The following is a 57,671-nucleotide window of genomic DNA, read 5'->3' as shown; positions in this document are numbered from 1 at the left end:
ATAGCCGTCGCCAGGTCGGCGGCAACTGCACCCACCTGGGCACCATCCCGTCCAAGGCACTGCGTCACTCGGTCCGGCAGATCATGCAGTTCAACACCAACCCGATGTTCCGGGCCATTGGTGAGCCGCGCTGGTTCTCGTTCCCGGACGTGTTGAAAAGCGCTGAAAAAGTCATCTCCAAACAAGTCGCTTCGCGCACCGGCTACTACGCCCGTAACCGCGTCGACGTGTTCTTCGGCACCGGCAGCTTCGCTGACGAGCAAACCATTGAAGTGGTCTGCGCCAATGGCGTGGTCGAAAAACTGGTGGCCAAGCACATCATCATCGCCACCGGCTCGCGCCCTTATCGTCCGGCGGACATCGATTTCCACCACCCGCGTATCTACGATAGCGACACCATCCTCAGCCTCGGCCACACCCCGCGCAAACTCATCGTTTACGGCGCTGGCGTGATTGGTTGTGAGTACGCTTCGATCTTCAGTGGTCTGGGTGTATTGGTTGAGCTGGTGGACAACCGCGGTCAGTTGCTGAGCTTCCTCGACTCGGAAATTTCCCAGGCCCTGAGCTATCACTTCAGCAACAACAACATCACGGTTCGCCACAACGAAGACTACGACCGCGTCGAAGGCGTGGACAACGGCGTGATCCTGCACCTCAAGTCCGGCAAGAAGATCAAGGCCGACGCCTTGCTCTGGTGTAACGGCCGTACCGGTAACACCGATCAACTGGGTCTGGAAAACGTCGGCGTGAAGGTCAACAGCCGTGGCCAGATCGAAGTCGACGAGGCCTACCGTACCTGCAAGCCGAACATCTACGGTGCCGGTGACGTGATTGGTTGGCCGAGCCTGGCCAGCGCTGCTCACGACCAGGGTCGTTCGGCCGCTGGCAGCATCGTTGACAACAATAGCTGGCGCTTCGTCAACGACGTGCCGACTGGCATCTACACCATTCCGGAGATCAGCTCGATCGGCAAGAACGAGCAGGAGCTGACTCAGGCCAAAGTGCCGTACGAAGTGGGCAAGGCGTTCTTCAAGGGCATGGCGCGTGCACAGATCGCCGGCGAGCCTCAGGGCATGCTGAAGATTCTGTTCCACCGCGAAACCCTGGAAGTGCTGGGCGTTCACTGCTTCGGTTATCAGGCGTCGGAGATCGTTCACATTGGTCAGGCGATCATGAACCAGCCGGGCGAAATGAACACGCTGAAGTACTTCGTCAACACGACGTTCAACTACCCGACCATGGCCGAAGCCTATCGGGTAGCGGCGTACGATGGCCTCAACCGGCTTTTTTGAGCGGCTCCGGCCGGTGGCCTGAGCCGGCCGGGGAGACCGATTTCAGCAATTCTCGAGCGTGGCGCTGGCCAAACCGGGAAAGTCTGTAATCAGGCTGTCAACGCCGAAGTCGGCGAGTCTGCGCATTAGCGCGGGCTCGTTGACCGTCCATACCGACACATGCAGCCCCTGACGCTGCGCCTTCTGCAGGCGTTCCGGCGTACACAGGGTCCAGTTCAGCGCCAGAATCTCACAGCCATAGCTTTGCGCGACCTTCAACGGGTCGAGCCAGGCGTACTCGGCCACCAATCCGCGGGACACGTCCGGCACGAAGTCCAGCGCGGCTTTCAACACTTCGCGTGAACTCGACGTAATCGTGATCTTGTCCCGCACACCGAAACGCTGAGCCATTTCGCGAATTGCCAGCACCGTAGTCGCGGCGCGGGTGCGCGAAGCGCTTTTGACTTCCAGCTGCCAGTGCTCGAAATCGCATTTCTCGAACAGTTCTTCCAGTGTTGGAATCGGGCACGGTTTGATCCAGCCCGGTCCGCCAGTGCGCGCATCGTAGGTCACCAACTCGGCTGCCGTGTGCTCGACGACTTTGCCGCGACGGTCGGTGGTGCGTTTGAGCGTCGGGTCATGGATGACCATCAACTCGCCGTCCATGGACAGGTGCAGGTCCAGTTCGCAGCGGCGCACGCCGTGCTTGAGGCATTGCTGAAAGCTGGTCAGCGTATTTTCCGGTGCTTCGCCCTTGGCGCCGCGATGGCCGTAGATGAGAGTCACGGTTCTTCCTTAAATTAAATGCCTGATTCGTTTTGTTCGCGGGCCAGACGTCGTTCCTGGGCCTGCTTCTGCAAAATGTAGCGGGCCAGCAATTGGCGCTGGGCATCGGTCGGGTATTCGAACTCGGTGCCGACGTCATAGCCGTCGCCTTTGCGATCGCAATGGGTGACGCGAGCCCGCAACAAGAGTCCGAGTGCTTGCGGCATCAGTACCAGTTTGACCGACAGGTGCGCGTCCTCGGCAATGGGCGTCGGATGCTGAAATTCGATCCCGCCTTCGGAAATGATCACCGGCTGCGGCTCGCCGATCTGCCCGAGCACGGTGATTGCGATCACCTGGCTGAGTAAATCGATGCGTTTATTCTGGGATTTCAGGAACGCAGCGAGGTTCCGGTCGCGCTCACTGATCTGGCGCAGCAGGTGCTGTGACTCGAATTCGCTCAGGTGCAGTTCGCTGAGCAAGTTGAACAGAGGGGAAGCATCCTGCAACACTTCCTGGCCTGCGGCTTCGGGAGCGGACAGGGGCCGAATTTCCAGTGCGATCGTGTCCTCGATACGGTAGTATTCGCGGCGATCTTCTTCATCTAATGTCGACATGGCGAACCCATGGTAGCGGCGGTGGTCTGAGTGTAAAGCTGGTTATCGACCCCCGCCACAAGGACGTTCCTTTTCCCTCCGAACAAGCCCCGACATGTTCAGACCTCTCTTCGTATTTATTGGCACGCGTTATACCCGTGCAAAGCGTCGCAATCATTTTGTGTCATTCATTTCCCTGACCTCGATGATCGGACTCGCCCTTGGCGTGGTCGTGATGATCGTGGTGCTGTCGGTCATGAACGGCTTCGATCATGAGATGCGCACCCGCGTGCTGGGCATGGTGCCCCACGCGACCATCGAGTCCGGTGATCCAATCAGTGACTGGAAAAGCCTGGCCGCCAAGGTCAAGCAGAACCCGCAGGTGACGGCCGTGGCGCCGTTTACCCAGATGCAGGGGTTGCTGACCAACAACGGCAAGGTCTCCAAAGTCCTGCTCAATGCCATCGACCCTGCGCTGGAACGGCAGGTCTCGATCATTGATAACTTCATGCAGCAGGGCAAACTCGACGACCTGGCGCCGGGCAGTTTCGGCATCGTCATCGGTGACAAGGCCGCGGCCAAGTTGGGTGCGGCGATCGGCGACAAGCTGACGTTTGTGGCGCCGGAAGTCACCGTGACCCCGGCCGGGATGTTCCCGCGCATGAAACGCTTTACCGTGGTCGGCATCTTCCATGTCGGCGCCGGTGAGCTGGACGGCTATCTGGGCATCACCAATCTGCAGGATCTGGCCAAGCTGCATCGCTGGAAGCCGGATCAGGTCCAGGGCATCCGCCTGAAGTTCGACGACCTGTTCCAGGCGCCACGCGTCGCGTGGACCATCGCCCAGCAACTCGGCGAAGACCATTTCTATGCCCGCGACTGGACGCGCACCCACGGCAATCTGTATCAGGCGATCCGCATGGAAAAAGCCATGATCGGTTTGCTGTTGCTGCTGATCGTTGCCGTTGCCGCGTTCAATATCATTTCCACGCTGGTGATGGTGGTGAACGACAAGAAGGGCGACATCGCGATTCTGCGCACCCTTGGCGCCACGCCGGGTTCGATCATGGCGATCTTCATGGTGCAGGGCACCGTCATTGGTGTGGTCGGTACGCTGATCGGCGCCGTGGTCGGGATCTTCGCCGCGTTGAACGTCAGCGCCGCGATCTCGGCCCTCGAAGGGCTGATCGGGCACAAATTCCTGAATGCCGACGTGTACTTTATCGATTACCTGCCGTCGCAAGTGCAGAGCCAGGATGTGTTGATGGTCTGCGCCGCCGCGTTGGTCCTGAGTTTCCTCGCCACCCTGTATCCAGCCTGGCGTGCCGCGCGCACCCAGCCTGCGGAGGCGCTACGTTATGAGTGAGTTGGGCATGAGTGATAAAGCAATCTTGAGCTGCCGCAACCTGGGCAAATCCTACGAGGAAGGCCCGGAGTCGGTAGAGGTTCTGGCCGGTCTGCAACTGGAGCTGCATCCGGGCGAGCGCGTGGCGATTGTCGGTACCTCGGGCTCGGGCAAAAGTACCTTGCTCAACCTGCTGGGCGGCCTCGATACACCGACCAAGGGCAGCGTCTGGCTGGCCGGTGAAGAGCTCTCGGCGCTGAACGAAAAGGCTCGCGGTTTGCTGCGCAATCGATCGCTGGGTTTCGTTTACCAGTTCCACCACTTGCTGCCTGAGTTCACCGCGCTGGAAAACGTCTGCATGCCGCTGCTGATCGGCAAGACGGCCATCCCGCAAGCGCGTCAGCGTGCGACGGCATTGCTGGAGCGGGTAGGGCTGGGTCATCGCCTGGAACACAAACCGGCCGAGTTGTCCGGTGGCGAACGTCAGCGTGTAGCCATCGCCCGCGCCCTGGTGAACAAGCCAGGCCTGGTGATGCTCGACGAGCCGACTGGCAACCTCGACTCCCACACCGCCCAGGGCATTCAGGATTTGATGCTGGAACTCAGCACCTCGATGCGCACGGCGTTCCTGGTGGTGACTCACGACATGAACCTGGCCCGCCAGATGGATCGCGTCCTGCATCTGCAGGAAGGTTACCTGACGCCCATCTGATTGGCCGAAACCCGACGTACTGAACAGTGCGTCGGGTCTTTTATTTTTATACGGTGCCCAGCGAATGTTCAGACCGTTATCGATCTTTATCGGCGCGCGCTATACCCGCGCCAAGCGCCGCAATCGCTTTGTTTCCTTCATCTCGATGACCTCGATGATCGGCCTCGCCCTGGGCGTGCTGGCGATGATCGTGGTGCTGTCGGTGATGAACGGCTTCCAGCGTGAAATGAGCTCGCGCATCCTCGGCATGGTGCCTCACGCGACTATCGTCGGCGTCAATCCGATCGACGATTGGCAGCCCGTCGCTGCTGCCGCCATGAAGAATCCTGAAGTGACGGCCGCCGTGCCGTTCACTGAGATGGAAGGCATGCTGTCCTACAAGGGGACGATGCAGCCGATTCAGGTCAGTGGCGTCGATCCGGCGCTCGAAGGCAAGGTGTCGATCGTTGCCCAGCACATTGTTCAGGGCCGTCTCGATGCCTTGAAGCCGGGTGAGTTTGGTGTGGTGATCGGCGAGATCACGGCACGCCGCTTCCGCTTGAACGTTGGCGACAAGATCACCCTGATCGTGCCTGAAGTCAGCACTGCACCGGGCGGCATCACCCCGCGCATGCAGCGGTTGAACGTGGTCGGCGTGTTCAAGGTTGGCGCCGAGCTGGACGGCTCCATGGCGCTGATCCACGTGGCCGATGCCGCGCAGATGCAGCACTGGGCTCCGAATCAGGTACAGAGCGTGCGCCTGGCGGTAAAGGATTTGTACGCTGCGCCGAAGGTTTCCAGCGATATTGCTGGCGGGCTGGGCACCGCTTACAAGGCTGATGACTGGACTCACACACAGGGCAGTCTGTTCAGTGCGATGAAGATGGAAAAAACCATGATCGGTTTGCTGTTGCTGATGATCGTCGCGGTGGCGGCGTTCAACATCATCGCAACCCTGATCATGGTGGTGAACGACAAGGGCGCGGACATCGCGATCCTGCGGACCATTGGCGCTTCGCCGCGGCAGATCATGGCGATCTTCATGGTGCAGGGCACCGTGATCGGGGTTGTCGGTACGTTGATTGGTGGCGTGCTTGGCGTGATTGCGGCGCTGAACGTCAGTGAACTGGTGGGCTGGATGGAGCGGGTCAGCGGGCAGCACATCTTCAGTTCAGACGTGTACTTCGTCAGTAACTTGCCGTCCGAACTGCAGGGGGCGGATGTGGTGTTGATCTGCTCCGCCGGGTTCATACTGAGCTTCCTCGCCACCGTTTACCCGGCATGGCGTGCGGCGAAAGTCGAGCCGGCTACCGCGTTGCGGTATTCGTAAGCCGTTACACCGCTTTCGTCGGAACGCCGCCCGGAGCAAGCCCGCTCCCACACTTGACCGAGTTGACTCAGATCTAATGTGGGAGCGGGCTTGCTCGCGAAGGGGCCAGACCTGCTGGCCTCATTCTCCCTTTGGCAACTCAATCACAAACCGCGTCCACCCGTTATCCGATTCGCAACGAATCTGGCCGCCATGGGCGCGGATGATTGACTGAGTGATCGCCAATCCCAGTCCTGCATGTTCACTACTGCCTTCCTGACGCGCCGGATCAGCCCGGTAGAAGCGATCAAATAAACGCGGCAGCAACGCCCCGTCAATTCCGTCGCCGCTGTTCTCCACCGTCAAGCTCAACCCCTTAGGCTGATCAACAATCCGCACCCGAACCTCGCCTTCGATTGGCGTAAACCGCAACGCATTGTCCAGCAAATTGGAAAGCGCCCGACGCAACATGCTGCGATCGCCCTCCATGCGCGCACTGCCTTCACGACTCAACCTGACCTGAGCGTCCTCCGCCAACGGGGCAAAAAACTCCAGCAACAGATCCGCTTCTTCCGCCAGTTCCAGCGGTTCGCGCTTGGGCATCAACAACCCGTGGTCAGCCTTGGCCAGGTACAACATGTCGTTGACCAGTTGCGCCATCCATTGCAGTTCTTCGAGATTGCTGTGCAGTGCTTCGCGATAATCCTCAATGGGGCGTGGGCGGGTGAGGGTGACCTGGGTGTGGGTCAGCAGGTTCGACAATGGCGTGCGCAATTCATGGGCGATGTCGGCGGAGAAGGCCGAGAGCCGCTGAAAAGAGTCGTCGAGGCGTCCGAGCATGGCGTTGAAGTTGTGGGCCATTTCCGCGAGTTCTGGCGGCATGTTTTCTTCGGGCAGGCGAGCATTGAGCGACTGCGCTGAAACGCCGCTGGCAACCGTACTCATGCGCCGTAACGGACGCAACCCACTGCGCGCGGCCCAGGCGCCGAGCAGGGCGGTGGCCAGCGCCGACAAACCGACTGTCAGCCAGATCAGGTGCTGCATGCGTTGCAGAAAGTGCTGGTGATGGGTGATGTCCAGCAGCAAGGTCAACTGCGGCGAGTCAGGTTTGTCGAGGTACAACGGAGCGTTGAGGACGCGGTAGTCGGTACCTTCGCTGCTCACCGTGGACAAACCCGGTTGGGTCGGCAATGCCTGGGGCAGGTTCGTTGAACTGTCATACCAGCGCTTGCCGTCGCTGCCAGTGATCCGCAGCGACAGATCAGCCTGTCGGCTCAATTCATCGGCCAGTTTGACGTCGCTTTCACTCGACTGAATGTCATGAAGTGCCCTACGCAACCCAATCAATTTGCCGTCCAGCAATTGCTGATCGAGTTCAACGAAATGCGCTTCACTGGCTTGGCTGAACAACACCCCGGCAAACAGCGACACCACGGCGGTGCACGCCGCAAACAGCAGCGCCAGGCGACTGCTTAACGAAAGTCGACGCATCAGGCGGGGCGCTCTTCAAGGACGTAACCCATGCCGCGCACGGTGTGAATCAACTTGTTCGGAAACTCATCGTCGATCTTCAGGCGCAAACGACGGATCGCCACTTCGATGACATTGGTGTCGCTGTCGAAATTCATGTCCCAGACCTGGGAAGCGATCAACGACTTGGGCAGGACTTCGCCTTGCCTGCGCAGGAGCATTTCCAGCAGGGCGAATTCCTTGGCCGTCAGGTCGATGCGCTGACCGCTGCGTTCGACCCGGCGGCGGATCAGGTCCAGACGCAAGTCCGCCAGTTGCAGGCTGGTTTCTTGAGGTGTAGCGCTACCGCGACGCAACAGGCTGCGGACCCGGGCCAGCAGTTCGGAGAAGGCGAACGGTTTGACCAGGTAGTCGTCGGCACCCAGTTCGAGGCCGTGGACCCTGTCCTCCACCGCGTCGCGCGCTGTCAGAAACAGTACCGGCGTGTCGAGGCCGGCACTGCGCACCGCTTGCAGAATCTCCCAGCCATCGCGACCGGGCAGCATCACATCAAGGATCAACAGCGAGTAATCGCCGGACAACGCTAGTTGCTGGCCGGTGCTGCCGTCCGCCACCAGTTCAGTATTGAAACCGGCTTCGGTCAGGCCTTGGCGCAAGTAGTGGCCGGTTTTCGGTTGGTCTTCGACGATCAGCAGTTTCATGGGCGACTCGAGGTAAATGGAGCGAACGCTTTATACCGTGGGTGGCGTTAATACAGGTCAACCTGACAAAGTTGTAATCTGGCTGTCAGGTTGCGGGCAGTCGCAGCAGTTTAGAGTTTTCCACAGGCTGAACCTTATCTTGTTGGAGTACGACTATGTTTTTGCGCAAATCACTGGTGCGCGTTGCGTGTTTGCTGGCGTTGAGCTCGCCGGCGTGGGCTTCCCCGGCGCATACCTACGACTTCGGCCAGCCGGCCCCGGCGGCCAAGGCGACTCGCAGCGTTGAAGTCGTCATGGGCGACATGTCGTTCACGCCCAAGGCGATTGATATCAAGGCCGGTGAGACGGTTCGTTTTGTGTTGGTGAATAAAGGCCAGTTGTTGCACGAATTCAACCTCGGTGACGCGGCGATGCACGCCAAACATCAGCAGGAAATGATGAAGATGCAGCAGAGCGGCATGCTGATGCCTACAGGCATGAAGGAAATGGACCACGGCGCCATGGCCGGTATGGAGCATGGAATGAAACACGACGACCCCAATAGCGTGCTCGTCGAGCCGGGCAAAACCGCCGAGCTGACCTGGACCTTCACCAAGGCTACCAATCTGGAATTTGCCTGCAACATCCCCGGTCATTACCAGGCCGGCATGGTCGGCAAGATGACTGTCAGTCAGTAAGCACTCAAAGGCGGGAGCAAAGGCTGGTAGAATCCGCTGATTCTTCAGTCAGGTTTCCGACATGCATCCCGCAGCCGAACACTCGCCGCTGGGCAAATCCAGCGAATACATCGCCACCTACACGCCGTCCTTGCTGTTCCCGATCCCGCGCACCGCGAAATGGGCCGAGCTGGGCCTGACGGCTGAAACCCTGCCGTACAAGGGCGTGGATTTCTGGAATTGCTTCGAACTGTCGTGGCTGTTGCCGTCCGGCAAGCCAGTGGTGGCGATTGGCGAGTTCAGTATCCCGGCGGATTCGCCGAATATCATCGAATCGAAGTCGTTCAAGCTGTACCTCAACTCCCTGAACCAGACACCGTTTGCCGACACCGCGAGCCTCGAAGCGACGTTGGCGAAAGACCTGTCGGCCGCTGCCGGTAAACCGGTCGGCGTGCGGATTCGTAGCCTGAGGGACGTCGAGGCTGAAGGCGTCGTGGCGTTGCCGGGTGTGTGCATTGATGATCTGGACATCAGCGTCAGCAACTATGAACACCCGCGTCCGGAACTGCTGCGTTGCGATGAATCGCGCATTGTGGAAGAGAGCGTGCACAGTCATTTGCTCAAATCCAACTGCCCGGTCACCAGTCAGCCGGACTGGGGCAGCGTGGCGGTGGAATACCGTGGCGCGGCGCTGGATCACGCGAGTTTGCTGGAATACATCGTGAGCTTCCGTCAGCACTCCGACTTCCACGAACAGTGCGTGGAGCGGATCTTTCTCGACCTGCAACGGTTGTTGAAACCGGAGAAATTGACGGTGTATGCGCGGTATGTGCGGCGCGGTGGGTTGGACATCAACCCGTATCGCAGCACTGAAACCGTTCAACTGCCAAACCACCGTCTGGTCCGCCAATAAAGAACCACTGTGGGAGCGAGCCTGCTCGCGATGAGTCCAGCACATTCAACATTGATGTTGACTGACACTCAGCCATCGCGAGCAGGCTCGCTCCTACAATGGATTGCATTTCAGGTCGCAGAAACAAAAAAGCCCCGCTATCACTAGCGGGGCTTTTGCGTATTCGGGGTTCAGATCCCCATATTCGCCAGGGCTTGCACGATGTTGCGCAAGGTGCCGGCAAGGGTCGGGTGTTCGATTTCGAAGCGTTCAACGGCCAGGTTCACATTGTCGGCGAGGCTGGAGTCCTGGGTTTTGGTTTCGAGCTCCAGTTCCAGTTCGATCTGTTGCATCAGCGCGTGCAGGTCTTCGCGCTCGGCTTCGGTCAGCGGTGGATTCTGTTCCAATTGCTCGCGCAGAGTATTGAGTTGTTGTTGCAGTTCGCGGGCAGGCATGGCGTTCTTCCTTTTATCGATAGGCACTGGCATAGACCGCAGCAGCATGCCAAAAGTCTATGGCTTGACCTTTAGATTAATCCACTCGCGCGTAACCTGCATGATCTCGATCAGGGCTTTTCGCCCTTGAGCCGGCGCAGGCTGATGTCGGCCAGGCAGGTGTCGAGTTCACCGAGGTGATCGATCACCGAATGCACACCCAGACTGAACAGTTGCACCGTTGCCTTGCCGCGTTTGAATTCCCGTTCCTGCTGAGTCAGCGCCTGCCATTCGTTGGGCGCCAGGCCGCAGAGTGAGCCACAGGACGCCAACCCGATCGTCCACAATCCGGCATTGAGCCCCGCTTGCAGCAATCGTGGTTCGCCGCTGACCAGCACGCAACCCTCCAGTCGTTCAACATTCAACGTCATCAAGGCTTGCCAGCAGGCGTGCGGCGCCGGCCATGGATTGTTTGTTTCGAGGTGTTGCGAGGATTTGATCCATGAAGGCAATGCAACGGCCAGGGAATGGCTGAGGGCAGGGGGGAGTTCATCAAGCCAGGCACAGGGAATCTGCTGATTTTGCAAGCTGCGCAGGCTATCCAGCGCGCCGGGCGTAGCCTCAGCGTGTATGGCAGAGGGGATGCCCTGTGCGCGTGTGCGGGCACCGAAATCCACCAGGCAACCACTGAGGCCGAACAGGACGGCGGTCAGGCTGGGCGCAATGTGGGGCAAGGTTTCGGCATGCGGCATATCAACGTCCCTGAAATAGCCTCAAGGCTAGGGCGCGACAGTGACAGTTGAGTGACACTGATGTGAATCGCTCACAATCATGCCTTGCGCGGTGCTGCCTAAAGCGGCTTTTCCGTCTTATACTAGCCCGCTTAACGCTTGGGCCAAGGGCCCGTGCCAGTACAATCCAAGGAGTTTTTCTATGCGCTGGAGCAATCATCTAGCTCAGTTTTGTGTGTTTACCAGCGTATTGCTGGTTCCGTTCGTTGCCCAGGCAGCCTCGGAAGACGACCCTTGGGAAAGCATCAACCGCCCGATCTACAAGTTCAACGATGTACTCGACACCTATGCGCTGAAGCCTTTGGCCCAGGGCTATCAGTTCGTGACGCCGCAGTTCCTTGAAGACGGCATCCACAACATGTTCCGCAACGTCGGTGAAGTCACCAACCTTGCCAACGATATCTTGCAGGCCAAGCCGGCCGCCGCTGGCGTCGACACCGCACGCTTGATCTTCAACACCACCTTCGGCCTGCTGGGCTTCTTCGATGTGGGCACCAAGATGGGCCTGCAACGCAATGACGAAGACTTCGGTCAGACGCTCGGTTACTGGGGCGTAGGCAGCGGCCCGTACGTGATGCTGCCGCTTCTGGGCCCAAGCACCTTGCGTGATGCGCCGTCCAAGTATGTCGACGGCTACACCGGCCCGTACCCGTACATCAACGACGTGCCCGTGCGTAACTCGATCTTCGGCCTGAACATTGTCGACACCCGCGCCAATCTGCTGTCGAGTGAGAAGCTGATCACCGGCGACAAGTACACCTTCATCCGCAATGCGTACCTGCAGAACCGCGAATTCAAAGTCAAAGACGGCCAGGTCGAAGACGATTTTTGATCTAGACCGGTAAAACGAGGAAGGCGGCCAGTGGGCCGCCTTCTTTCGTTTGGGCTTTCGGGACCGGTTTCACGCATGGGTTTGAACCTTCCATTACGTTACGGTTTTGCCGGTTCTTATAACTCCCGGTGATTTGAAATCGAAAGTCGTCAAGCGACCATCGGCGTGAGCTTGAAACGCCCCGCGGATGGGAGTACCGTCTGCGCCTTAGAAGGGCACCTCTGGTGTACCTGTGTGTAGGGCAAACGCTCGAAAACAGTGCAGTAGAGAGGCTAGAAAGCGAATCCAGTAGTGTGAGCCGGGACAAAGCCCCTGCCTGCTACGCCAACCTAATTCTGGCGCCGTTTGCCCACATGCCAAAAACCAGTGCCACGCTGCTGATAATCGATGATGACGAAGTAGTGCGCGCGAGCCTCGCCGCCTATTTGGAAGACAGTGGTTTCAGCGTCTTGCAGGCCAGCAATGGCCAGCAGGGTCTTCAGGTATTCGAGCAAGACAAGCCCGACTTGGTCATCTGCGATCTGCGCATGCCACAGATGGGCGGACTCGAACTCATTCGCCAGGTCACCGAGCTGTCGCCACAAACCCCGGTGATCGTGGTTTCGGGCGCCGGCGTGATGAACGACGCGGTCGAGGCCCTGCGCCTGGGCGCGGCGGACTACCTGATCAAGCCTCTCGAAGATCTGGCTGTGCTCGAGCACTCTGTGCGCCGGGCCCTGGATCGTGCGCGCCTGCTGCTGGAAAACCAGCGCTACCGCGAGAAGCTGGAAAAGGCCAACCGCGAGCTCGCCGCCAGCCTGAACCTGCTCCAGGAAGACCAGAACGCCGGTCGCCAGGTGCAGATGAACATGCTGCCGGTCAGCCCCTGGTCCATCGACGAGTTCCAGTTTGCTCACCAGATCATCCCGTCTCTGTACCTGTCGGGTGATTTCGTCGACTACTTTCGGGTCGACGAGCGTCGGGTAGCCTTCTACCTGGCGGACGTTTCCGGTCATGGCGCCTCTTCAGCCTTCGTTACCGTGCTGCTGAAGTTCATGACCACGCGCTTGCTGTTCGAATCCAAGCGCAGCGGTACATTGCCGGAATTCAAGCCTTCAGAGGTCCTTGGTCATATCAACCGAGGCCTGATCAGTTGTAAGCTGGGTAAACACGTCACAATGGTCGGTGGAGTCATCGACGAGGAGACAGGTTTGTTGACCTATAGCATCGGTGGCCATTTGCCGTTGCCTGTGTTGTACACGCCAGACAGTGTTCGTTATCTGGAAGGGCGTGGTCTGCCGGTGGGCCTCTTCAATGAAGCCACCTACGAAGACCACGTACTGGAGCTGCCGCCGACGTTCAGCCTGACGCTGATGTCCGATGGCATTCTGGACCTTTTGCCAGAACCTACACTCAAAGAAAAAGAAGCGGCTTTGCCCCAACGGGTCAAGGCAGCGGGCGGCAGCCTGGATGGTCTGCGGCAGGTTTTTGGATTGGCCACGCTAGGGGAGATGCCGGATGATATCGCCCTGTTGGTGTTGAGCAGGAATCTTTAATGAGTACCGGTAGAATCCAGTTCGCCGAGCAGGATGGCACCTTCGTCCTGAAGTTCGTCGGTGAAGTTCGCCTGACCCTGTGTTCGGCGTTGGATGCGACTATTGAGCGGATCTTCACGGCGTTGAACTTCAACGCAATCGTGATCGACCTGACCGAAACCCGCAGCATCGACAGCACCACCCTTGGCCTTTTGGCCAAGCTGTCGATCCTGTCGCGGCAAAAGGTCGGCTTGCTGCCGACCGTTGTCACCACCCACGAAGACATCACTCGTCTGCTGCAGTCCATGGGTTTCGAGCAAGTGTTCAACATCGTTGACCGCCCGATCCCGTGCCCCGAGTGCCTGACCGACCTGCCAGATCAGGATCAGTCCGAAGAAGTGGTGCGGATCAAAGTGCTCGAAGCACACAAGATCCTCATGGGCCTGAACGACTCCAATCGTGAAGCGTTCCATGATCTGGTGAACGCCCTCGAGCGTCACTGATCCTGTGGCGAGGGAGCTCGCTCCCGCTGGGCTGCGAAGCAGCCCCAAAATCGACATATAAAAAAGGGCGAACCCACCAAGGTTCGCCCTTTTTGCATTTGCTCTTATTGGATCAGAGCTTGGCTTGCAACAACGCCTCAAGCTTTTCCTGGTCGCGAGCGAACTGACGAATACCCTCAGCCAGTTTTTCGGTCGCCATCGCGTCCTCGTTGGACAACCAACGGAACTGCGCTTCATTCAAGCTCAAACGAGCTTCACCAGCCTGCCCCGGCGCCAATTTGCGCTCCAGCTTGCCAGTGTCCGCCGCCAGCTTATCAATCAGATCCGGGCTGATGGTCAGACGGTCGCAACCGGCCAACTGCTCGATCTGATTCAGGTTACGGAAGCTCGCGCCCATGACCACGGTCTTGTAGTCATTGGCCTTGTAGTAGTTGTAGATGCGCGTCACCGACTGCACGCCCGGATCATCCGCGCCGGTGTAGTCGTTGCCGTTGGCCTTTTTGTACCAGTCGTAGATGCGACCCACGAACGGCGAAATCAGGAACACCCCTGCATCAGCACATGCCGCTGCCTGAGCGAACGAGAACAGCAGCGTCAGGTTGCACTGAATGCCTTCTTTTTCCAGAATTTCGGCAGCGCGGATGCCTTCCCAGGTGGAAGCGATCTTGATCAGCACGCGGTCACGGCCAATGCCGGCCTTGTCGTACAGCTCGATCAGACGGTGCGCACGCTTCAATACGGCGTCAGTGTCGAACGACAGGCGCGCATCCACTTCGGTGGAAATACGGCCAGGGATCACTTTCAGAATCTCTTGCCCTACCGCAACGCCAAAACGGTCGCTGGCCAGGCCCACATCGCCCTTGCAGTCGCTGACGCAAGCGTTCAGCAACTCGGCATAACCGGGAATGGCCGCCGCTTTCAGCAGCAGGGAAGGGTTGGTGGTAGCGTCCACGGGTTTAACGCGAGCGATAGCTTCGAAGTCGCCGGTGTCGGCAACCACGGTGGTCATTTGTTTGAGTTGTTCCAGCTTGGAAGTCATGGGCGTGCTCTGTCCTATGGGTCTAATGACATTACCCGAGCGCTGACAGCCACTCAAGGGTGCGTGTACGTATCGAGGGCCCCAGCGGCAACAACCTGAAAACGGCTGTTTGAATGGCGGGGCGCAGTATCGATAAATACGATGCCAAATCAGACCACAGGTTCAACCCAAGCGACCGTTAACGCCCCTCAAGCAACTCCGCCGCCTGGTCCAGCAACACCAAAGGCTCTTTAGCCTTGTGAATATCCACCGACAACAACTGCCGAAACTTCCGCGCCCCCGGAAACCCGGTGCCCAGCCCCAGCACATGCCGAGTGATGTGGTGCATCGAGCCGCCCGCATCAATATGCGCGGCAATATAAGGCCGCAACTTCGCCAGCGCCTCGGCCCGGCTGATCACTGGCGCTGTACTGCCGAACAGTTGCTGATCCACCTCGGCCATCACATAAGGGTTGTGATAGGCCTCACGACCCAACATCACGCCATCGAACGTCTGCAAATGTTCGTGACAGGCTTCCAGCGTCTTGATCCCGCCGTTGAGAATAATCTCCAGCTCCGGAAAATCCGTCTTTAACCGCGCCGCCACGTCATAACGCAGAGGCGGAATGTCGCGGTTCTCCTTCGGCGACAACCCCTCCAGAATCGCAATCCGCGCATGCACCGTAAAACTGGTGCACCCGGCATCCCGAACCGTGCCGACGAAATCACACAACTCCTCGTAACTGTCCCGCCCGTTGATTCCGATGCGATGCTTCACCGTCACCGGAATCGACACCGCATCACGCATCGCCTTCACACAATCGGCCACCAACTGCGGATGCCCCATCAGGCACGCACCGATCATATTGTTCTGCACCCGATCACTCGGGCAGCCGACATTAAGATTCACCTCGTCGTAACCGTGCTCCTGCGCCATACGCGCGCACATCGCCAGGTCCAGCGGCACACTGCCGCCGAGTTGCAGGGCGAGCGGGTGCTCGGCTTCGTTGTGACGCAAGAAGCGGTCGTGATCGCCGTTGAGCAGCGCGCCGGTGGTGACCATTTCTGTGTAGAGGAGGGCGTGCTTGGAGAGTAGGCGCAGGAAAAAACGGCAATGACGATCGGTCCAATCCATCATGGGCGCAACAGAAAATCTCCTAGATACCGGATCTGCTGGGGATGCTAGGTTTTCTGCTGGTTTCATAAACATTTAGCTACTTCTCATTCGCTGCGGTTTACTACGGTTTTTGCTTAATTTTGAGAAGTCCTTGCTACAATGTAGCAACGCAAACCACTCGTGTAGCAAAATCCATGGGATCAATTACCGTTCGCAAGCGCAAGGATGGCTCTGCAGCGTACACCGCACAGATCCGCATCATGCAAAAGGGTGTGACAGTTTATCAGGAAAGCCAGACCTTCGACCGCAAGACCACGGCCCAGGCTTGGCTCAAGCGGCGCGAGACTGAGATGGCGGAACCTGGTGCGATTGCCAAGGCCAATCGCAAAGGCGTAACGGTCAAGGAGATGATCGAGCGCTATCTGGAGGATTACGAAAAACTCCGGCCGCTGGGCAAGACCAAGCGCGCCACCCTGAAGGCTATCGGCGAAACCTGGCTGGGCAAGCTTGAAGACAAGGACATCACGAGCCAGAAACTGGTCGAGTACGCCCACGATCGCATGCTGAGCGACGGGATTCAGCCACAGACTGTGGGCAACGACCTCGCGCATCTCGGTGCGGTGCTGTCAGTCGCTCGTCCTGCCTGGGGTTATGACATTGATCCGATGGCCATGCCGGATGCACGCAAGGTATTGCGCAAGATGGGGGGCGTGTCTAGGAGTAAGGAACGTGACCGCCGGCCAACGTTGGCTGAGATGGACAGGATCCTCGAGTACTTTTGCGCCATGCGCGACCGGCACAAGCAACAGATCGACATGGTGCGAGTGACTGCCTTCGCGCTGTTCTCCACGCGGCGGCAGGAAGAGATCACGCGTATTCGTTGGGACGCTATAGATGAAGAGCGTCAGGCGGTTCTAATCACCGACATGAAAAATCCTGGGCAGAAGTACGGCAACGATGTGTGGTGTCATGTGCCCGACGAAGCCTGGCGAATCCTGCAGTCGATGCCGAAGGTCGCTGAAGAAGTGTTTCCGTACAACGCCCGTTCAGTGTCGGCGTCGTTCACCAGGGCCGCAGCCTTCCTCGAAATCGAGGATCTTCACTTCCACGACCTGCGTCACGATGGGGTTAGTCGGTTGTTCGAAATGGGTTGGGATATTCCGAAAGTCGCCGCTGTATCTGGCCACCGGGATTGGAACTCGATGCGTCGATACACACATCTGAAGGGAAACGGCGACCCTTACAAGGGCTGGCCGTGGCTGGAACGGATAGTTGCGGGCCCCACGATCGAGGCCCTTGAGAGATTATGAAGCCCGTCGTAGCCCTCTGCCCATGAGCTTGTCGTGCTCGATCTTGGCCTTGAGGTGCTGCGCGTCGAGATATGCGGCTAGGTCGTTCAAGTGCACGCCCCGTGCTGACTTTTGGCTGCTTTCCAATCGTACTAGCGGCAGGTCGATATCGCCGGCGGCCACCTTCATCTTCAGCTTTTCCGGCGTCAGGTGGCTGAAGTAGTCACCGCAGACGCGCTCAAGCGGAATGATTGCCTGGCCGTTGTACTGGGCCATTAGTAGGAAGGCTGTGTTCATACAGCACCTGTCATCGGCTTCCCGACCATGGTCAGTTCGTCGTCAAGCGCATAGACCTTCTGCGTTAGGTTGAGCTGGGTGTATACGCCACAACCATAGGTAGCTTCGTTCCAGTTTTTGCTGGTGGCGTGTATCAAGTTAGGGTTTCCCGTTCTTGTGCTCATGCTGATATAACGCAGGGAAGCTCCCATTGCCGGTATTGATTTTCTGCTGCCCGACTGAAGAAGAAATCTGAACTGCTGGTTACGCGCGCAGAGGCTCGGTTCTTGCACTTTTGACGTGAAAGGTGTTTTGTCCCGAAGCACACACGGGGCGAGCGCTGGGTAGCAAACAATGCCGCCCCATTGGAAATTCTCAGTCAAAGTTAGCGTTTGCATGCTTCGTCTCCCCAACCCAGCAGGCTGATGTCGATGCCCTTGAGCTTCATCATCTTCAATGACAGGAACAGCACAGGACGGCCCCCGGCCATGCCGGCATGTGGCTCGAGCTTAACAAAGTAGGATTCCTCATGGATCAGCTTGACGAACTGCGTGTTGCTGCCAATCACTGGGGTACTGCGCTCGTCGACGCTGCAATAGCGGGTGTAGATTGCATGCGACAACACTGGGTCGAGAATCAGGTGTTCGGGGGTGACCGCATACTGCAAGCCCTCGGACAGGTAGACTGTGCCGATCTTGGATTCTTCGACGCTGCGCGAGATGGCGACGATCACCGCAATTTTCTGCAGGACCAGGTCGATCTCGCTCTGCACGTAAGCGTCGCCATCCCGTTCATAACAGCTCATTACGACTTTGATCGCCTTCTCCAGCTCAGCCAGGGAAGCGTGCAGCTGCATTTGCATGCAAACATCTTTCAGAATCCATAGTCCTACCAGGATGACTTGCTGTGAGTAACGAGGGCGGTCATCCATGTTTGCTGGCAGCAGGTCGCCGGCCTTGTCCATCGGCCGCTCAACCTCATCAAGGGGCGTGGTCAGGGCTCTGTCCATGATGAGCTTGCCGAGGCGTCTCAGATGATGGCGGTTTTGCTTGGCTAGGCGAAAATGATCGCCACCCTGCTTGCGCTTGCTCTTGGTCAGATGGACGCGAATGCTGCGCTCTTGGATCGCTGGCATCTCGATCTCCTGCTCAGAAATTACAATTATCGGCGCCGATAACGGGATAGCGATGACTTCGGCATTTTTTCGGCCGAGGCTGCCTTGGCTGAGTCGTCCTTTGAGGGTGGCCTCACCGTTCCAGGCCTGCTTGAGCCGCTCGCCAACGTCCGTGTAAGCGGTATGGGTCATCTTGGACTTATTGAATTCCTCGATGATACGCGGCACGGTGGTGGTGTTGGACAGGTAATCGAGCATGCCGAAAGGCGAGGTCGATGGGGCGCTCACTCCAGCGTCCTGGGACATGTAGTCGGTGCCGTTGAGGCAAGTGATCAGACCGGCGGACATTGACTTGCCCGAGCCGGCGCTGCCCCACAGCGAGAGGATAGGGAACTGGCCGTAAAGGTGCATGAAGTGGGCCTTGAAGTGCGCCGCGATGCACCAGCCGATCATCATTCCAACTTCGTGCTTCTGGGTGATTTTGAGCAGGCGATACAGCACTTCATCTACATCCTTATCCCCCTTCTCGCACATATCGGTATTGGCAAAATAGGGCCGCGCCAGTAGGTTGCCGGAAAACTGATGGGTGTCACACACCTTGTTCGAGTTGATGCTCATGCCGGGTTCGACATAAGTAAACATGGGGCTGTTGTCGACAAAGTCTAGGTGAACCCCGGCGGTGTAGACCCCGAGTACTTCCTTCACATACGGATACTCCTGAGCGACCGTAAATTTGATCCGTTGCACATCGTTGTCGCAGCCCTGAAAGGTTAGGTCTCGAATCCCTTTAATCGCATGCAGAAACTCCGTGCGACTGAGGTAGGCGGATTCTGGGAACATGATCTGGGCGATTTCGACCCCGTACATCAGTACGCTCATCCGCGTGCGGATCCGACGGGGAAGGGTGCCATCCTGTGGCGCGCTCATGAAAACGGCGAGCGGTTGCAGGGTGAAGTTAGTGATCCACCGCTTGCCTTCGCCGCGCTTGATAAAGTAGCCGTCGGACGCGACCTCGGCGCTGAAGCCCGAATTAAAGTCGCCGTCCTGGTTGGTCCTTTCTGCCATCGCGCAACACTCGCAGGGGGTTTCACGCAGCAGCGCACGGCTCGCGCAGCAGCTGAAGCTGGAGCTCGGGGTGTGCTCGACGTAACGGATCTGCGCTTCGATGTGATCGCGGCGAGCCTTGGGCGTGCTGTACTTGCTGCTCGTGGCGCTGCTGGCCAGACGGGAAGCCAGGTTGTCGGCGACCGGCTGCGACACCTCGGCGCGGACGATGTAACTGGCGAGCTGGGTGGCCACCTGGTTAAACGACGACGAGGCCTTCACCGCCTCGCTGTCGCACAACATCTGGATGCAGGCCGGTACCGGCTCCCGAATCTTTTCCATGTCGGCCGACGACGCGATGATCGTGAGCTTTGGCTTGGCGTTGACGCGCTTCTTCGCCTCGTCAAACAGCGCCTTCAGCTCATGCACCACCAGCCCCTGCGGGTCATCGACCTCGACTTCCCGGGGCCCCTGCACCAGTTCGCGGTAGCGGTCCACGGTCAGTTCATTCAGCTCGTCGACGGTGACCGGGACGCGGTACTTACCATCGTGGTGCTGCAGGTTGACGATGCGGAAACTGTTGCCCCGGCCGCTGCTGTACACCGAGTAGTCGAGGCCGATGACGAACAGGTCGCGCGCCATCTCCTTGTAGATCTCCGGCAAGCGCAGAATAAAGCGCTTGCCGGTGAACAGTGTCTCGTTGACCCGGATGTGCAGGCCCTTGCTGCCGGACAGGTACACCTGCAGCATGCTCTTCGGCACCTCCATGCGCGTCAGCTTGCCGACCAATTCCTGGGCGCTGTGGATCGCCTGGCCGAGGTCGTCCTTGCAGTCGATGACGAAGTATAAGGGGCCACGGTAGCCGACCCTGTCGCGATTGCGCGGGTTATCCTCATCGCTCCCGTCGCTGAAGTTCTGGTTCACGGCCAGAATGGTCAGCTTCTGCGCGCCCTGCGCCTTGGCCAGCTCGACTAGAGCTGTCTCGCCTTTACTGGGCTGCAGGTACCAGGCGTCGTGCTCAGATTGCTGATAATAGCGATACATGCTCACGCCCCCTCAGCCGACTTGCTGCGTTTGACGTGATCCAAGGCCAGTTCCAGCAGCAGACGGTCGATCGCCCGGGCTGATACGTGACGGTGGCGAGGATAATCGTAGTGGGTAAACCAGCCAGACACAGTGTCAAGCAGATAGCCTGTGAATCGCGTGAGGTCTCGGTGGGGGCGGCGGTGGGTTTCGGCGATCCTGCGGATAAACGCCATGCGTTCGTCAGCGGTCATCCGTTCCCGGGCGGTGCAGGGACGTTTGGTCATATGGTTTCCTGGTCGCACTCTCGAAAATCAAGGGGCGCCGTCTCGAATACACAATGGAGAGGAAAAAGCCCGGACAATCCGGGCTGTGCAACTTGGGCGCCGTCCTTCAACTGGGGCGGTCACCCGTTATTCAACCCTTACCTCTCAAGTATTGACCCGGTCTTGATTTTCTGCCGAAATCTCCTCTGCAAGCCGCGGAATTACTGGGTTTTCATCTTGCAGAAGGTTGCGCGAAGCCCCACGTTGTTCGGCTTCTTGGGCCATTTTCGCCGCGTCGACCTGGAAAGGCTGAACCGTCCGCATGGTCTTGTTGGTGAGGCGCAGCAAGCCAAAAGGCTGCATGTTTTTTGGGTAGCGCTGGCCGTGTTCGTTACGTATCGGGCGGAACAGACGGTAGTCGCCTTCCGCCAGTCCGCGATTATTGATATTTTTGCGCATGTTGCTGGCCGTCGGTCGGTTCGGCAGCATCACCATCAGCAAGTCCCCCACACTGGCCTGGTTGTAACGCAATGCCAGCGAGTCGTAGAGCAGGGTGGCGGGCTGGTGCTGGGCGCCGCGTACTGCGGCTACTTTGGTCAGGTTCTCAAAGGCGACGCTGTCGGGTTTGATTACTTGCATCGTCATCTCATTAGCATCCCAGCTCGGTTTGACGGAATTGTCCTTGATATTCATATTCGCCCCAAATTCATTATTTTGATTTGTACTTAAGTACTCTTTAAGCGTAGCTGCTGATCTCAAAAGTAGTGGTGTATAGGTGGCTGATTTTTTTGACTCGATACCTGTCCTGATGCTCAAAAACGCACTTCTCAGGGGGGGAGTCGGCAACAAATTCAGTTTGATTTGCTTGATTGAGGGGGCATCTGCTTCTGGGGGGAGCGTATTAACCCGCATTGATGAGTGCTTTTTTATGGATTTGCAGGGGCTATATTGCTGTATTTTGCCGTGGTTTCTTGGCAGGGTTTTATTTTAAAGAAATGTGATATTTTATAGTGGGTTGTACTATGTACGGATGGGATTTTAGGTTGGTTGAAAGTGGTCGAGTGGTCTGTACTAAGCGTTTATGGAAAAGTAGTGGTTAAAAGTTGTGGGTGGGGTGTATTGGTGTGCGATTACTATATTGTTTTTCATATATAGCGGTTTGAATTTTAGATGTCGCTAAATAATCTAGGCTGTATTGTGGATTGTATCTTTGTGCTGGTGTGGTTGTGCTTACATATTAATATGGTTGGCTGATTCTGTAATGTATCGGTTGTATCGAGGGGGAGGTGTACCAACGGAAAAGGGAGCGACACGAAATCCCGAATATGTGGGGATCGCCTTTTTTGTACCTTGGGTTGAGTCCCTCAAGAAACGGTCTGCTTATTTGGTTTGTCCGCGGAAAAATTAACAGCGCTAAGTCTGGATAGCGGCAGATACGACCCGTGAAGGAACGCGACAACCTGGATGGGTTGTTCGCCAAAGCATTGGCGAAAACTCACTAGTGCGACAAAAACACAAGGCAATTTCCAGATAGAGCCGGCCCCTGTGATAGCCGACCAAACCTTACCTAAGCCTCTCATATAAGTGGGTTAATTTATTTGAGAGGTGCGCTATCACAGGGTCTTAAACGTATATGGGAGAAAACCCATGGATATAGGCTATGCCCGTACCTCAACCATCGAGCAAGAGGCCGGCTTCGAGGCCCAACTGCGCGAGCTAGAGCGGTGCGGCTGTGAAAAGGTATTTAAGGAACAGGTGTCGTCCGTCGCTCAGCGTGCCCAGTTGGAAGCGGCCATTGAATTTGCCCGTGTAGGGGATACCTTCGTGGTCACTAAGCTCGACCGGCTGGCCCGCTCGATCACCGACTTGCTGCAGACCCTGCGCCGACTGGAGCTGAAGAAGGTTGAGGTCAAGATCCTCAATTTGGGGCTGGACACCAGCACGCCCACCGGCAAGCTGATTCTGACCGTGTTAGGGGGGATTGCCCAATTCGAGCGGGAGATGATGCTCGAACGCCAGCGCGAAGGAATCGCCAAGGCGAAGAAGGAGAACAAGTACAAGGGGCGCAAGCCGATCGCTGAGGAAAAACGCGCGGCCATCCTGCGCTTGGCCGACGAGGGCACGACGAAAGCGGCGATCGCCAAGCAACTCAACCTCGGGCAGGCCACTGTTTACCGTGAACTGGCGAACGCCCGCGCCCTGAGCGCCGAGTGCGCTGCCGCGCAATAGCTAGGAACACGATTATTTGTATTTTTCCGTGGAACCGAAACAACCCCCTACCACTGGAGGACGTATGAACCCCATCCCACTTTCCGTTCGCGCGTACCTTGCCGCGCAAGACTATGGAGGGTATATCGACGGCGTCGTGGCATTCGTCAAAGAGCGCGGCCTATGTCGTAGTTGAGAAGGTACCCTGCTGAATCGACCGGAACTGTTCTGCTGTTTGAGAGCGTCACCCCCTATGTCTAGCGTCCGGTTCTCCTCTGACCAGCAGCAGACCATGGTGCTGGTCCTCGACCACGTCCCTCCCGACAACATCGGCGCGCTGCCGACCAGCTCCGAGACCCTGTTGAGCAAGGCCCGACAGCCGGGCCTTGCTGTAACCCATCGCAGCCCAACCCCCGAGAGAGCTGCCATGACCAGCAACCATGTGGCCGTCATCGTCCAGCAGGGCGCCTGCAATCCGGTTCCGCTGATCCGCGCCCTGCACTAAGGCCTTGACGAATTCACAGCCGACGTCCAGCACCTTGACACCGAGTTGATCCTCGACGACCCGGCCTTGCGCCTGATTGTCCGCCAGTTGGCCTATCTGTTCCGCGTCGGCGAGTTCAACAGCCCGAGTGGTGTGGTAGCGGCAGGGCTGTTCGGTGCCATGGGCGGGATCATGGCCCTGATCTTCAAGCTGCTTCACTAAACCGGCGTAACTACACCTCCACCCGACACGGGAGGCCCCCATACCCTGGATGCCCGCCTGCCCAGTTTGAGCGGGAAATGATGCTGGAGTGGCAGTTCGAAGGGATCGACAAAGCGCAGAAGGTCAGCAAGTACAAGGGGCGTAAGCCAATCCATGAGGACAAACGCGCGCCATACTGCGCCTGGCGGGTGAGGGCGTGACTAAGGTCGAGATCGCCAAGCGCTCGGCGTCGGGTAGGCTACGGTTTACCGCGAACTGGCCCTTTACTGTACCGCAGTCCCTGACTAGGTCAGCCGTCCCGCTCACTTCTGAACTATGAAGGGGGCAATTCGGATTTTCTGCCGTGCCCAAGCCCCCCTCATACCTGTTGGAGGTCTCATGCCCACCCTCCATGACTAGTCCTGCCTCGCCGCCTACGGGGCGTCCTGCCCCTGATCGTCGATGCCGTCTACAGCCGCCGCTGTGCGACCTGAGTGAACCGGGGGGAGGGCACGCGGCTGACCGCCTACTTCGGCCTGCCGCACAGCGCCGAGGCGCGTCAAGTCTTTGCGCCGAACTGGAACAGCACGGTCGGCGACCGCCCGGCGATCAGCAGCATCCTGCTTAGCCACGCGGTGGTCAAGGAGGGCACAGACGTTGACCTTGAGTGAGCAATAAACGCGACGAAGCCCTAGCCGCACGCTAGGGCTGAAGCACGAACGAAACAACGGCCGACTGAAGGCTGGCCGAAGGTTCCTGATTGCCTGCAAGGATCTGGCAGGAAGGGCTCGGTTGCATCCGCAGGGCTGAATCTTGTGTCGCTACTTCTGGCTACTCTTTCTTATATATAAATAAATATTTAATAATTATTTATATATATTGGGTAGGGAGGCTGAAAAGGATAGAGTTTTCTAAATGAAAACAACTCTCATTGAAATGGCTCAAAAACTAAGTCCCTAAGTGTTCTTGTGTGACTTGGTGACTTGTTTTTCAGGAAAAATAATCGCGGGGTTCAAACGCTGATTTTTATAATTTTCAATTTAATCAATGACTTGTAGATATCAGGCGATTATCTGTTTCGCAAAAAGGTATTGCTATCGGTGCTACTGTCACTACCGTTTTGAGCAGTCGAAGAAATAGCAAGAAAATAATCACACCGGTAACAGCGGAATAGTCGGTGTAAAAGCGTAAAATTTAAAATTCAGTATTCGGTGGTGAAATCGATATCCAAGTTTTGTTGCCTTGTTTTTCTGGCAATAGCCACCATTGCGGCGTGGGTCGGCCATGGTTTGACCCTGGCCTGCGGCCTCGCCGAAGCACACCACGTCACCCATATGCTCGATCGAGAGCTACGGGGCTTCCGCGTTCTAGCGCCATTGTGCGGTGGAAGCAAATGGTCTGTGGCCGTTCACCTGGCCGACCTTCTTACGCCGATCAGTGTTGGTGTTGATCCCTTGCCGTAGACCTGAAAAAAGGGGTATGGCACTCGCACGAAGCTGGGGTCGGAGGTGGAGTATTGGATTTGATTGCTTGGAAAACCGGCATCGCAAGTCGGGCCGAGCAAATGGGCTGGCTTGAGCAGCACGGTTTAAAAGAAAAGCAGCCGGCACCATGTCCTGAAAGTCCTAATGTCCAACCGACCAGCCGCCCCATGTCGACTTGTTATGACTACACCGACGAGGACGGCGACGTTCTGTTTCAGGTTGTCCGCTTGGAACCAAAGAGCTTCTACCAGCGCGGCCCCGACGGAAAAGGCGGCTGGATGTCATCGGTAAAGGGCGTGCGTCAGGTTCCCTTCCACCGGCCGCAATTGCTGGATGCGCAATGGGATACGCCAGTGTTTGTCGTGGAGGGCGAGAAGGACGTAGTGCGCCTGGAATCGCTGGGGCTGGTAGCAATCTGCAACGCCGACTGCGCAGGCAAATGGCCTGATGCGCTCAACGAATCCTTCGCACGCCGCTGCGTAGTGATTCTGGCGGATAACGACGAACCGGGACACAAGCGCGCCGACAAGGTATGTCGGGCGCTGAGTCTGGCAGAGGCCGAAGTTCACGTGCTCTGCCTTCCAGGGCTGCTGCCGAAGGGCGACGTGTCCGACTGGTTGGACGCTGGCGGCACCGTCGAGCAATTGCTGCAAATGGTGGACGCTCTCAGCAATCACCAGCTCGAAGACGTCGATCCGACAGTCGAGGCCATGTACGTTCGACCTGAATCCATGCAGCCGATTTCGGCTCCGGTTTCGGGTGGAACGATCGATCAACTTGTGTGTGGCGAGCATTCCGCGCGGCTCCCGTCTGATGGCCTTGGCTTGGTTGATTGAATGCCTGCGCCCTGACCATCCCTGTTCCGCGTGTCTTCATTGAGCGAGCATCGGGATCGGTTAGCGAGATCTGTTTATGGGGTGTTTCGTTTAGCGGTACCTCGACTTCCATGAGTTCCTGCATCTTGGCTTTCAAGGCCGCGATCTTGTCAAGGAGGGGGTCGGCTTTGGCTTGGGCAACGGAAGGCTCCTGGCCGCCCACTGAGCGCGCTGGATGGCGATGTCATTACCCGCCCCTCTTGTAGCTCGTATCGGAGAAGGGGAGTGAGGCTCTAATACTGCGCAATTCAGCCCGCTAAGGGCTCACCGCTGTGGTTTCCATTGCGAGTCTTTTGTCATATTGGTTTGTTGGGCCAAGACATCGGAGAAGTGGGTGGTGATGTCATCCTCAATGGTTGACTGTTCATTCGTTTGCAGCTTCTTCGATAGCAACGACCTCAGTATCAGTATCGAAGTCATCGTCAGCCACGGTCGCTGACGCAGGTAGACGCTTAACCACTTTCACACCCAAGTCCACAAACTTGTCGACTGTTTTGGTCAGGCTGCCATGCGAGCCACTCAAGGTATTCATCCCATCGGCATAAGTTTTTTGAACTGTAGAGAGTTGATTTCCAAGCTTGTCCATCTTCTCTACGAACACCCGTAACTTGTCGTAGACACGGGTCGCCTGCTGCGCCAGCAGAAGTGTGCTTCGGTTTTGGCGCTGGATGGTCCACAGGTTTGAGATCACGCGCAGAACAGGCAACAGAGTCGTAGCGGTCACGATAGCGATCCGCTTTTCGTAGGCGTCCTGGAATACTGCTGGGCTATGTTCGGCCGCGACTAAGTACGCGGGTTCAACGGGTATAAACAGGAACACAAAGTCGGGAGAATCCATGTCCTTCAACTCCGGATATTTTTTGCCGGAGAGGTTGGTGATGTGTACTTTCAATGCCTGCACGTGCGCCGCAAGCGCCTTCGCACGAGCCTCATCCGTTTCTGATGAAACGTATTCGGTGTAGGCAACCAGCGACATCTTACTGTCGATGATGATGTGCTTGCCTTCCGGGAGCTGAATCACAAAATCCGGCCGATTATTTTCAGCATCGTCGTTTTTGAAGTTAGCCTCGCGCTGGTATTCAATGCCCTTGCGCAAGCCGGCTTGCTCGAGCAGCAGCTCAACCTTTTGTTCACCCCACGTACCCTGCAGCTTCTTGTCTCCCTTCAGTGCCCTGGTCAGATTTGAAGCTTCGGTGGTGATTTGAGCGTTGAGCTCCATCAACTTTCCTAGCTCCGTCTTCATCGAACTTTGCCCTTGGACGGTGTCGGTGTGTACCTGATCGACGCGCTGGCGGAATGATTCCAGCTGATCTTTGAAGGGCTTAAGAAGTGCATCCAGACCCTGTTGGCTTTGTTCGGTGAAGGTTTGCTGTTTAGTGTCGAAAATCTGTGTCGCCAGGTTCTGAAACTCTTGCTTGAGTTGCTCTTTGTTCTCTTGGAGCAGCCGTAGCTTGGCTTCTGCGGCCTCTTGGTCTTTGGCTCGGCCTGTATCAAGATGCGCCAGCGCAGTTTGCAAATCGCTGAGTTGGGCCTGCCGAGTCCGCAGTTCGCTATCCTGTTTTTCGATCTTGGCTCTGGCGTCCTCAAGGTTCTGTTTCTGCTCGGCGGCCTGACCAAGTAGTTCACTCTGGGTGGTCAGAATTTCTTGGGCCTTAACGAACCGATTGTCCAGCGCGTCGTAGGCAACTTTGAGCTCTGTCAGATGCTTAACCTGCTCCAAGGCTTGGCTCAGCTGTTCACGCAAGGTCGCATTTTGATTCTGCTGATCCCCAAGCTGAGTCGTCCCGTGCTCTATTTTCTGAGCCTGGGCGGACAGCTGTGTTGCCTTTTCCACGGTTCGAGTTTGTTCAGCCAGCAATTTTTCTTGCAGGCCACTTACCTGCGCAGTCAAAGCCTTCTCTAAGTCGGTTAACGCAGCCATACCACTTTCCAGTTGCTGGCTTTTGAGCTGGTGCGCGTTGATATCTTGGTTCAGTTGCTGTTCGCGCTGCAGGGCGAGTGCAAGATCGCCTTGAAGCTGTTGATGATCAGCCAGAGCATTCGCGTGCAGTTCGGCGTTGCGCTGGGCAGCCTTGGCGGCTGACAGTCGACTGCCGATCCAATACCCGATCAGCAGGAAAGCAAGGCTGGCAGCGACGATACATGCAAGCGTAATGGTGTCCTGGGGCATTGCGAAATCCTTTCGGAGGAGGGGCAAGAAGAATTCATTGAAGGCTAGATGATGGCACCGTAATGTCTAGCTATGAACTGTTAATAAAAAGCACCTGTTTCTACCTGTTTTAGCCAGCTCTAGGCGTTAGAGGGCTAGGAAAACTTGGGAGGCGCCCGAATACTTTATCTGTGTAAGTAACCAGCATTTGCACGTGTAGATAAGCAACATATCGTCGGGCTGGTGCAGTCCAGTAGCACTCATTTGATGCTGATTTGAGAGCTTTTTTTGGACGCCGCGTTTTTCAGAGGACGCACCTTAGACCACTTAATCCTTTACCGAGAAATCAGCCAAGGCTAATGTGATGGCGAAAAGGCATTACTCCAAGAAATGCACAGGGCGGGCACTAAAAAATAGCTATCTTTGAATCACACCCGCTGATTTTCTCGGATAACCGGTATAGGGAGTTCACCTTCAGTCCACGGAATGCAGCGATCGAATGAAGCCCATGCATATTTCGTGAGACTGAACCGTGCTAAACCTTTTTTTGAAGGCTGAAGCTCAAAACACAAAGACCCCTTCACCCGAGCATGTCGGCGCTAAGGGTCTCAATGGGCAATGGGTGAGATCCATAAGCTAGCAAGCGATAGTTCTGATTTCTTTCCCTTTATGCTGGACCTCACGGACGCACTGTCATGATGGAACTGCTAAAACACCTTTGGCCCAACTTCGCATCACTCACGCTAGGTACTACCGAAGCCTTGAGCGCCTGGTTTTGGATTGCCATGGCTACCATCGCCACGGGTTGTATCGTCTTCCTGCTGCGTGACTGGCTTAGATTCAAAGTGCGTATGAGTGCCTTAGGTAGCCTGCTGGAGGGGCAAAACCGCGAAAATTTGGCGTTGAACCGTCGGGAAACACTGCAAAAAGCTCTGGCATTAAAGTCGATGGGAATTGGGGCGCTCTGGCGCGAATTCGACGACAGCCTGGTCAGCTCCAGCGACCACAAACAGTTGTTTAACACGCTGGACGCCGAACAGTTTTTTAACCCCCGCACGCTCGCTTCAGGGCTAACTTCCAGCCGTTTGCTGGCCTCCCTACCTGGTTTCTTGGTAGGACTGGGTGTTTTGGCCACCTTCGTAGGGCTTACAATTGGTCTCTCGAAGCTGAAGCTCGACAGTCATGCAGGAGTGGAGCAACTGCGTTCTGGCATTGACGTAATGATCCAGGGCGCGGCAGTCGCTTTTATGACCTCTGTGTGGGGCGTATTCTTCAGTCTGCTGCTCAACTTTATCGAAAAGCTGGTCGAGCGCTTCGCGTTGGGCCAAATTCATGCTTTGCAGCATCGGATTGACTCTCTCTACCAGCTTATCCCCGCCGAACAATCGCTGGTGCATATTGCCGACTATAGTCGTGAGAGCAAGGAAGCCCTCCAAGAACTACACGAGCGCATTGGTGACCGCTTGCAGGAAAACCTTGCGGGTATGGGCGATGCGATGCAGCAAGCGATGACGGATGCGTTGAATAACATCATGGCACCAGCCATCCAGACCCTGATCAGCACCAGTAGCCAGCAGTCCACGCAAGTGCTGGAGAAACTGGTCGGCAACTTCATGTCTGGCATCACTTCGGCCGGCCGTGAGCAAGGTAATCTGATGCAGCAGGCTGCTGCCGATGTGAACGCAGCGGTGGGGGGCATGACCGCACGGCTCAATCAGTTGTCCCATACACTGAGCGACCAACAAACTCGACAATTGGAAGGCAGCCAGCAGCAAAACCGGCAGTTCGAAGAGCAACTGGGGCGTATCGCCTCCGCCGCTGAGCAAAGTCAGCAACAAACGGAAAGTCGCTTTAACGAGCTGATGACCGGCCTGACCAATCAGCTGAATAACCAGCTCGGCTCGGCACAACGCCGCGATGAAGAGCGCCAGGCGATGGTTGAGCGTCTGCTGGCCGAGGCGAGCGCCAGTCAGTCAGCGTTGTTGGATAGGGTCACCAACTCCAGCCGTGAACAACTGCAGGCGCTGTCTGATGCTGGTAACCAGCGGCACGACAACCTAGAGAAAGTATTCTCCCGCTTGGTGACAAACCTCAATTCTCATCTAGATTCGCAACTGGGCGCCGCAGAGCAGCGCGAACAGGAGCGCTCACTGCGTCAGGAGCATCAGCAGGCATCTGGCTTTGCTCAGCACCAACAGCAAGTGAGCGCTCTCGCCGAAGCCTCTGCCGCGCAGCAACGTGCACTGGAGGAGTCGGTTGGCAAGTTGCTGAACAATTTTGGCGAACAAATGGCCGGCCAGGGTCAGCAGTCCGAACAGCGTGAACAGTCGCGTCAGCTACGCTTCAACGAACAGTTGGAAAGCATGACGATGCAGCAACAGGAGCTGCTTAAGGGGATCGCCAGCGCAGTGCAGATTACCCAGCAGCAGAGCCGGCAGATGGCCGAACAGCACAAGCAACTCATGGGTGGGCTACAACAAGCGAGCGACGCTGCTTTCGCCAGTAGTCGGCACATGGACAGCAGTGCCAATCAACTTGGCCTGCTTTCCTCCAATGTTCGCCAAGCTGCCGAGTTGCTTGGTCAGCGCTTGGAAAGCGTGACACAACGAATCGAATCCGCAGGCACCCAAAATGCCCAACTGGCCACCCAGCTGAACATTCAGGCAGAGGTTCTCGCAAAGCTGCAGCAGGCCTTGCTCGACGGTGCGCAGCGTTTCGAACAGGCTGCGGGCGAGGCGCGTAATGGCTTTGGCGAGATGAGGAGCCATCAGCAAGAGTTTCTTACCGGTGTTCGTGGCGAGTTCACCGCATTGGGCGAGGCTTTACGCAAACAGGTGGAAGGTGTCGAGCAGCAAGCAGAGCAGTGGCTGCGCGCCTACGCTGGAGAGGTACGCCAGCAGGTGCATGAGCGAATGGATCAGTGGAACAAGGAAACCCTCAGCTTTGCGAACACGATGCACGCAGCCGTGCAAGCAATCAGTAATGTGGTCGATGAACTGGAGGCCCGTTGAAGCGCTGGCGCAAGTCCAATGAAGTCCCGATGGAGGATGAAGATCCTTACTGGAAGTCCTTCGTCGACATCATGTCGGCGCTTCTGGTGCTATTCATCCTCGCTTCAGTGGTGCTGATTCTTCAGTTGATGGAGAAAAGCGCGCAGTTCGATAAACAGGTTTCCCAACTGGAGCAGGCGGAGAAAGTCCGCCGCACTATTCTAGACGAAGCCGTGGAGGAACTGCGTAAGCGTGGAGTCAAGGTCCAGGTCACCGAGAATCATACCGTGTTGCGAATCCCCAACGAGTTGCTTGGTTTCGATACGGGCGCTTTCGAGATTCAACCGCGTTATCAACCGACAGCGATTGAGATTGGCAAAGTGATTGCTCAAGTCATCAATCGGGATGATCGGATCAATTATCTGGACACCATTTTCATCGAGGGTCATACCGATAATCGGCCATTCCCCGGTTTCATGGGTAAAGGCAACTGGGGGCTTTCGACGTTCCGCGCAATTTCGTTGTGGCAGTTCTGGAGCTCTCAACTGCCCGATACGCAACGCTTGGATCAGCTAAGCAACCAGGACGGTGAACCATTGTTTTCGGTCAGCGGCTATGCCGAGACCCGACCGGTGAGCAAGGATCAGGGAAGCGAAGAGAGCTATCGCTTAAACCGCCGCATCGACATCCGCTTTACCATCCGCCGCCCACAGAGCACAGAATATGAGGCACTCAAGACGCTTCTTGAGAACTCTCAACGATGAAGTTGCCACCCATCAACAACCATTCTGGTGAGTGGTCGCCAACGGTTATTGAGGGCTGGGGGCAGTTGGTAGAAAAAGCCAACCGGATGAAGACTAAAGTGGGCAGCAGCGATGCATTTGAGCGCACACTCGCCGCGCTTAGAGACATGGCTAGCACCGGGCGCTTTGATGGCTTACGAGAACTTCTCGGACGTCGGCTAGGAGCCCGAGCACTGACTTGGCTATGGTTGCATGACGGGGTAGTGGGTAAGCGATTGTTTAATGCAAGGATGCTCGATGTGCTGGTCGAATATCAGCAACCAAGGTTGAGTCGCTTGACTCTGATTCAACTGATTCAGTTATATTTTCGTTATTTTGACGGTCTGGATACGCACGACAATCACGGTGAAGACAGCTTGCGTAAGCGGCTTGAACTGCATTTGCTCGAGCAGATAAACCGTATTCCGAGTCGGCCAACGACCTTCGGAGCGGATCCCTTGATGACCTTGAACCGGGAGGGTGAATGGCTGTTAACGCTCGATGGTCCGGTGCAACTGATCAATAAGATACGCGACGAGGGGGGAGAGCTAACCGAGGCCTTCGAGAAGATGGGCTTGAGTGGTTTCGATGTCGGGCGCTACGGCGATATTTGTCGGGCGCATTACTACCTGGCAGTGCTGCGAGAGCTGTCGCCGGGAGAGTGGAGCGATGTGTTTGACGAGTTGCTTAAACCTGAGGTGAGCAAAGCACCGTACGAGGATGGTCGGCGCATTGGTCATGCTGCGCTAGAGATAATGATCGACCGCGCAGGCAGCGAGCCTGGAGATGCGTGGCAAAATTTCATCCTGAGCCTGGCTGGTGATCCACGTATTGCCAGCTCATCCAAAAATTTCCGTGAATGGTGGCAACCGCTGGGCGAGGAGCGCATTGGGAAGGTCCGTGGCTGGTTATCCAAAGAGGACCTGCGTCTATTCCTTCAGGCGGTCCAGCAGTACGGAGTGGAGTCTGGGAAGCAAGATCTGCAACGCATGTTTCCAGCTCGCAAGCTCTTTCTCGAAGGCCTGTACCGGCTGGGGTTGATTCGCCATACGCGATTGATGCTAGGTCGCCTTGCCAAGGAGTCAGTGCATCGCATCCTCGGCGAAGAAATGAAAACCGAGTTTGCTCGTATGGACGGCATCATGAACGACAAAGCCGTAATCTATTTGGATTGTGGCGATTTTCACCTGATCGAAGGTTCGCATAGCTTTAAGGTTTGGGTATACCTTGCTCAGCCGGGAACCTCATTGCAATCTTACGAACGTAATCATTTTACGCATTCAGACCTAATCTCTGGATTGCCTCAAAAGTATCGGGAAACGTACCCCTCCCTTCCATACGAAGCAATTGTTCACAATGGTACTTGGCAACGCAAGGTATTTGAGTTCCTCGCGAATAACGGTATCGGGCTGGAGTTGGAGCAGTTGCTAAGCAGGCAGGAGTACAGGTCATATTTGAGCAGATTCGGCATACCCGTTGTTAGACGCGAAAATGCACAGGTCCTGAAAACTAAGGGGCAATCTACCTGGGCAGCAGCCTCTACTTTTGTGCAGGCCGAAAGAGGCGTTGTTGCGCTAACGCGGCCTCAGCAAACGGGTTTGAATTCGGCGCCGAGACCTTCCCCACAGTCGGAGGAGCTGCACTCAAGTACCATTTCAGAATCTATCCAGCCTTTACCTGAAAGCTGGAATGATCCGCTGAAGGATCTTCTGAGCCACCTCGGTCCGTTTGAGCTAAACGTGCTGCGCTACTTCGCCACCAATCCCGGCGACAAGGTGCGTTATGCGGCCAATGTACTTACGGTCGAAGCACGCGAAATCAATCAGGTTCTATACGGTCGACTAAACGCTTTGTGCCAACAAACGGATAGTTTTGGTTGGTCGGTACGCGCAGATATCGCTGCTGCCTTAGACCGTTTGCCCGCTGGGGATTGAGAAACATGGGACTAGTCGAAATCTTCAAAAGCCTGCTGGGAGAAAGCAGCGCCAAGCTGAGTACACAGCAGGGTTTTATCTACTATGCAGATTCGGAAGGTCTAAATCTCTACCTGGATCGAAAGGTTTATGCAGATCTTGCCGAGGGACAGGGCAACGCGCTGCAGAAGATTCAGCTGGTGGTCCTGCGTATGCTCGAAGAGCAGGGAATTGCCTTACCACTTGCCAATGGCTTTCATCTTTCCGCGGAGGACGCGGCGGGCCTCGACGATGAACAGGCAGAAATTCTGCGTCTGCCGCGTCGCTTCAATATGGGGTTTGTCAGTCAGCTCAGCGGTCGAACTGGGAATAGCAGTTTCAAGGCACAGCTGTTGGTATCGTCCGACTCAGGCGAGGTGCCATTTACCCGCAAGGGGCCGTTGCTCTATTTGACCTTGAGTGAGGCCTACCGTCTTACACCTGCGGAACTGATGGGATTGATGGCTTGGGAGCATCACCTGAAGCTGCAGCCCGAGCAACGTGGGGAGTCTGCCAATCTGCGGCTAATGGCCGAACTCCAGACTGCAGCACGCAGTGGCATGCGCATCGACCTCAGCCACTTCGAGCGGTTGGAGGTGGTGGTGCCCGAAAATGTTGGCGTCGTCGCTACCCGCTTGCCTGATGGCAGCTTGATGCTCAGCCCCAGTCTAGGCGATGGCTCAACGCCTGATCAATTAGAGAAGCGCTGGTCACAGCTCGACATGGGCGCTGATGGGGGCGTGCTGCGCATCGATAATCGCGTGGTGCTCTTGGACCCGCAGAAAATGCAGGCAATCAAGGAGGTACTGGGTAACAAGCGTATTCCTGCCGACAAGGTTGCCGAGTTCATTGCAACGCCGAGTGCTTTTCTGGATGCCGCATTGGTCAATCTGGACCTAGGCTTTTCCATTCGTGTGGCCGGCATCGGCAAGCTCCAGCATATGGAGTTCGGCGAGCTTGATACCAAGAAGCAAGACTGGTTTAGTCTTGATACTCGCGCGGCTCCTGTCGAGATCATTTCCAAGTTGGTGCAGTCCGAGGAGGATCTGGTGCGATTCTCGGATGCTTACGCAGCAGCAAAACAGCAAGGTGCGGAGAGCCTGATCTTCGATGGGGAATTGGTGGATATCTCCAGCCCGGAGCGGGTGGAGGAACAATTAGCAAAAGCCAAGACGGCTTTCAGCATATCGAAGACCGAGACACCGGACGGTTCTGACGCGGCAGACGACATAAAAGAACGAGTCAGCGTCTTGTTGCACGATGCTAATAAAATAAAAAACGAGCTTTTGCGTATGGCTAGCCAGGCCAAGGCAGTTCGCGAACCAAACTGGGAAGCCTATGCACGCCAGCCGTTTCCACACCAGCGCGAGGGTATTGATTGGATGCTCGGGTTGTTGGCATCTGCGCTGCAGGCCGACCATGACGACCTTTATCGACTACAGGGCAGCCTACTGGCAGACGATATGGGGCTCGGCAAGACCTATATGTCCTTGGTTACGGTAGGTGAGTACTTGTCTGAACAAAAGGCTGCGGGTCGGCCACAGAAGCCAGTCTTGGTCGTGGCCCCGCTAAGCCTCTTGGAAAATTGGGAGGATGAAGTCAGTCATACCTTCAACGGCATTCCGTTCCGCGACATTGTCGTGTTGCAATCGGGGAGGGACCTGAGTCGTTTCCGAATCAAAGGTGCAGAGCGGGAATCCAGGCAGTTGGCCTCATTGATGGATGATGAGGGACAAATGGCTGATGACGCTCTTCGGTATGCATTGGCCATTGGTCCCGAATGCGGCGCTCATCGCCTGGACATGGATCGTCGACTGGTGCTGACAACCTATCAGTCTCTGCGTGATTACCAGTTCTCGTTGTGCCGAATTGATTGGGGCCTCGTTATCTTTGATGAGGCCCAGAACATTAAAAATCCCAATGCCGCGCAGACCCGCGCAGCCAAGGGCCTGAAGGCTGACTTCAAATTGCTTGCTACTGGCACGCCCGTGGAGAACAGCCTTGGGGATTTTTGGTGCTTGATGGATACAGCCCAACCTGGCTTATTGGGTGGCTGGAGAGAGTTTCGTGACACCTGGATCAAGCCAATATTGAATGCAGCCGATGATGACCGAGATGAGGTCAGACGTGATCTCGGCGGCAAGCTGCGCGATGCCGTCGGCGCGTTCATGTTGCGCCGGGTCAAGGAGGACCAATTAAGAGGGCTTCCTAGTAAAACGATTCACAGCGGCGTGCCCCAACCTGAAGATAGCCAGCTTAGTCATGATACCCAACTCGCGCAGTGCATGAGCGGAGCGCAACTGAGGGCATACGACGCCGTACTCGACAACTATCGCAGCCAGCGGGCCACGGAAGATATGCGTGGGCGCGCACTGGGCGTGCTGCAGAACCTTCGAGAGATTTCCCTGCATCCGTGGTTGCGGCAGGAGAGCCACTTGTTGGCAGGAAATGCCAAAGAAGCGCGTACGCGAATGTCGGAATCCGGGAAGTTGGTCGTTCTGTTAAACGTGTTAGATCGAATCAGTAAGCGGGAAGAGAAGGTGATCCTCTTCATGGTGACCAAACGCTTACAGCGCGTGGTGAAGCTTTGGCTAGACCAGATTTTTGATTTGAATATTTCGATCATCAACGGTGACACTGCAGCGGTACCCAAAAAATCTGATGTGCTGACTCGTAAGCAACTGATTGCTAAGTTTGAGGCGCAGGCTGGCTTTAACGTGCTGATCATGTCGCCGGTTGCCGCGGGTGTCGGCCTTACCGTAGTCGGAGCCAACCACGTTGTGCACGTGGAGCGCCACTGGAACCCTGCCAAGGAGGCTCAGGCTTCAGATCGGGTTTATCGAATAGGTCAGAAAAAGGAAGTCCACATCCATCTGCCCATCGCGCTTCACCCAAGGCATGACTCATTCGATGTCCATCTTGATCGTTTGCTGCGCGGAAAACTGATGCTTAAGGATGCGGTAGTCACACCAGAGATAGTGGGTGAAGTTGAGATGATTCAGTCTATGGGGTTGTAAATTGTGTAATTGCATTCACCAGACGCACTTTGCGTTGAGTAGATGGATGCGTTCAATTGATGGGCTGAAATACTTTGGTGGGCGGGGATGAAGTGGTTGTTTTACAAGGAGCGAGTAGTGAATGGGCGGGAAAATGCTAGGTAAGAGTCAACTGGGTTGGGTGGATTTTTCGGCCGATGATAGGGATCGGGTCAAGCATGCCCTCAAGCAGCTTTCAGAGCCTGGGACTTTGGATGAATTGGGTATAGGTGCTTTGCGCGATGGCTTTGCCGACCTAATGTTTCCGGGTTTTTCCACCATCCAGACCCGAGCTAAATACTTCATCACCGTGCCGCGTATCATTCGTGACTATTTGCAACTAAAACCGGCCCAGCAGCGCAAACAATCCCTTCAAAACTACCTGAAGGAGCAGGAAACCCAGCTGGCGAAACAGCTCAGAGATAGGCATCGGAACGACGGGCAGACTGGCATATCTGGTTTCTCGCAACAGGACGGTGAAAGTGTGTCGCGGCAACCCTCTTCGATTTACTGGGTCGGGTTGCGTACTTGGGGGCTGGTCAATACGCGTGGCTCTCTGAATCAATTCCTGCGCGCCATTCAGTCGCCAGAAGAACTACTCGGCAGCACGCAAGGCGATGAGTGCGACGATACGGATGCGCAGACGAACATCAGCCGCGTTCATCTCGACCGTTATTTTCCTCAATGGCGTGACGATGTGTGCATCCAGTTGACGAAGTTGGAGGCGCACTTCCTCAGCGAAAAGATTAAGGCCGGTCCGCTCTACAGTCTGCCCACCCAGTTTGAGCAGCAGGGGTTGCGGCAACAGGCTCTGGGGCAGGATAAGGCCAGCTTTCCCGCGCTTGCAGCCTGGGTGGCTGGCCGAAAGGAACTGCCCCAGATGACCCGGGATACGGTGCGCATGGCCCAAGCATTCAGTGAGTTGATCTACGGTGCTCACCTGCGTTTCAACATAATCCTTGCGCGAACAAATAAGCGTGATGATCTGCTGGAACAGTTCGAGAAGAGCTGGAGCGATTGGCGGGCTGAGATTCGGGCTGACCCCGACGACGTCCCACAGTGGTTGTCCAAGAGCCAGATAAAGCTGCATGAGCGTACGGAATTGTTCCTCAGATCCTGGAGCGAGGGGGTCGCTCGGTCCGCACCAGAGGCTGAGCTGGATGGGTTGGTCGAGAAACAAGCCAGAGCTAACAAAAATGAACGGTCGATCCTGAACAAACGCCTGCCCGAGAACTTCGAATGGCTGGGCATGAAGCGACTGGACTATCGCTGGTGGCAAGTGCGGACCATGTTGACGGATGTGCAGGAGGGGCTAGCATGCTGAGTCCGTATACAGATCGCCTCGACTATGGAGAGAAGCTGCAAGCCCCTGAGGGCTTCACGCTGAGCCACGGGCTGGCCACCACTTACTCCCTGGACTTGGAAACCCTGTTGTGTCTGCCTCTGGCCTTGTCGTTCAACAGCACGCTGGAGGGGGACCTCCAGGGAGAAAAGCTGGCGTTGCTCGAGGGTATCAGCCAGCTTAAGGGCAAGGTCAAAGTGTTTTTTCAGCAAGGCAATATCAAGCTCCCGAGTCAGTTCAATCTGCTGTTTTCCTTGCTTGAGCCGTACCTGGTGCCGAGAGTTCCAGGCGAAGCGTTCAGTTCGTTTCATCCCAAGATCTGGCTGCTGCGTTTTACCAATGAAGACAGGGAGGTGCGTTATCGCCTGCTGGTGCTGTCGCGCAATCTGACCTTCGATCGAAGCTGGGACCTTGCTGTAGCCCTGGAAGGTAACGTGTCCGGCGACAGCTCTCGGGAAAACGACGGGCTGCTGGAGTTGCTGCAAGAACTTGCTCCTCATGCGAAGGATTTCTCCGCGGCGTTCAATCGTTTCAAAAAAGAGCTGCCCACGGTCATCTGGCAAAAACCTCCGGGGTTCAGTGGACTGCGGACATTGCTGGGCCGACCCGAACAGGTGCCCCTAGAGTTCGGCGGCGGCACTGACACAGTTCTGGTGATGTCGCCCTTTATCCATTACGAAGCACTCGACATGCTTAAACAACGTGGGCAGCGGCACTGGTTGTTCAGCCGCGCCGAGGAGCTTGAGCGGATCGGCGCCGAGCGCCTGAACGGCTGGGATTGCTTTGCCCTCAACTCATGCCTGGTCAGCGGCGAAGACGAGTTGACCCGGGCCCGGGCGCAGAACCTGCATGCCAAGCTGGTGCTGCTGCAGAACGGCTCCACCAGCCATTGGCACATAGGCTCGGCCAACGCCACCAAGGCTGCACTCGGCGGGCTGCAATCGCCCCCGCGTAACACCGAGTTCATGCTACGGCTATCCAGTTCGGGCACGATGCAATCTGCGGAGCAGTTGAAAGTCGAACTAGTGGGAACCGAGCAGGAGCCCACCGGGATTTTTACTCCACATACATTTGGTTCCCTTCTACTTCAAGAGCCGCTAGCTACGGACAAGGCGCTGCGCGAACTGTTGCATCAGTTGATCAAGGCGGATTGGTGCATGCGGGCGACCACTGATGCGAACAACACCTTTACCTGCGTCATCGACTGCCCGCAGGAGTTGCTGGCGCTCTCTTCAAGTATTGAGGCGCAGCCCCTGGTGGCAGGCCAGTCCAGAGCGTTGGAGCCCCGGTTGGTCTGGGAGGGGCTCAGCCTGACCCAGATCAGTTCCTTCCTGATTCTGCGGGTCAAGTCGTCGCCGGATGTGGTGACCCAGTTGCTGATCAAGGTTCGCCTCGACATTGAGGGGGGGGATACCCGAGAGCAGAAAATCACCTCCAGCTTGATCGACAGCCCGCACAAGCTCTTGGCCTACATACAAATGCTGCTGCAGCCCGACCATGAACGAACCGAGTGGCCGACGGGAGGTGGGGGGGCACACGAGAATGTGGATGCGTTGCTCAGCCATATGCTAGGCGGGCCCATTCATGAGGCCCTACTGCGTTGCGCCGCTCGGCAACCTGAGAAGCTGCAGCGCATCGACGCCGTATTGGCGCATCTGCGGGAGATCGAGAACCTGATACCTAAGGAGCTCAGCACCCTATGGCTCCAGTACCAGAAATTCCCATGGAAGAAAAAAGCATGACCCGTTGCATCTCCGAGCGCGACCAGGCAAGCCTGGAGTTGAAGACCACCTTGGATGGGCTCAAGGACTTTCAGCGAGCCACCGTGACCCGTATCGCAGCGCTGTTCAAGGATCCGCAGCACAGTCGTCGGGTTCTGGTGGCCGATGAGGTCGGTCTGGGCAAGACCATCGTCGCCAAGGGACTAATCGCCACAATGTTGCTTGAATGGCGTGAACCTAGGCCTTTCCGGGTCACCTACATCTGCTCCAACCTGGCCCTGGCCACAGAAAATCGCAGCAAACTGGCAGTGTTTTCGGACCCGCACCAGCATACCTGGGTTCGTGAACCCTCGTTTTCGCGGTTGGCGGAGGTCGCCTTGCTGCCCGATGAAAAGGAGCAGGTCAATGCGCTGCTGGAGGTCTGCACTTTGACTCCCGGCACGTCATTTTCCCTGACCCGTGGCTCAGGTAACCGGCGCGAGCGGAGTATCATTTTCAGTGCCTTGTTGCAGCATCCGGAGATCAAGCCGCTGCGTCGCAAGCTGACGGACCTGTTTCGCGAGCACGTGCAAGATGCCGAGGGCTGGGAGTCCGACCTGGATGAGATTGAGGCCCGGGGCCTAGATCCGACGATAGTTGGCAGTTTTCATCAAGCGTTGTTGGCATCAGTGTCTGACGGCGGATCATCGATACTGGAGCAAGTGCGTAAGGCCGCAGGACAAAGGTCGGATAAACACAACGATGACAAGCGCAATTTATTGCGCCACCTACGGGTGCTGTTCGCCCGATCCTGCGCTGGGCATCTGCAGGCGAACCTGTTTATCCTCGACGAGTTTCAGCGCTTTGACAGTCTGCTTGACCAAAACGAAGAAAACGAGCACTCGCTAATCGCCCGGAAGATATTCAGCAAAAATCGTGGCTGTAATATCCTCCTGCTGTCGGCGACGCCGTTCAAAGCGATGAGCACTATCGCCGATGATGAGAATGATGATGGGCACTTGGTCAAGCTCAAGCAGATCCTCGAATTCCTCAACCTGTCGCCACTCGATGCCTACGAGCCGGCGCGTAAATCCCTTCAGTCCGAGTTGCTGCGCCTGCGTCAGGACAATGTCAAGGTGACGGACTTGTGTGACAGCCCCCGTCATGAGGTGGAAAGGCTTTTGCGCCCACTGATCTCCCGTACCGAACGCAGCCAGATCGCTGTCGACGTAGATTCACTGGTCAACGACAAACCTCTAGAGAGTGGACCTGAACTGCAGATAGGCGATATCAAGGCTTACGTGGAATTAGATCAGCTGGCCAGCATGCTTGAGAGCAACAGCCGGCTGCGCCTGTCACGGCAGATGATGGACTTTTTCAAATCGGCGGCTTGGCCGTTGTCCTTCAGCACCGGCTACAAATTGCAGGAGGTGTTGAAACGACAGTACGACCTGTCGGCGGAGGTATACAAGAGGGTCAATGGCAGTAAGAGCCTCTGGCTGCCCCGCGAGCGGGTCAGGAAATACAGGCTCAATGTCGCCCAGGAAGCGCCTAATCCACAGGTTCGTTGGCTGACCTCTTATCTATTTGGGGATGAGAAGAAACATGGGCCGGAAATGATGCTCTGGATTCCTCCCAGCAGGCCGCACTACCCGTTGTCGGGTTTCTTCGCTGGTCGTGAAGGATTCAGCAAAACCTTGTTGTTCTCCGCCTGGGCCATGGTTCCACGGATGATCAGTGGTTTGTTGAGCTATGAATCGGAACGGCGGGTGCAGCAGCATTCCACGGCCAAGGCCGAGTACTTCAGCAAAAGGCGCGGCGGACAAAGCCAGGACGAGTTGGACAAACAACACGAACAGCGTCGGGCGGTGGTCAAGTTGGACAGCGGCGACCTAGCCAACTGGTCGTTGATTTATCCGGGTAGAACCTTTATTGAGATGCCTATTGAGCGCACTCAGGGCTCACTGGAACAACGGATTCGCGAACTGACTGTCCGCATGAAACTGCTGCTCAAACCGCTGCGCTCCCGATACCGGGGGAGCCGCAATCAGAATCACTGGTATCTATTTGCTCCGATGCTACTTGATGAGGAATATCATCCTGGCTGGAGCCAGGACTGGTTCGCCAGAATGCGCCGCGTGTCTGGGTTGTCTGGGGGAGTTCGCCATCGTATCGAGGAAGTTGCCCAGCGCTTTGGTCAGTTGGACGAGCTCGGCGCAATGCCCGACGATCTGGCGGAATACCTTGCCTGGTTAGCAGTGGGTTCACCAGCTATCTGTGCCTATCGAGCTATGCAGCAAAACTACCCTGGCGATGTACAGCCGGACCACGCGAGCCGTGTCGCCATGGCGTTTGTCAGTCTGTTCAATGGTGTCGCCGGCAGTGCGGTCATCAAGCGCATCAACAACCCTCAGCATTGGCGGAGTATCGTCGAGTACTGTGCCCGGGGAGGGGTGCAGGCCATGCTGGAAGAGTATGTCTACATGCTGTCGGCAGCCAAAGGGGTGGAGATGGCCGTCGGAGCCATCGACAGCGTGCTGCGGACCACTCCCTCCAACGTGAAAGTCTGGAAAGCCGAGGACGCGGAAGACACCACTCATCTGCGATGTCATTACGCCGTGCAATTAGGCACGCAGAAAACCACTGACGAAGCCGGACAGGAGCGGGTCGTCAGCATTCGTGAAAGTTTCAATTCACCGTTTCGCCCCTTCGTTCTGGCCTCGACATCCATTGGCCAGGAGGGATTGGATTTCCATTGGTATTGCAGCGAAGTGGTGCACTGGAACCTGCCGAACAATCCGATCGACCTTGAACAGCGTGAGGGGCGCGTCAATCGCTTCCAGTCACTGGTGGTCAGGCGTCGAGTGGTGCAAGCCTTGTCCGGGGAGCCGAATGCTCCTGCGACCTGGACCGAACTGTTCCAGGCCGCGTCAGAGCGACCCAAGCAAACCGACCTGGTGCCCTATTGGCACTTTCCTGAGGGCGATGCGCAAATCCGCCGACTGATTCCAACTTTGGCCATGAGTCAGGAGTCTCAGCGCTATCCCCATATGCAGAAAATTCTCTCGCTCTACCGTCTGGCGTTTGGTCAGCCAGGGCAAAGCGAGTTACTTGAGCACCTGAAAAACCTCAACCTTGGGTCCGATGAACTGGCGCATTTGAAAAAGCGGCTGATGATTCAGTTGGCCCCCGTTCTGTACTTATCCAGTAATTAGGGACAAATCAACATTGGTTCGTACCTGAGCAACTCTTCTTAGAGTCCTGTCTGGGATGTCAGTCCGGTATGTCGTGGATTGGACAGACTTTCGTGGCGTTGAGAGCATCGCCCCAAGCTCTGCGAGTAGACATAAAAGGCCTGATCGATAAGACTCTCCGTCGTGTAGTAATAGCACAGGGAATGCTGAGTCTTATCTCTTCATCTGTTGGTCAACGCATTCTCCGGCCGCTTGCAGCTCAACTAACTCAATCATGTCGTCGTGTGGCTTCCCTCACGGTATTAGATAATGACTGCCAACACCCCCCGGTCTCGGACAGAAAGGAATTGATCGATGGACAAGAGGTCGCTTACCGAGCGGGACATCTGCAGCAAGTTTATCGCCCCGGCCATTCAGCAGGCGGGTTGGGACATGCAGAAGCAGGTGCTTGAAGAATTTGGTTTTACCGCCGGGCGCATCATGGTGCGCGGCAAGTTGCACAGCCGCGGCGAGCGCAAGCGTGCCGACTACCTGCTCAGCTACCACAAGAACCTGCCGCTGGCGGTGATTGAAGCCAAGGACAACAAGCACTCGCTCGGCGCCGGTATGCAGCAGGCGCTCGGTTATGCTGAAGCGTTGGATGTGCCCTTCGTGTTCTCCAGTAACGGCGATGGCTTTCTGTTTCATGACCGCACCGGCACTGGTGCTCAGGTGGAAACCGAGCTGAGTCTGGAGCAGTTCCCCAGCCCGGTAGAGCTCTGGCAGCGTTACTGTCAATGGAAGGGCTTACACGGTGAGGCGCAGAAGAGCATCGAAGCGCCGTACTACGACGACGGCTCCGGTCGCACGCCACGCTATTACCAGGTCAACGCTATCAACCGCACCGTCGAGGCCGTGGCCCATGGGCAGGATCGCATTCTGTTGGTAATGGCCACCGGTACCGGTAAAACCTACACCGCCTTCCAGATCATCTGGCGCCTGTGGAAGTCCAAACAGAAGAAACGCATCCTGTTTCTTGCCGACCGCAACATCTTGGTCGACCAGACCAAGAACAACGACTTCAAGCCGTTCGGCCAGGCGATGACCAAAATCAGCAAACGGCAGATCGACAAGTCTTTCGAGATCTATCTGTCGCTGTACCAGGCCGTGACCGGCACTGAGGAAGAACAGAACGTCTACAAACAGTTCCGCCCGGACTTCTTCGATCTGGTGGTGATCGACGAATGCCACCGTGGCAGCGCCGCCGAGGACTCCGCCTGGCGCGAGATCCTCGAGTACTTCTCCAGCGCCACCCATGTAGGTCTCACCGCCACGCCGAAGGAAACTAAAGAGGTTTCCAGCATTACCTACTTCGGCGAGCCGGTTTACAGCTACACCCTCAAACAGGGCATCGAAGACGGATTTCTCGCCCCTTATAAAGTAGTGCGTATCGACTTCGACAAAGACCTTCAGGGTTGGCGGCCGCCCAAGGGCATGCTCGACAAAAATGGCGAGCTGATCGAAGATCGTATCTACAACCTCAAGGACATGGATCGCACCCTAGTCATCGAGGCGCGCACCCAACTGGTGGCGCAGAAGGTCACCGACTTTCTCAAGGCCAGCGACCCATTCCAAAAGACCATCGTCTTCTGTGACGACATCAACCATGCCGAGCGCATGCGGCAGGCCCTGGTTAACCTCAACCCAGAGCGCGTCAAAGAAAACCGTAAATACGTCATGCGCATCACCGGCGATGAGCAAGAGGGCAAGGCCGAGCTGGATAACTTCATCAACCCGGAAGCGCGATACCCGGTCATCGCCACCACAAGCAAGCTGATGACCACTGGCGTCGATGCCCAGACCTGCAAGCTGATCGTACTCGACCAGCACATCAAGTCGATGACCGAGTTCAAGCAGATCATCGGTCGCGGCACCCGCATCAACGAAGACCATGGCAAGTACTGGTTCACCATCATGGACTTCAAAAAGGCCACCGAACTGTTTGCCGACCCCGCCTTCGATGGTGACCCGGTGGTGATCTACGCCCCAGAAGGTGACGACTCACCCGTACCGCCAGACGATATGCTCGAAGGTGACGGCATCGTCGCCGGCGGTGAAGGCGAGGCAGACGACCCTTTTGGCGAAGGCGAGGAGGGCAGTCCAAAACGCATCAAGTACGTCATCGACAGCATCCCGATTTACGTCATCGCCGAGCGTGTGCAGTATTACGGCCCCGACGGCAAGTTGATCACCGAGTCGCTCCATGACTACACTCGTGCCTGCGTGAAGAAGCAGTTCGCCTCGCTGGACGACTTCCTGCGGCGCTGGGGTGATGCCGAACAGAAGAAGGCCATCATCGAGGAAATGGCGGCCCAGGGGGTGATGTGGGAAGCCTTGGCCGAAGAGGTGGAAGCCAAGCAAGGCAAGCCCCTCGATCCGTTCGATCTGATCTGCCACGTCGCCTTTGATCAGCCAGCCCTCACGCGCCAGGAGCGCGCCGATCAGGTGAAAAAGCGCAACTACTTCAGCAAGTATTCCGGCGCAGCGCGTCTGGTACTTGAGGCGCTGCTCGACAAGTACGCCGACACCGGCATCGAACATATCGAAGACATCAAGATCCTCCAGCTCGACCCCTTCAGCCAGATTGGTGCGCCCATCGAGTTGGTAAAGGTATTTGGCGGCAAGCCGGGTTACCAGAAGGCGATTCAGGCGCTGGAGCAGGAGTTGTACGCCTAACCTATGAATAAGCTGAATTCAGTTGAAACCGCCGATGAGCTTAAACGCCTTGGTTTTGTTCTCATCGTTAATAACAAACACGCCAACGGCTACGAACATTCGGACCTGAGTGGTCGGGTATTCGTGAAGATGAGTAAAACGGGTGCTCCTGTCTGTGAGCAGCCATTCCTTATCCACCCTGACCATGTTGCCTCACCTAGCTGGGAAGCGATCAAAGCCCTGTCGCCCACGCAACCTAATGTCAGATACAAAAACACCAATGTTACGGGCTTCCCCAAGGTGAAGGGCTCAGATAGCAAACTGGCTGTCGCTCTGGATATCTCTACCCGTGCTGATCTTCCACAACTGCTAGCGCTGCTGGGGCATCGTGGTTTTGGTGCTACAGCAAAACTACAAGCGGAAATGGTGGAGGTTGAGCAGTTTGACGCAATGCTCAGTAGCAACGACATCGCCGACACCGAACGCGAGGCGCTTATCAAGGCGCGTATCGGTCAGGGTGGCTATCGCCAGGCGTTGCTGGCCTATTGGGGTGGTTGTGCGATCACCGATTGCACCGTGCCGGCCCTGCTGCGCGCCTCGCATATCAAACCCTGGTGTGAGGCTAGCACGAGTGAACGCCTTGATCCGTACAATGGCCTACTGCTCACCCCTAATCTTGATCTGGCCTTCGATCAGGGCCTTATCACCTTTGACGACCAGGGGCTGATTCGCCTCAGCCCCGAGCTGGACCTCGACAGCGCCACTGCGCTGCATCTGCACACCCATTTGCGCTTGCGCCAGATCGAGCCGCGTCACTGCAGCTATCTGGCCTGGCACCGCGAAAACTTGTTTAGGAAGTAAGCATGTCCATCAGCAGCACGATCAAATCCATCCAAGACATCATGCGTAAAGACGTTGGCGTCGACGGCGACGCCCAGCGCATCGGTCAGTTGGTCTGGCTGCTGTTCCTGAAGATCTTCGATGACCGCGAACAAGAGTGGGAGTTGATGGACGACAACTACCGCTCACCCATCCCCGAGAGCTGCCGTTGGCGCACTTGGGCTGCCGACCCGGAAGGCGTGACCGGCGATGCTCTGAAGGACTTTATCGATAACAACCTGTTTCCCCAGTTGCAGAACCTGCACGAATACAGCAACAGGCCCTCGGCCTTTGTCGTGCGCAGCGTGTTTGAAGACGCCTACAACTACATGAAGTCCGGCCAGCTGCTGCGCCAGGTGATCAACAAAATTCAGGAAGGCGTGGACTTCAACAAGGCCCAGGAACGCCACGAGTTCGGCAACCTCTATGAGCAACTGCTGCGTGACCTGCAGAACGCCGGTAACGCCGGGGAGTTCTATACCCCGCGCCCCGTCACCGAGTTTATGGTGCGTATGGTCGACCCCAAGCTGGACGAAAAGGTCATGGACCCGGCCTGCGGCACGGGCGGCTTCCTCACCTGCGCCATCGAGCACAAGCGCAGCCGCTATGTAAAAACTGCCGAAGATGAGCGCACCCTGCAAGCCAGCATCTTCGGCGTGGAGAAAAAGCCGCTGCCGCACCTGCTGGCCACCACCAACATGATCTTGCACGGTATTGAGGTGCCTAGTCAGATTCGCCACGACAATACTCTGAGCAGACCACTGATTAGCTGGGGGCCGAGTGCGCGCGTGCACTGCATCGTCGCCAACCCGCCGTTCGGTGGCATGGAAGAAGATGGCATCGAAACCAACTTCCCGGCCGCCTTCCGCACCCGAGAAACTGCCGACCTGTTTTTGGTGCTGATCATGCAGCTGCTTAAAGACGGCGGCCGCGCCGCAGTGGTGCTACCCGATGGCTTTCTGTTCGGCGAAGGTATCAAAAGCCGTATCAAGGAAAAGCTGCTCACCGAGTGCAACTTGCATACCATCGTTCGCCTGCCCAACGGCGTGTTCAACCCTTACACCGGCATTAAGACCAACCTGCTGTTCTTCACCAAGGGTGCGCCGACCAAAAAGGTCTGGTTTTACGAGCACCAGTACCCGGCCGGTGTAAGAAACTACTCCAAGAACCGCCCCATGCGCATAGAGGAGTTCGCCGTAGAAGAAGCCTGGTGGGGCAGCGAGGCTGATGGCTTTGCCGCACGAGTGGAAAACGAATTCGCCTGGCAGGTCAACGTAGAAAAACTGCAGGCGAGTAACTGGAACCTGGACTGCAAGAACCCGCATATCAGCGAGCAGATCAGCCACGATCCGGACGAACTGCTGCGCAACTACGCCGTCCTGCAGGGTGAAATCAGCGACCTGCGCGACCAACTCAAGGCTGTACTGACCGAAGCCTTGGAGCGTCAGGTATGACGGCGTTGTTGATCGATAACATGCCGCTGCTGGCCGGAGCACCGAATGGCGTCAAGAAGCTGCGTGAGCTGATTCTGGAATTGGCAGTGTCCGGCAAACTGGTACAGCAAGATCCCAGCGATGAGCCGGCCAGTGAGTTGCTAACGCGTGTTGCCAAGGAAAAGGAACGGCTGACATCAGAAGAAGGACTTCGAACAACAGCAAGAGATGACGTTCCAGATGATGAGCACAACTTCCCATCGCTTCCTGGCTGGGCGTGCTGTCGGCTTGGAAACCTTGCCCGCTTTATTGACTACCGGGGTAGGACACCGACAAAAACGACGTATGGTGTTCCTCTCATCACAGCAAAGAATGTGCGTCCAGGATTTATTAGTCGTGAACCTCAAGAATTCATTGCCCTAGATGATTACTCATCGTGGATGACTAGAGGATTTCCTCGACTTGGTGACATGCTTTTTACGACTGAAGCTCCGATGGGCAACGTTGCGATAATTGACATAACAGAGCAGTTTGCGCTTGCTCAACGCGTAATCTGTTTTCAACTCCATGAACTGAGTACGGGCCCATTTTTGAAGCTGGCAATCATGTCTTCTGGCTTTCAAGTACAGCTTTCAGCTGCAGCTACAGGTATGACTGCAACCGGCATTAAGTCCTCTCGACTGAAAGAAATACCTGTCCCAATTCCGCCCCTTGCCGAACAACAACGCATCGTCTCTAAAGTCGATGAACTGATGACTCTGTGCGACCGCCTAGAAACCCAGCAGGCCGACGCCGGAATCGCCCACTCCCAACTGGTGCAGGCTCTGCTCGACAGCCTGACCCAAGCCAGCGACGCCACCGACTTCGCCACCAACTGGCAACGCCTGGCGGAACACTTTCACATCATGTTCACAACCGAACCCAGCATCGACGCCTTAAAACAAACCCTGCTGCAACTGGCCGTGATGGGCAAACTGGTGCCGCCAGAATCCAGTGATGAGCCCGCCAGTGAGTTGCTCAAACGCATCGCTGAGGAAAAAGGGCAGTTAATGGAGGAGGGCAAGATAAGGAAGCAAAAGCCCCTAGGAGAAATTACTGAGGAGGAAAAACCATACGAATTACCGGCCGCATGGGCTTGGACTCGTCTCGGAAGCCAAGTTATCGAAAGTGGCGCTGGTTGGAGTCCTAGTTGCGAAGCCAGACCAAGAGATGGCGACGAGTGGGGCGTACTCAAGGTTAGCGCTGTTTCATGGGGTATTTACCGACCCGAGGAGAACAAGGCTCTCCCTCCAAATCTAGAGGCTCGACCTGAACATGAAGTCGCTAAAGGCGACTTTCTCGTTTCACGTGCAAACACAGCGGAGCTTGTGGCACGAAGCGTCGTTGTCGAGGAAACACCTAATCGCTTGATGCTCAGTGACAAAATCGTCCGACTCAAGTTGACAGCCCTTTGTGCACGTCGGTACGTGAACTTAGCAAATAGCGCACCATTGGCTCGTATCTACTACAGCCAAGTGGCTGGGGGCACCAGTAGCTCAATGAAGAATGTCTCTCGTGAGCAAATTCTAAATTTGCCTATTGCATTGCCACCTCTTGCGGAACAACAACGTATCGTCGCCAAGGTCGATCAAATAATGCTCCTATGCGATACGTTGAAACGGCAGATCAATGTCGCGAACGAAAAGCAGACAATTCTACTGAATGCCGTTATAGCGCAAGTCTGAGGGCACATTATGCGTTTGAAATCTGTATTTATCAGCCAGTACAAAAACCTTCATGATTTCCACCTAGGTTTTGACGGGGACAGCTTTATCGACGTGTTCGTCGGTAAAAACGGGAGCGGAAAATCCAATCTGTTTGAAGCCCTGATCGAAATTTTTCGCCACCTGACTGAGTTCGGTAGACCCGATAACAGCATCGAATTTGAATACACAGTGACCTACGAAATCGATGGCCAAGAGACATTGATAGAGTGGAAAGGTGGAAAACTTAAGATCAATGACGAGATAGATCGCAAAACACTCGGCAAAACCCCCTTGCCTGACAATGTTCTGATCTATTACTCCGGTCATAACACTACAGTGCCTGGCTTGGTAGAGCGCTACGAAACCGCGTTTCGCAAGCGCATCAGGGGAGCAAACTTTGAAGACAGCCGCCGCTTTATCGGAATTGGCCCTGAGTACAAGTCACTGTTATTGGCTGTGCTATTGGCGCAATCCAAAGGTAATAAGGCTTGCGATTTCGTTCACCAGAAGCTAGGTATAGCATCAGTTGGGGCAGAGTTAAGGGTCGACCTCAGCCGCCCTCCCTTCGCAACGGGCAGTTTGAAAGCCTTAAATGTGGATGGTATCGAGCACTTTGACCCACGCACTCGTTACTGGGGAGCGGAAGGCATCACCCGTGAGTTTCTTGACCGGCTGGTGAGTTGTATCAAAGGCGAATTCAACCACACCGATCTATACGACGAGGCTAAAGACTGCTACAGCCTCACTCTCAATCTGGAATTGTTCCAACAACGCTTTGCAGATGAGGGGGTGGCAAATGTTTTTCGCCAGTTCGACAACCTCAAAACGCTTGGCATGCTCGCCGACATTGCCATACCGTTAAAATTGACCAGCGGCGTCGATGCCACTGTCTCCCATTTCAGCGACGGCCAGTTCCAGTCGGTTTACATCTACGCCATTGTCGAGCTGTTCAAGGACCGCAACTGCCTCACGCTTCTCGACGAGCCCGATGCCTTTTTGCACCCTGAATGGCAGTTCGACTTCCTCAAGCAGGTTTTCGAGATCACTGACACTACAGCCAAAAATAACCATGTACTGATGAGTAGTCACAGCGCGGTCACGTTGATCCCGCACGACAAAAAGAAAATAAAATTCTTTGATATCAAAAATAATCAGGCCAACTGTTACGACTTGCCCAAAAGCATCGCAATAAAAAGGCTCAGTTCGGATTTGATCAAGTACTCCGAACAGGAGCAATTACTAAGCATCATCAATGCTGTGCAGATCGAGAAAAAGCCTGTGTTGTTCACTGAGGGCAGTACAGATCCGATCATCCTGAAGGAGGCCTGGTACAAGCTATATGAAGTGGAAATGCCGTTTATACCGTTCTATGCGTTCAGCTGTACCTATATCAACCAGCTGCTAACTGACGGCCGCATACACGGGGAAATGGGTGGTTTACCGATATTTGCTCTGTTCGACTTTGATAAAGCCTACGACCAGTGGAATGGCCTCAATGGCCAGGTGCTGAGCGCCGATCCAATGAAAGGCCTGATCAAGAAATGGACGCATGGCGAATCTTATGCGCTGATGCTTCCTGTGCCCGAACACGCCGACATCCAACAGCAAGTGATTCGCAACGCAGAAACTGGCGAAACCTTTGGCGGTGACTCCTGCTGCGAAATCGAGCACCTGTTCTACGGTGTACTAGCAACAGTCGACTATTACCAGCGAGAACCTTGTGTGGGTGGCAGCAAGGTCATGTTTAAATCTGACCGGGACAAAACTGCATTTGCCAAAGAAGTGGTGCCTATGCTCGACACCCAATGTTTTGAACCACTGCGCTCTATGTTCGAGTTCATCACTGCAAAATGCAGTGAGCTTGAAATAGCGGGCTAATTGGAAGGCGAGCGAGCCAGTGCTATTGAACATACAAGCAGCAGAACCTGGGTCTGTCGTACTTTCAGGTAAAGTAGGCGCTTATCAATCGTGATGGCTTGCCTGCGTTCGTGACACTGACCTATCCAAAACCCTGGAGAAACTACTAGGAAAAGCCCGAACAGCTGATCGCTCGCGGTATGAGCGTCACGGACAAGGCTAGGGCATTGGATTACTTGGTGCGCATCGACTAGTACCGGCTGGACAGATATTCAGGTTCTCTTAGCGGTGTGAGGACACGATGATTACAACAAAGACTGCTTTTGGCTGTGATTTCTGTCGTTCGAGAACGGCTGCGATCGACGCCTTTCGCAAGCTAGTCCTAGCTATAGAGCGAGAGGCGACTCACTCCTCATTGCTCATAACTAAGCAGTAAATCCAGTAAATCGGAAATAGGCGCGCCCGCTTTTTGAATCTGGCTCAACACCCAGGTCCTCAAGAAACACCAGTCGGCATTACCATTTGACCGAATATGAGCAATAGCTGAGTTCACGTTGGTCGCTGGGCACTGCTGCACAAGCAGCCTGCATGTTGGCGAAGACAATGCTGACTCTGTAGGTGTCAGCAAGATGCCCTCGGCTTCACGAGGAGCAACGGCCCATAAGCAAGCAGCTGCTTGCGGTAACTCTCCAGCGAGTTCAATCAATGTGTCGATGTCGTCAACCAGGCTCAAAAGTCTACGTAATTGGCTCGGTTGGTCGATGCCCCGGATGGTTGAAGCCGTAAGCAGCAACTTACGTAACCGTGGTGGAAGGACTTCGGGATGCCTGGAGAAAAATTGCCCGTATTTTCCCTCCAGAATACTTCCTGACTCACTGTCTGAAAGGTTCGAAAGCAACCAATGCAGAATTGGCCATAACGAAAGCCGCATCAATACATCGCTGTCTTGTTCAGCCTCGACAAAGTCGATCAAAGATTTTAGCAAAACTCCTGCCCCGACCAACCTGCCAGCGGGATACTCGGAGATGAGTATCTCCGATGCCCAATTATATTTCAGCACCTGGCGCCACCAATCTGACTGTGCTGGCCAGCGTCCCAGACCCGCACCGAGTAGTAAGTGCGGCCATGTGAAACCTGGTGTCAGTACTGGTGGGCACTCCAGCGTACGGACCCAGCGACCAGCTGTTTCAAACAGATGAAACCACGCAGGTTCGATACTCCGATCACCGAATTTTCCATTGTCAGGAGCGCAGGGCAGATCGTCACGAGGGGCGGCACTGAGGTCTTCGGCCCATCCGGGAAACATCCAGGGCAAGAACCAGACGACATCTGGTCTTGGCACAGCTAGACTCCAAGACCAACATGCAGCAAGCCACTCCAGTTTGTCTGTCAACCCACTCGACGGGTGGGTTAGAGTTTTGAAGCCACATTTGCTGGCAACGTGTCTGGAGACGTGAGCAAATACCGGCTCCAAAACAACGCCTGCGCGAAGCCTCTGGGCCAATTCGTGAAACAGCAACTCAGACACACTGATCGCATGCAGGTCATCAGTGGGCGCCTGCACAAGGAACGCAGCGAGCGGCTCCAGTTTTTCAAGCGAAAGGCAGGCGAGGGCGGTTTGGATAACTGGCCTTCGACCCGGGTCATAAGCCAACATCGCCCATGCTTCGACAGGCTCTGTTGTGACGGCTTGAAGCATATGATCACGGGCGATCAGATCAATCACGAAGCGAGGCTTTAGCTGGAACTGTCCGTCCGGCTGTTCGCTTAACAGCCCGCAGTCAATCAGGCTCGACACTCGCCGACCGTCCTGCGCGGCTCGCAATTCCCGAACCGCCTGTTCGCGCTCGGCCAAGTTAGGCAGTCGAGCAATGAGCATCAGTTCTTCCTGGTTGGCATCGCCTGGATACTCAGGACAAAAAACTCCCCACTGCGATAACTCCATGGGCTGGCCCCACACCGTTTTACCTTCACGGTAGTACCGCGCGACCAATAGCCGGGCGAGGGCTACTTGGCCAGGATTGGTGCTAACCAGGCACTGGAGCAGTGCAGTCCCCGCCTGTATGTTTGAGGCTCGTGGCAGCTGAGTGTCGGGCAGGCGATGACAGAACCTGCAAATGCCTAGTAAATCTCCGGGTGTATGAATTGCATCGTGCAGGCCCTTAAACGGCTCAAGCCATTGTTTAACACCCTCAGCACTAAAATGACTGTCTACGCCATAGGCGTTCAAACGTTCTTCAACCCACGCTAGCAATCGCGTCTGCCAGGTTTTCAACAGGCGTATGCGCAGCTTGCTTATATGACTGAAAGAGCGGGTATCGGTGAGCAACATGACCGCGCGCTGGGCGCCTTTTGCTTCCTGAAGCTCCCACGAGGAATAAAAATCCGTATCTTCCTCGTTGCTCTCAAAAGCAAAAGGTGCAATCACCAGTATTGCGCTATCTCGGTGCGCAGTTGCCAACGCAATCAGGTCCTTCGGAGAAGGTTGTTCACTGATGGCAACGACCAGCGGAGCAGGCTTCTTCATGCGCTCACCCAGCTCATGCAGGTGCGTAACGCGTATGAATTCGAAGCGGCACAGCGCTGAAAATCTTGCCAGCAATAGGCCCAATCCTGTGCCCGGTGTTACTTCAAGCCATGTGGTTCCTGCCATAGGGTTTCGAACTATTCCCTGTCTGTTTTCCTCCAGCCACCCGACCAGACTATCGCTTTGGGCCTCCCCTCGATCATCCACGATCTCGCTCAACGGACAAGCAAGCTCCTCACCCAGTATCAATGCTGGCAACTCCGGAAACTCCGCAAAGACAAAACTTGCCTTGTTTTGCGCGAATTCGAGCCCAAGGTCAGACAGGGGTAGTTGGAGTAGTTCTGCCAGGGTCTGGGCCTGTTCGGGTCTCGATAGCCACCATTGCTTCTCTCCCCGATCAATCGCGCCGATCTTGACCGCCAGCGAACGGTCCTGAGGCCAGACAAGCTGTGGAGCAGTAGCTCTCATCTGACGAGCGAGGGCATCTATAGACGAGAACCGCTTTTCTCGTTTGGCAGTGGCAATAGGCGCAAACATAGGGCTTCCATGGGTTAAAGCTGGAGGGCACAAGTCTAGTCATCACTGCATCAAAATGCATCGATGCATTGCAGTGCACACAAAGATGCATGACCTTCAGATGTCCCTTACGTTGTGTGGGCATACCTTGACGCACAATTTTGGAGAACGAGATGGAAGTAAAACTGTTGGGGCCGCTTGGCAAAGTGACTGGTTCTTGCGCATGGCTCAGAGATCAGGCCCGAGGCTGGAGTTTTTTGGTTGACTGCGGCATGCAACAAGGTGAGCGCACGGCTAGCAACTGGAACCAGGGCGAATGGCCATTCGTACCCGCCTCAATCCAGTTCGTGGTGCTTACTCACGCGCATATCGATCATTGCGGGCTATTGCCGTTGCTATACAAACAAGGGTTTGAAGGCACCGTTTTCTGCACACGTGAAACCCAGGCATTTGCGACAATTCTGCTGAAAGACGCTGCTACGTTGAGCAAGTTGTATACGGCAGAGGATGTTGACCGCATTGTGTGGCGTGAACACCGCAGTGGCCCATTGCTGGGTGGATTTTTGCCGGTGAGTGATGACCTCTTTATTCGCTACTTCCGAACCGGTCACGTCATAGGTGCGGTTTCGGTAGCTATCCATTGGGGGGGCCAGGGGCCGGGGCAGCGCAGCATTGTGTTTTCTGGCGATCTGGGGCCTAACCGCGAGGACCAAGAGTACCTGCCTTTCATTCGTCATCAGATGAACGTCGGGCCATTCGATTTCGCGGTGATTGAGTCCACTTACGGCGCGACCGTTCGCCCTCGGGAGCAGCTTAATGCCCAGACCCGTCGTGACAATCTGCGCAGACTGCTTGACCGAAGTCTTGAATCGGGCGGTAGTTTGCTCATTCCGGCCTTTTCGTTCGGCCGTACACAGGATGTCATGTTCGACTTGCACTGGATCGTAGCTGAAGCGCCTGCCCGGTACTCCAAGTTGAACTTCTACCTTGATTCGCCCACGGCGAAACGTATGCATCCCGCGATGGTGGAAGCGCTCAAGCGCACTGAGTCCAATGGCAAACACCAGAAGGTGCGCCCGCTTTGGCTGGGCAAGCAGATGTTTCGTTGGTTGGGGCTGGATGATGCACAGCCCGATCACATTGATGCACTGATAGCCGTGTGCGAAATGTGCCTCTGCGATAAGCGCCAGCAGCATGCACGTAGCAAGGTTGGCAATGATCTGGCCCGTGCATGGCGACCGATCTTTGAGCATGTATCGGGAAAGAGAGACGAGTTGCTCAAGCGCGCTGGCGCTCCAACTGTTGTGGTTTGCGGTGCTGGTAGCTGCGACGGTGGGCCCGCCCAGTGGTGGGCCCACCGACTGGCAGCAGGTAGCACCAATACCATCGCGTTTGCCGGGTACTGTCCTACCGAAAGTGCCGGAGGCCAAATACTGGCAGCAGCGGGGCTGCCGATACGCGAGCGTCAGAGACATACCGGCAACATTTCATGGCCCAATGGCAACACATTGCCCTACCGTGATATTGCAGCTCACGTGACTAAGTTACCGGGCTACTCCGCTCACGCGGACCAGGCAGGTTTACTGGCATGGGTATTCAGTATTTCGCCTAAGACTGGACAGCTGTACCCAGTTGCCAAGCACCTGTTCATCCAGCACGGGAACGATAACGATCGCAGAGCGCTTGCCGCACAGATCAAACAAACTAGTAATCACAATAAATTCGACCTGGAAGTCTCTCTACCTGCAGATCCAGAAAAGTGGTTTGATCTGGAGATCCACGACGACTCCGAAGAACTTGAAAGGAGATCGTTAGAACTACGGAACAAAATTCAGAGTATCGAGGCAGAACTTGCTCTTTTGGTTCTCAATTGAAAGCATTTATACACGCTACTGATGCCCCTCCCTCTTGCATGCTTTCTTTAGTCTGTGGAGGGGTAGACGTGCCTTTAGGCGAGTATGCGCATCTTGGTTATCTCTCCGGACCGACCTGAATCGCCCCTCCCTTGGTAGGCGCTGAATGACCGCATTTGGCTGTGGATTCAACCGGTCGATGCAACACAACTAAATTCTGTGTAAGCAGAAGGAGTGTTGCAGATGAAGCAGAGACCTCGGATCTATTACACCGAAAGCCAGAAAAAACTGATGTGGGATCACTGGCAGAAAGGTGACTCTCACCAGCACAGCGGTCATGGTTGCTGGCTAGTTTGAGAAATCTCTTAGCGTCATGTCTGGGATGCCAGTCCGGTATGTCATGGTTGGACAGACTTTCGTGTAAAAAATAGCTCTTTCGAGGCTATTTCTATCTTTTTCACTGCTTGATTTTTGCTACAGCAAGGAATCTTTTGTTTTTATAATACTGAAATATAACGAAATATTATTTTGGTCGGTCCAATCCATCATCGGCGCGACGGAGACGCGACGGGAGAACTGGGCGGGTGTGGCGGTGATTGGGGGCATTGGCGGTTCTGAAATGGGTGGGGCTGGGAGGAGAGGAGTTCATCAGGATTGGGGTTGCCGGGTTTAAGCGAGCTTTTCTGCGATTGTTCTGTGTTGGCCTCGGAGTGCCCATGAGCGGAGGTGTAGTGGTCGAATATTTTTGGACCATGATGTAGGAGCGTCGACTTTAGGAATCATCATGGGATATCGGGTTGTTACATCTGAGGAAAAAGCGGAGGCGATCCGTTTGGTTGTGGAGATGGATTACT

General features: G+C 55.9%; 43 protein-coding genes and 1 pseudogene (1 of these 44 running past the window's edge). 28 read left to right on the top strand and 16 right to left on the bottom strand.

The genetic code is table 11. The annotated features are described in order from the left end of the window. Positions 1 to 1,292, top strand: partial view of a Si-specific NAD(P)(+) transhydrogenase gene (gene sthA / locus KGB23_RS17495; protein ID WP_046047831.1) — the 3' portion only. It extends 103 nt beyond the left edge of the window; only the last 1,292 of its 1,395 coding nucleotides appear in the window; its start codon lies beyond the left edge, outside the window; the stop codon is at positions 1,290 to 1,292. A gap of 42 nt (positions 1,293 to 1,334) precedes the next feature. Here the strand turns inward: sthA and KGB23_RS17490 are convergent, their stop codons facing one another. After that, on the bottom strand, positions 1,335 to 2,057 hold the full coding sequence (locus KGB23_RS17490; protein ID WP_223431977.1) for a glycerophosphodiester phosphodiesterase: 723 nt from the start codon (positions 2,055 to 2,057) through the stop codon (positions 1,335 to 1,337). Between the two features lie 14 nt (positions 2,058 to 2,071). Further along, a complete protein-coding gene (locus tag KGB23_RS17485) occupies positions 2,072 to 2,653 on the bottom strand; it encodes a PilZ domain-containing protein (protein WP_223431976.1) in 582 nt (193 codons plus the stop codon). Between the two features lie 94 nt (positions 2,654 to 2,747). On the opposite strand from KGB23_RS17485, the gene KGB23_RS17480 reads away from it, so the two are divergent. The 3 genes from KGB23_RS17480 (at position 2,748) to KGB23_RS17470 (ending at position 5,998) form a co-directional block, all read left to right on the top strand. Continuing rightward, positions 2,748 to 3,998 carry a lipoprotein-releasing ABC transporter permease subunit gene (locus KGB23_RS17480; protein ID WP_223431975.1) on the top strand — a complete coding sequence of 417 codons (1,251 nt, stop codon included), beginning with the start codon at positions 2,748 to 2,750 and terminating at the stop codon, positions 3,996 to 3,998. Between the two features lie 7 nt (positions 3,999 to 4,005). Beyond that, positions 4,006 to 4,689 carry a lipoprotein-releasing ABC transporter ATP-binding protein LolD gene (lolD, locus tag KGB23_RS17475; protein ID WP_223431974.1) on the top strand — a complete coding sequence of 228 codons (684 nt, stop codon included), beginning with the start codon at positions 4,006 to 4,008 and terminating at the stop codon, positions 4,687 to 4,689. A gap of 64 nt (positions 4,690 to 4,753) precedes the next feature. Beyond that, complete coding sequence (locus KGB23_RS17470) at positions 4,754 to 5,998, top strand: lipoprotein-releasing ABC transporter permease subunit (RefSeq protein WP_223431973.1); 1,245 nt, start codon at positions 4,754 to 4,756, stop codon at positions 5,996 to 5,998. A 120-nt stretch (positions 5,999 to 6,118) separates the two neighbouring features. Here the strand turns inward: KGB23_RS17470 and KGB23_RS17465 are convergent, their stop codons facing one another. Together KGB23_RS17465 and KGB23_RS17460 are read right to left on the bottom strand one after the other, a co-directional pair. Next, the gene (locus tag KGB23_RS17465) at positions 6,119 to 7,468 is read right to left on the bottom strand and encodes a heavy metal sensor histidine kinase (protein ID WP_223431972.1); all 1,350 of its coding nucleotides are present in this window, start codon (positions 7,466 to 7,468) and stop codon (positions 6,119 to 6,121) included. Further along, positions 7,468 to 8,148 (bottom strand): heavy metal response regulator transcription factor, encoded by a 681-nt coding sequence (locus KGB23_RS17460; RefSeq protein WP_223431971.1) that lies wholly within the window; start codon positions 8,146 to 8,148, stop codon positions 7,468 to 7,470. Before KGB23_RS17460 ends, KGB23_RS17465 begins: the two co-directional genes overlap by 1 nt. Before the next feature lie 155 nt (positions 8,149 to 8,303). Between KGB23_RS17460 and KGB23_RS17455 the strand changes: the two genes are divergently transcribed. Beyond that, the gene (locus KGB23_RS17455; RefSeq protein WP_223431970.1) at positions 8,304 to 8,825 is read left to right on the top strand and encodes a plastocyanin/azurin family copper-binding protein; all 522 of its coding nucleotides are present in this window, start codon (positions 8,304 to 8,306) and stop codon (positions 8,823 to 8,825) included. 61 nt (positions 8,826 to 8,886) lie between these two features. Then, positions 8,887 to 9,717, top strand: a complete 831-nt coding sequence (gene queF / locus KGB23_RS17450; protein ID WP_223431969.1) for an NADPH-dependent 7-cyano-7-deazaguanine reductase QueF — start codon at positions 8,887 to 8,889, stop codon at positions 9,715 to 9,717. A 170-nt stretch (positions 9,718 to 9,887) separates the two neighbouring features. On the opposite strand, the gene KGB23_RS17445 is transcribed toward queF, so the two are convergent. Together KGB23_RS17445 and KGB23_RS17440 are read right to left on the bottom strand one after the other, a co-directional pair. After that, positions 9,888 to 10,151 (bottom strand): DUF4404 family protein, encoded by a 264-nt coding sequence (locus KGB23_RS17445; protein WP_008151367.1) that lies wholly within the window; start codon positions 10,149 to 10,151, stop codon positions 9,888 to 9,890. Between the two features lie 110 nt (positions 10,152 to 10,261). Beyond that, a complete protein-coding gene (locus KGB23_RS17440) occupies positions 10,262 to 10,882 on the bottom strand; it encodes an HAD family phosphatase (protein ID WP_223431968.1) in 621 nt (206 codons plus the stop codon). A gap of 181 nt (positions 10,883 to 11,063) precedes the next feature. On the opposite strand from KGB23_RS17440, the gene KGB23_RS17435 reads away from it, so the two are divergent. The 3 genes from KGB23_RS17435 to rssC all read left to right on the top strand — a co-directional run bounded on the left by KGB23_RS17435 (position 11,064) and on the right by rssC (position 13,770). Then, positions 11,064 to 11,753: a VacJ family lipoprotein gene (locus KGB23_RS17435; RefSeq protein ID WP_223431967.1), complete on the top strand. Its 690-nt coding sequence runs from the start codon at positions 11,064 to 11,066 to the stop codon at positions 11,751 to 11,753. A gap of 353 nt (positions 11,754 to 12,106) precedes the next feature. After that, positions 12,107 to 13,288, top strand: a complete 1,182-nt coding sequence (gene rssB, locus KGB23_RS17430) for a two-component system response regulator RssB (RefSeq protein ID WP_223431966.1) — start codon at positions 12,107 to 12,109, stop codon at positions 13,286 to 13,288. Further along, the gene (gene rssC / locus KGB23_RS17425; protein ID WP_007935262.1) at positions 13,288 to 13,770 is read left to right on the top strand and encodes an anti-sigma factor antagonist RssC; all 483 of its coding nucleotides are present in this window, start codon (positions 13,288 to 13,290) and stop codon (positions 13,768 to 13,770) included. Before rssB ends, rssC begins: the two co-directional genes overlap by 1 nt. Positions 13,771 to 13,882: 112 nt before the next feature. Here the strand turns inward: rssC and tal are convergent, their stop codons facing one another. Both tal and dusA read right to left on the bottom strand, forming a co-directional pair. Beyond that, entirely contained in the window at positions 13,883 to 14,809 is a 927-nt protein-coding gene (gene tal, locus KGB23_RS17420) for a transaldolase (protein ID WP_056744331.1), read from the bottom strand. A gap of 178 nt (positions 14,810 to 14,987) precedes the next feature. Further along, positions 14,988 to 15,992 carry a tRNA dihydrouridine(20/20a) synthase DusA gene (gene dusA / locus KGB23_RS17415; RefSeq protein WP_223431994.1) on the bottom strand — a complete coding sequence of 335 codons (1,005 nt, stop codon included), beginning with the start codon at positions 15,990 to 15,992 and terminating at the stop codon, positions 14,988 to 14,990. 107 nt (positions 15,993 to 16,099) lie between these two features. Between dusA and KGB23_RS17410 the strand changes: the two genes are divergently transcribed. Continuing rightward, positions 16,100 to 17,215, top strand: a complete 1,116-nt coding sequence (locus KGB23_RS17410; RefSeq protein WP_223431965.1) for a site-specific integrase — start codon at positions 16,100 to 16,102, stop codon at positions 17,213 to 17,215. On the opposite strand, the gene KGB23_RS17405 is transcribed toward KGB23_RS17410, so the two are convergent. From KGB23_RS17405 to KGB23_RS17385, 5 genes are all read right to left on the bottom strand, one after another. After that, positions 17,210 to 17,491, bottom strand: coding sequence for a pyocin activator PrtN family protein (locus KGB23_RS17405; protein ID WP_223431964.1), 282 nt, complete (start codon positions 17,489 to 17,491; stop codon positions 17,210 to 17,212). The two genes, KGB23_RS17410 and KGB23_RS17405, sit on opposite strands and share 6 nt — an antisense overlap. Further along, positions 17,488 to 17,868 (bottom strand): hypothetical protein, encoded by a 381-nt coding sequence (locus tag KGB23_RS17400; protein WP_223431963.1) that lies wholly within the window; start codon positions 17,866 to 17,868, stop codon positions 17,488 to 17,490. The genes KGB23_RS17405 and KGB23_RS17400 overlap by 4 nt, the downstream gene beginning before the upstream one ends. Then, on the bottom strand, positions 17,856 to 20,672 hold the full coding sequence (locus KGB23_RS17395) for a hypothetical protein (protein WP_223431962.1): 2,817 nt from the start codon (positions 20,670 to 20,672) through the stop codon (positions 17,856 to 17,858). The genes KGB23_RS17400 and KGB23_RS17395 overlap by 13 nt, the downstream gene beginning before the upstream one ends. A gap of 2 nt (positions 20,673 to 20,674) precedes the next feature. Further along, positions 20,675 to 20,938: a hypothetical protein gene (locus KGB23_RS17390; RefSeq protein ID WP_223431961.1), complete on the bottom strand. Its 264-nt coding sequence runs from the start codon at positions 20,936 to 20,938 to the stop codon at positions 20,675 to 20,677. 144 nt (positions 20,939 to 21,082) lie between these two features. Next, positions 21,083 to 21,829: a hypothetical protein gene (locus KGB23_RS17385; RefSeq protein WP_223431960.1), complete on the bottom strand. Its 747-nt coding sequence runs from the start codon at positions 21,827 to 21,829 to the stop codon at positions 21,083 to 21,085. Positions 21,830 to 22,564: 735 nt separating this feature from the next. On the opposite strand from KGB23_RS17385, the gene KGB23_RS17380 reads away from it, so the two are divergent. From KGB23_RS17380 to KGB23_RS17360, 5 genes are all read left to right on the top strand, one after another. After that, a complete protein-coding gene (locus KGB23_RS17380; protein WP_223431959.1) occupies positions 22,565 to 23,146 on the top strand; it encodes a recombinase family protein in 582 nt (193 codons plus the stop codon). A 232-nt stretch (positions 23,147 to 23,378) separates the two neighbouring features. After that, positions 23,379 to 23,630 (top strand): hypothetical protein, encoded by a 252-nt coding sequence (locus tag KGB23_RS17375; RefSeq protein ID WP_223431958.1) that lies wholly within the window; start codon positions 23,379 to 23,381, stop codon positions 23,628 to 23,630. Positions 23,631 to 23,675: 45 nt separating this feature from the next. Continuing rightward, positions 23,676 to 23,831: a hypothetical protein gene (locus KGB23_RS17370; RefSeq protein WP_223431957.1), complete on the top strand. Its 156-nt coding sequence runs from the start codon at positions 23,676 to 23,678 to the stop codon at positions 23,829 to 23,831. A 473-nt stretch (positions 23,832 to 24,304) separates the two neighbouring features. Beyond that, a complete protein-coding gene (locus tag KGB23_RS17365) occupies positions 24,305 to 24,481 on the top strand; it encodes a hypothetical protein (RefSeq protein WP_223431956.1) in 177 nt (58 codons plus the stop codon). Positions 24,482 to 25,326: 845 nt separating this feature from the next. Beyond that, complete coding sequence (locus tag KGB23_RS17360) at positions 25,327 to 26,130, top strand: hypothetical protein (RefSeq protein WP_223431995.1); 804 nt, start codon at positions 25,327 to 25,329, stop codon at positions 26,128 to 26,130. On the opposite strand, the pseudogene KGB23_RS17355 reads toward KGB23_RS17360, so the two are convergent. Together KGB23_RS17355 and rmuC are read right to left on the bottom strand one after the other, a co-directional pair. After that, positions 26,078 to 26,323, bottom strand: a pseudogene (locus KGB23_RS17355) (hypothetical protein); the annotation flags it as partial. The gene KGB23_RS17360 and the pseudogene KGB23_RS17355 overlap by 53 nt on opposite strands. A 210-nt stretch (positions 26,324 to 26,533) precedes the next feature. Next, entirely contained in the window at positions 26,534 to 28,339 is a 1,806-nt protein-coding gene (gene rmuC / locus KGB23_RS17350; RefSeq protein ID WP_223431955.1) for a DNA recombination protein RmuC, read from the bottom strand. Between the two features lie 674 nt (positions 28,340 to 29,013). Here rmuC and zorA point away from each other — a divergent pair. The 12 genes from zorA (at position 29,014) to KGB23_RS17290 (ending at position 51,942) form a co-directional block, all read left to right on the top strand. Beyond that, positions 29,014 to 31,329 (top strand): anti-phage ZorAB system protein ZorA, encoded by a 2,316-nt coding sequence (gene zorA, locus KGB23_RS17345; protein WP_223431954.1) that lies wholly within the window; start codon positions 29,014 to 29,016, stop codon positions 31,327 to 31,329. 29 nt (positions 31,330 to 31,358) lie between these two features. Then, positions 31,359 to 32,072 carry a flagellar motor protein MotB gene (locus tag KGB23_RS17340; protein WP_223431993.1) on the top strand — a complete coding sequence of 238 codons (714 nt, stop codon included), beginning with the start codon at positions 31,359 to 31,361 and terminating at the stop codon, positions 32,070 to 32,072. Beyond that, the gene (locus KGB23_RS17335; RefSeq protein WP_223431953.1) at positions 32,069 to 34,024 is read left to right on the top strand and encodes an EH signature domain-containing protein; all 1,956 of its coding nucleotides are present in this window, start codon (positions 32,069 to 32,071) and stop codon (positions 34,022 to 34,024) included. Before KGB23_RS17340 ends, KGB23_RS17335 begins: the two co-directional genes overlap by 4 nt. Positions 34,025 to 34,029: 5 nt before the next feature. Continuing rightward, positions 34,030 to 37,059, top strand: coding sequence for a DEAD/DEAH box helicase (locus KGB23_RS17330; RefSeq protein WP_223431952.1), 3,030 nt, complete (start codon positions 34,030 to 34,032; stop codon positions 37,057 to 37,059). A gap of 121 nt (positions 37,060 to 37,180) precedes the next feature. After that, positions 37,181 to 38,401: a DUF6361 family protein gene (locus tag KGB23_RS17325; protein WP_223431951.1), complete on the top strand. Its 1,221-nt coding sequence runs from the start codon at positions 37,181 to 37,183 to the stop codon at positions 38,399 to 38,401. Next, positions 38,395 to 40,161, top strand: coding sequence for a hypothetical protein (locus KGB23_RS17320; protein WP_223431950.1), 1,767 nt, complete (start codon positions 38,395 to 38,397; stop codon positions 40,159 to 40,161). The genes KGB23_RS17325 and KGB23_RS17320 overlap by 7 nt, the downstream gene beginning before the upstream one ends. Beyond that, positions 40,119 to 43,334 carry a DEAD/DEAH box helicase gene (locus KGB23_RS17315; protein WP_223431949.1) on the top strand — a complete coding sequence of 1,072 codons (3,216 nt, stop codon included), beginning with the start codon at positions 40,119 to 40,121 and terminating at the stop codon, positions 43,332 to 43,334. The genes KGB23_RS17320 and KGB23_RS17315 overlap by 43 nt, the downstream gene beginning before the upstream one ends. A gap of 333 nt (positions 43,335 to 43,667) precedes the next feature. Continuing rightward, positions 43,668 to 46,028: an EcoAI/FtnUII family type I restriction enzme subunit R gene (gene hsdR / locus KGB23_RS17310; protein ID WP_223431948.1), complete on the top strand. Its 2,361-nt coding sequence runs from the start codon at positions 43,668 to 43,670 to the stop codon at positions 46,026 to 46,028. A 3-nt stretch (positions 46,029 to 46,031) separates the two neighbouring features. Continuing rightward, positions 46,032 to 46,868 carry an HNH endonuclease gene (locus tag KGB23_RS17305; protein WP_223431947.1) on the top strand — a complete coding sequence of 279 codons (837 nt, stop codon included), beginning with the start codon at positions 46,032 to 46,034 and terminating at the stop codon, positions 46,866 to 46,868. Between the two features lie 2 nt (positions 46,869 to 46,870). Further along, entirely contained in the window at positions 46,871 to 48,340 is a 1,470-nt protein-coding gene (locus KGB23_RS17300) for a type I restriction-modification system subunit M (protein WP_223431946.1), read from the top strand. Further along, positions 48,337 to 50,043, top strand: a complete 1,707-nt coding sequence (locus KGB23_RS17295; protein WP_223431945.1) for a restriction endonuclease subunit S — start codon at positions 48,337 to 48,339, stop codon at positions 50,041 to 50,043. The genes KGB23_RS17300 and KGB23_RS17295 overlap by 4 nt, the downstream gene beginning before the upstream one ends. A 9-nt stretch (positions 50,044 to 50,052) precedes the next feature. Then, positions 50,053 to 51,942, top strand: coding sequence for an ATP-binding protein (locus tag KGB23_RS17290; RefSeq protein WP_223431944.1), 1,890 nt, complete (start codon positions 50,053 to 50,055; stop codon positions 51,940 to 51,942). 391 nt (positions 51,943 to 52,333) lie between these two features. Here the strand turns inward: KGB23_RS17290 and KGB23_RS17285 are convergent, their stop codons facing one another. Next, positions 52,334 to 54,985, bottom strand: a complete 2,652-nt coding sequence (locus tag KGB23_RS17285; protein WP_223431943.1) for a hypothetical protein — start codon at positions 54,983 to 54,985, stop codon at positions 52,334 to 52,336. Positions 54,986 to 55,137: 152 nt separating this feature from the next. On the opposite strand from KGB23_RS17285, the gene KGB23_RS17280 reads away from it, so the two are divergent. Beyond that, positions 55,138 to 56,838, top strand: coding sequence for an MBL fold metallo-hydrolase (locus KGB23_RS17280; protein WP_223431942.1), 1,701 nt, complete (start codon positions 55,138 to 55,140; stop codon positions 56,836 to 56,838). Positions 56,839 to 57,671 lie beyond the last annotated feature (833 nt).

It is taken from the genome of Pseudomonas sp. GL-B-26, assembly GCF_019947405.1.
Lineage (GTDB): Bacteria > Pseudomonadota > Gammaproteobacteria > Pseudomonadales > Pseudomonadaceae > Aquipseudomonas.
The sequence above is the reverse complement of the archived record's forward strand: the minus strand, read 5'-3'. Positions and strand labels throughout refer to the sequence as shown.

Bases quoted from the DNA above. Each gene is read 5' to 3' on its own strand.
- KGB23_RS17375 (WP_223431958.1), top strand. From the start codon at position 23,379: ATGTCTAGCGTCCGGTTCTCCTCTGACCAGCAGCAGACCATGGTGCTG.
- KGB23_RS17335 (WP_223431953.1), top strand. From the start codon at position 32,069: ATGAAGTTGCCACCCATCAACAACCATTCTGGTGAGTGGTCGCCAACG.
- KGB23_RS17455 (WP_223431970.1), top strand. From the start codon at position 8,304: ATGTTTTTGCGCAAATCACTGGTGCGCGTTGCGTGTTTGCTGGCGTTG.
- dusA (WP_223431994.1), bottom strand. From the start codon at position 15,992: ATGAAACCAGCAGAAAACCTAGCATCCCCAGCAGATCCGGTATCTAGG.
- KGB23_RS17460 (WP_223431971.1), bottom strand. From the start codon at position 8,148: ATGAAACTGCTGATCGTCGAAGACCAACCGAAAACCGGCCACTACTTG.
- KGB23_RS17315 (WP_223431949.1), top strand. From the start codon at position 40,119: ATGGCTCCAGTACCAGAAATTCCCATGGAAGAAAAAAGCATGACCCGT.
- KGB23_RS17485 (WP_223431976.1), bottom strand. From the start codon at position 2,653: ATGTCGACATTAGATGAAGAAGATCGCCGCGAATACTACCGTATCGAG.
- tal (WP_056744331.1), bottom strand. From the start codon at position 14,809: ATGACTTCCAAGCTGGAACAACTCAAACAAATGACCACCGTGGTTGCC.
- KGB23_RS17410 (WP_223431965.1), top strand. From the start codon at position 16,100: ATGGGATCAATTACCGTTCGCAAGCGCAAGGATGGCTCTGCAGCGTAC.
- KGB23_RS17385 (WP_223431960.1), bottom strand. From the start codon at position 21,829: ATGCGGGTTAATACGCTCCCCCCAGAAGCAGATGCCCCCTCAATCAAG.
- KGB23_RS17405 (WP_223431964.1), bottom strand. From the start codon at position 17,491: ATGAACACAGCCTTCCTACTAATGGCCCAGTACAACGGCCAGGCAATC.
- KGB23_RS17340 (WP_223431993.1), top strand. From the start codon at position 31,359: ATGGAGGATGAAGATCCTTACTGGAAGTCCTTCGTCGACATCATGTCG.
- KGB23_RS17435 (WP_223431967.1), top strand. From the start codon at position 11,064: ATGCGCTGGAGCAATCATCTAGCTCAGTTTTGTGTGTTTACCAGCGTA.
- KGB23_RS17325 (WP_223431951.1), top strand. From the start codon at position 37,181: ATGGGCGGGAAAATGCTAGGTAAGAGTCAACTGGGTTGGGTGGATTTT.
- KGB23_RS17400 (WP_223431963.1), bottom strand. From the start codon at position 17,868: ATGCAAACGCTAACTTTGACTGAGAATTTCCAATGGGGCGGCATTGTT.
- KGB23_RS17330 (WP_223431952.1), top strand. From the start codon at position 34,030: ATGGGACTAGTCGAAATCTTCAAAAGCCTGCTGGGAGAAAGCAGCGCC.
- KGB23_RS17470 (WP_223431973.1), top strand. From the start codon at position 4,754: ATGTTCAGACCGTTATCGATCTTTATCGGCGCGCGCTATACCCGCGCC.
- KGB23_RS17480 (WP_223431975.1), top strand. From the start codon at position 2,748: ATGTTCAGACCTCTCTTCGTATTTATTGGCACGCGTTATACCCGTGCA.
- KGB23_RS17395 (WP_223431962.1), bottom strand. From the start codon at position 20,672: ATGTATCGCTATTATCAGCAATCTGAGCACGACGCCTGGTACCTGCAG.
- KGB23_RS17440 (WP_223431968.1), bottom strand. From the start codon at position 10,882: ATGCCGCATGCCGAAACCTTGCCCCACATTGCGCCCAGCCTGACCGCC.
- KGB23_RS17295 (WP_223431945.1), top strand. From the start codon at position 48,337: ATGACGGCGTTGTTGATCGATAACATGCCGCTGCTGGCCGGAGCACCG.
- KGB23_RS17320 (WP_223431950.1), top strand. From the start codon at position 38,395: ATGCTGAGTCCGTATACAGATCGCCTCGACTATGGAGAGAAGCTGCAA.
- KGB23_RS17285 (WP_223431943.1), bottom strand. From the start codon at position 54,985: ATGTTTGCGCCTATTGCCACTGCCAAACGAGAAAAGCGGTTCTCGTCT.
- KGB23_RS17390 (WP_223431961.1), bottom strand. From the start codon at position 20,938: ATGACCAAACGTCCCTGCACCGCCCGGGAACGGATGACCGCTGACGAA.
- hsdR (WP_223431948.1), top strand. From the start codon at position 43,668: ATGGACAAGAGGTCGCTTACCGAGCGGGACATCTGCAGCAAGTTTATC.
- KGB23_RS17300 (WP_223431946.1), top strand. From the start codon at position 46,871: ATGTCCATCAGCAGCACGATCAAATCCATCCAAGACATCATGCGTAAA.
- zorA (WP_223431954.1), top strand. From the start codon at position 29,014: ATGATGGAACTGCTAAAACACCTTTGGCCCAACTTCGCATCACTCACG.
- lolD (WP_223431974.1), top strand. From the start codon at position 4,006: ATGAGTGATAAAGCAATCTTGAGCTGCCGCAACCTGGGCAAATCCTAC.
- KGB23_RS17445 (WP_008151367.1), bottom strand. From the start codon at position 10,151: ATGCCTGCCCGCGAACTGCAACAACAACTCAATACTCTGCGCGAGCAA.
- KGB23_RS17280 (WP_223431942.1), top strand. From the start codon at position 55,138: ATGGAAGTAAAACTGTTGGGGCCGCTTGGCAAAGTGACTGGTTCTTGC.
- rssB (WP_223431966.1), top strand. From the start codon at position 12,107: ATGCCAAAAACCAGTGCCACGCTGCTGATAATCGATGATGACGAAGTA.
- KGB23_RS17465 (WP_223431972.1), bottom strand. From the start codon at position 7,468: ATGCGTCGACTTTCGTTAAGCAGTCGCCTGGCGCTGCTGTTTGCGGCG.
- queF (WP_223431969.1), top strand. From the start codon at position 8,887: ATGCATCCCGCAGCCGAACACTCGCCGCTGGGCAAATCCAGCGAATAC.
- KGB23_RS17305 (WP_223431947.1), top strand. From the start codon at position 46,032: ATGAATAAGCTGAATTCAGTTGAAACCGCCGATGAGCTTAAACGCCTT.
- KGB23_RS17380 (WP_223431959.1), top strand. From the start codon at position 22,565: ATGGATATAGGCTATGCCCGTACCTCAACCATCGAGCAAGAGGCCGGC.
- rssC (WP_007935262.1), top strand. From the start codon at position 13,288: ATGAGTACCGGTAGAATCCAGTTCGCCGAGCAGGATGGCACCTTCGTC.
- rmuC (WP_223431955.1), bottom strand. From the start codon at position 28,339: ATGCCCCAGGACACCATTACGCTTGCATGTATCGTCGCTGCCAGCCTT.
- KGB23_RS17290 (WP_223431944.1), top strand. From the start codon at position 50,053: ATGCGTTTGAAATCTGTATTTATCAGCCAGTACAAAAACCTTCATGAT.